The 57671-nt window shown below is 75.6% G+C and carries 46 protein-coding genes and 1 pseudogene (2 of these 47 running past the window's edge); 22 read left to right on the top strand and 25 right to left on the bottom strand.

What is annotated here, in order from left to right:
- The 4 genes in view from treY to IR170_RS18840 are tightly spaced (at most 58 nt apart) and all read left to right on the top strand, a layout consistent with a single transcriptional unit that may run on beyond the window.
- Nucleotides 1–1557, top strand: partial view of a malto-oligosyltrehalose synthase gene (treY, locus tag IR170_RS18855; protein WP_193666429.1) — the 3' portion only. The gene continues 897 nt to the left of window position 1, outside the view; the window shows 1557 of its 2454 coding nt (coding positions 898–2454); its start codon lies off the left edge, out of view; its stop codon occupies nt 1555–1557.
- A 1-nt stretch (nt 1558) separates the two neighbouring features.
- Entirely contained in the window at nt 1559–3370 is a 1812-nt protein-coding gene (treZ, locus tag IR170_RS18850) for a malto-oligosyltrehalose trehalohydrolase (RefSeq protein ID WP_193666428.1), read from the top strand.
- 58 nt (nt 3371–3428) lie between these two features.
- Nucleotides 3429–5165: an ABC transporter transmembrane domain-containing protein gene (locus tag IR170_RS18845; RefSeq protein WP_193666427.1), complete on the top strand. Its 1737-nt coding sequence runs from the start codon at nt 3429–3431 to the stop codon at nt 5163–5165.
- On the top strand, nt 5162–6934 hold the full coding sequence (locus tag IR170_RS18840) for an ABC transporter ATP-binding protein (protein ID WP_193666426.1): 1773 nt from the start codon (nt 5162–5164) through the stop codon (nt 6932–6934). The genes IR170_RS18845 and IR170_RS18840 overlap by 4 nt, the downstream gene beginning before the upstream one ends.
- Before the next feature lie 105 nt (nt 6935–7039).
- Here the strand turns inward: IR170_RS18840 and IR170_RS18835 are convergent, their stop codons facing one another.
- Together IR170_RS18835 and IR170_RS18830 are read right to left on the bottom strand one after the other, a co-directional pair.
- Complete coding sequence (locus IR170_RS18835) at nt 7040–7738, bottom strand: NAD-dependent deacylase (protein ID WP_251534848.1); 699 nt, start codon at nt 7736–7738, stop codon at nt 7040–7042.
- A 117-nt stretch (nt 7739–7855) separates the two neighbouring features.
- Nucleotides 7856–8419: a DUF4333 domain-containing protein gene (locus IR170_RS18830; RefSeq protein WP_193666424.1), complete on the bottom strand. Its 564-nt coding sequence runs from the start codon at nt 8417–8419 to the stop codon at nt 7856–7858.
- Between the two features lie 276 nt (nt 8420–8695).
- Here IR170_RS18830 and IR170_RS20545 point away from each other — a divergent pair.
- Both IR170_RS20545 and IR170_RS18825 read left to right on the top strand, forming a co-directional pair.
- Nucleotides 8696–8866 (top strand): annotated as a pseudogene (locus IR170_RS20545) (double zinc ribbon domain-containing protein); the annotation flags it as partial.
- Between the two features lie 96 nt (nt 8867–8962).
- Nucleotides 8963–12250 carry an AAA family ATPase gene (locus IR170_RS18825; protein WP_319805172.1) on the top strand — a complete coding sequence of 1096 codons (3288 nt, stop codon included), beginning with the start codon at nt 8963–8965 and terminating at the stop codon, nt 12248–12250.
- Between the two features lie 32 nt (nt 12251–12282).
- Here the strand turns inward: IR170_RS18825 and IR170_RS18820 are convergent, their stop codons facing one another.
- The gene (locus IR170_RS18820; RefSeq protein ID WP_193666422.1) at nt 12283–12705 is read right to left on the bottom strand and encodes a cyclic nucleotide-binding domain-containing protein; all 423 of its coding nucleotides are present in this window, start codon (nt 12703–12705) and stop codon (nt 12283–12285) included.
- Between the two features lie 156 nt (nt 12706–12861).
- Nucleotides 12862–13779, bottom strand: coding sequence for a 1,4-dihydroxy-2-naphthoyl-CoA synthase (locus IR170_RS18815; RefSeq protein WP_056863109.1), 918 nt, complete (start codon nt 13777–13779; stop codon nt 12862–12864).
- A 78-nt stretch (nt 13780–13857) separates the two neighbouring features.
- On the opposite strand from IR170_RS18815, the gene IR170_RS18810 reads away from it, so the two are divergent.
- Complete coding sequence (locus IR170_RS18810) at nt 13858–14304, top strand: nitroreductase family deazaflavin-dependent oxidoreductase (protein ID WP_056863108.1); 447 nt, start codon at nt 13858–13860, stop codon at nt 14302–14304.
- A 50-nt stretch (nt 14305–14354) separates the two neighbouring features.
- On the opposite strand, the gene IR170_RS18805 is transcribed toward IR170_RS18810, so the two are convergent.
- From IR170_RS18805 to IR170_RS18780, 6 genes are all read right to left on the bottom strand, one after another.
- A complete protein-coding gene (locus tag IR170_RS18805; RefSeq protein ID WP_056863107.1) occupies nt 14355–14963 on the bottom strand; it encodes an ACT domain-containing protein in 609 nt (202 codons plus the stop codon).
- Nucleotides 14964–15013: 50 nt separating this feature from the next.
- Complete coding sequence (gene recD / locus IR170_RS18800; RefSeq protein WP_319805171.1) at nt 15014–16948, bottom strand: exodeoxyribonuclease V subunit alpha; 1935 nt, start codon at nt 16946–16948, stop codon at nt 15014–15016.
- Nucleotides 16945–20457 carry a UvrD-helicase domain-containing protein gene (locus IR170_RS18795; protein WP_319805170.1) on the bottom strand — a complete coding sequence of 1171 codons (3513 nt, stop codon included), beginning with the start codon at nt 20455–20457 and terminating at the stop codon, nt 16945–16947. Before IR170_RS18795 ends, recD begins: the two co-directional genes overlap by 4 nt.
- Nucleotides 20451–23873: an exodeoxyribonuclease V subunit gamma gene (gene recC, locus IR170_RS18790; RefSeq protein WP_193666421.1), complete on the bottom strand. Its 3423-nt coding sequence runs from the start codon at nt 23871–23873 to the stop codon at nt 20451–20453. Before recC ends, IR170_RS18795 begins: the two co-directional genes overlap by 7 nt.
- Nucleotides 23874–23970: 97 nt before the next feature.
- A complete protein-coding gene (locus IR170_RS18785) occupies nt 23971–24462 on the bottom strand; it encodes a PGPGW domain-containing protein (RefSeq protein ID WP_056863105.1) in 492 nt (163 codons plus the stop codon).
- 120 nt (nt 24463–24582) lie between these two features.
- Nucleotides 24583–25122 carry a PGPGW domain-containing protein gene (locus tag IR170_RS18780; protein ID WP_193666420.1) on the bottom strand — a complete coding sequence of 180 codons (540 nt, stop codon included), beginning with the start codon at nt 25120–25122 and terminating at the stop codon, nt 24583–24585.
- 185 nt (nt 25123–25307) lie between these two features.
- Here IR170_RS18780 and IR170_RS18775 point away from each other — a divergent pair, with 185 nt between their 5' ends.
- From IR170_RS18775 to IR170_RS18765, 3 genes are all read left to right on the top strand, one after another.
- Nucleotides 25308–26210: a sulfite exporter TauE/SafE family protein gene (locus IR170_RS18775; RefSeq protein ID WP_193666419.1), complete on the top strand. Its 903-nt coding sequence runs from the start codon at nt 25308–25310 to the stop codon at nt 26208–26210.
- A gap of 238 nt (nt 26211–26448) precedes the next feature.
- A complete protein-coding gene (locus tag IR170_RS18770) occupies nt 26449–27342 on the top strand; it encodes a hypothetical protein (RefSeq protein WP_193666418.1) in 894 nt (297 codons plus the stop codon).
- 218 nt (nt 27343–27560) lie between these two features.
- On the top strand, nt 27561–28517 hold the full coding sequence (locus IR170_RS18765) for a hypothetical protein (RefSeq protein ID WP_193666417.1): 957 nt from the start codon (nt 27561–27563) through the stop codon (nt 28515–28517).
- 140 nt (nt 28518–28657) lie between these two features.
- Here the strand turns inward: IR170_RS18765 and IR170_RS18760 are convergent, their stop codons facing one another.
- Nucleotides 28658–30499 carry a flavin-containing monooxygenase gene (locus IR170_RS18760; protein ID WP_193666416.1) on the bottom strand — a complete coding sequence of 614 codons (1842 nt, stop codon included), beginning with the start codon at nt 30497–30499 and terminating at the stop codon, nt 28658–28660.
- A gap of 253 nt (nt 30500–30752) precedes the next feature.
- On the opposite strand from IR170_RS18760, the gene IR170_RS18755 reads away from it, so the two are divergent.
- The 3 genes from IR170_RS18755 (at nt 30753) to IR170_RS18745 (ending at nt 33129) form a co-directional block, all read left to right on the top strand.
- A complete protein-coding gene (locus IR170_RS18755) occupies nt 30753–31940 on the top strand; it encodes a helix-turn-helix domain-containing protein (RefSeq protein WP_193666415.1) in 1188 nt (395 codons plus the stop codon).
- Between the two features lie 199 nt (nt 31941–32139).
- On the top strand, nt 32140–32352 hold the full coding sequence (locus IR170_RS18750) for a TOBE domain-containing protein (protein ID WP_056863099.1): 213 nt from the start codon (nt 32140–32142) through the stop codon (nt 32350–32352).
- A gap of 162 nt (nt 32353–32514) precedes the next feature.
- The gene (locus IR170_RS18745) at nt 32515–33129 is read left to right on the top strand and encodes a BAR domain-containing protein (RefSeq protein WP_193666414.1); all 615 of its coding nucleotides are present in this window, start codon (nt 32515–32517) and stop codon (nt 33127–33129) included.
- Between the two features lie 148 nt (nt 33130–33277).
- Here IR170_RS18745 and IR170_RS18740 read toward each other — a convergent pair whose 3' ends face one another.
- Both IR170_RS18740 and IR170_RS18735 read right to left on the bottom strand, forming a co-directional pair.
- Nucleotides 33278–34369 carry a TerC family protein gene (locus tag IR170_RS18740; protein ID WP_228941247.1) on the bottom strand — a complete coding sequence of 364 codons (1092 nt, stop codon included), beginning with the start codon at nt 34367–34369 and terminating at the stop codon, nt 33278–33280.
- 129 nt (nt 34370–34498) lie between these two features.
- Complete coding sequence (locus IR170_RS18735) at nt 34499–35101, bottom strand: TetR/AcrR family transcriptional regulator (protein WP_082500067.1); 603 nt, start codon at nt 35099–35101, stop codon at nt 34499–34501.
- A gap of 133 nt (nt 35102–35234) precedes the next feature.
- Here IR170_RS18735 and IR170_RS18730 point away from each other — a divergent pair, with 133 nt between their 5' ends.
- Complete coding sequence (locus tag IR170_RS18730) at nt 35235–36404, top strand: acyl-CoA dehydrogenase family protein (RefSeq protein WP_193666413.1); 1170 nt, start codon at nt 35235–35237, stop codon at nt 36402–36404.
- 473 nt (nt 36405–36877) lie between these two features.
- Here IR170_RS18730 and IR170_RS18725 read toward each other — a convergent pair whose 3' ends face one another.
- Nucleotides 36878–38833, bottom strand: coding sequence for an acetoacetate--CoA ligase (locus tag IR170_RS18725; RefSeq protein WP_193666412.1), 1956 nt, complete (start codon nt 38831–38833; stop codon nt 36878–36880).
- 46 nt (nt 38834–38879) lie between these two features.
- Here IR170_RS18725 and ilvA point away from each other — a divergent pair, with 46 nt between their 5' ends.
- Both ilvA and IR170_RS18715 read left to right on the top strand, forming a co-directional pair.
- On the top strand, nt 38880–40244 hold the full coding sequence (gene ilvA / locus IR170_RS18720) for a threonine ammonia-lyase IlvA (RefSeq protein ID WP_193666411.1): 1365 nt from the start codon (nt 38880–38882) through the stop codon (nt 40242–40244).
- 416 nt (nt 40245–40660) lie between these two features.
- Nucleotides 40661–41860, top strand: a complete 1200-nt coding sequence (locus tag IR170_RS18715; RefSeq protein WP_319805169.1) for a 4-hydroxybenzoate 3-monooxygenase — start codon at nt 40661–40663, stop codon at nt 41858–41860.
- A gap of 52 nt (nt 41861–41912) precedes the next feature.
- Here IR170_RS18715 and IR170_RS18710 read toward each other — a convergent pair whose 3' ends face one another.
- Nucleotides 41913–42140 carry a hypothetical protein gene (locus IR170_RS18710; protein ID WP_193666475.1) on the bottom strand — a complete coding sequence of 76 codons (228 nt, stop codon included), beginning with the start codon at nt 42138–42140 and terminating at the stop codon, nt 41913–41915.
- A gap of 109 nt (nt 42141–42249) precedes the next feature.
- On the opposite strand from IR170_RS18710, the gene IR170_RS18705 reads away from it, so the two are divergent.
- Entirely contained in the window at nt 42250–42597 is a 348-nt protein-coding gene (locus IR170_RS18705) for a hypothetical protein (RefSeq protein WP_193666410.1), read from the top strand.
- 54 nt (nt 42598–42651) lie between these two features.
- On the opposite strand, the gene IR170_RS18700 is transcribed toward IR170_RS18705, so the two are convergent.
- The 6 genes from IR170_RS18700 to IR170_RS18675 all read right to left on the bottom strand — a co-directional run bounded on the left by IR170_RS18700 (nt 42652) and on the right by IR170_RS18675 (nt 50409).
- Complete coding sequence (locus tag IR170_RS18700) at nt 42652–46563, bottom strand: SpoIIE family protein phosphatase (RefSeq protein WP_193666409.1); 3912 nt, start codon at nt 46561–46563, stop codon at nt 42652–42654.
- Nucleotides 46564–46631: 68 nt separating this feature from the next.
- Nucleotides 46632–47090: an STAS domain-containing protein gene (locus IR170_RS18695; protein WP_193666408.1), complete on the bottom strand. Its 459-nt coding sequence runs from the start codon at nt 47088–47090 to the stop codon at nt 46632–46634.
- A 94-nt stretch (nt 47091–47184) separates the two neighbouring features.
- A complete protein-coding gene (locus tag IR170_RS18690) occupies nt 47185–47862 on the bottom strand; it encodes a 3-oxoacid CoA-transferase subunit B (protein WP_193666407.1) in 678 nt (225 codons plus the stop codon).
- Entirely contained in the window at nt 47859–48569 is a 711-nt protein-coding gene (locus IR170_RS18685; protein ID WP_193666406.1) for a 3-oxoacid CoA-transferase subunit A, read from the bottom strand. The genes IR170_RS18690 and IR170_RS18685 overlap by 4 nt, the downstream gene beginning before the upstream one ends.
- Nucleotides 48566–49816, bottom strand: a complete 1251-nt coding sequence (locus tag IR170_RS18680; protein WP_193666405.1) for a thiolase family protein — start codon at nt 49814–49816, stop codon at nt 48566–48568. Before IR170_RS18680 ends, IR170_RS18685 begins: the two co-directional genes overlap by 4 nt.
- A 71-nt stretch (nt 49817–49887) precedes the next feature.
- A complete protein-coding gene (locus IR170_RS18675) occupies nt 49888–50409 on the bottom strand; it encodes a MarR family winged helix-turn-helix transcriptional regulator (RefSeq protein WP_193666404.1) in 522 nt (173 codons plus the stop codon).
- A 91-nt stretch (nt 50410–50500) separates the two neighbouring features.
- Between IR170_RS18675 and IR170_RS18670 the strand changes: the two genes are divergently transcribed.
- A complete protein-coding gene (locus IR170_RS18670) occupies nt 50501–51292 on the top strand; it encodes a pirin family protein (protein WP_193666403.1) in 792 nt (263 codons plus the stop codon).
- Between the two features lie 93 nt (nt 51293–51385).
- A complete protein-coding gene (locus IR170_RS18665; RefSeq protein WP_056903146.1) occupies nt 51386–51889 on the top strand; it encodes a VOC family protein in 504 nt (167 codons plus the stop codon).
- Between the two features lie 66 nt (nt 51890–51955).
- On the opposite strand, the gene IR170_RS18660 is transcribed toward IR170_RS18665, so the two are convergent.
- Nucleotides 51956–52765, bottom strand: coding sequence for an IclR family transcriptional regulator domain-containing protein (locus IR170_RS18660; RefSeq protein WP_193666402.1), 810 nt, complete (start codon nt 52763–52765; stop codon nt 51956–51958).
- Nucleotides 52766–53028: 263 nt separating this feature from the next.
- Here IR170_RS18660 and IR170_RS18655 point away from each other — a divergent pair, with 263 nt between their 5' ends.
- The 3 genes from IR170_RS18655 (at nt 53029) to IR170_RS18645 (ending at nt 54498) form a co-directional block, all read left to right on the top strand.
- Nucleotides 53029–53589 carry a redoxin family protein gene (locus IR170_RS18655; RefSeq protein ID WP_193666401.1) on the top strand — a complete coding sequence of 187 codons (561 nt, stop codon included), beginning with the start codon at nt 53029–53031 and terminating at the stop codon, nt 53587–53589.
- Between the two features lie 186 nt (nt 53590–53775).
- Nucleotides 53776–54180 (top strand): TlpA family protein disulfide reductase, encoded by a 405-nt coding sequence (locus IR170_RS18650; protein ID WP_193666400.1) that lies wholly within the window; start codon nt 53776–53778, stop codon nt 54178–54180.
- A gap of 57 nt (nt 54181–54237) precedes the next feature.
- Complete coding sequence (locus tag IR170_RS18645) at nt 54238–54498, top strand: hypothetical protein (protein ID WP_193666399.1); 261 nt, start codon at nt 54238–54240, stop codon at nt 54496–54498.
- A gap of 164 nt (nt 54499–54662) precedes the next feature.
- On the opposite strand, the gene IR170_RS18640 is transcribed toward IR170_RS18645, so the two are convergent.
- The 3 genes from IR170_RS18640 to IR170_RS18630 all read right to left on the bottom strand — a co-directional run.
- Entirely contained in the window at nt 54663–55322 is a 660-nt protein-coding gene (locus tag IR170_RS18640) for an SCO family protein (protein ID WP_162242264.1), read from the bottom strand.
- Nucleotides 55323–55512: 190 nt separating this feature from the next.
- Complete coding sequence (gene pcaDC / locus IR170_RS18635; protein ID WP_319805168.1) at nt 55513–56880, bottom strand: bifunctional 3-oxoadipate enol-lactonase/4-carboxymuconolactone decarboxylase PcaDC; 1368 nt, start codon at nt 56878–56880, stop codon at nt 55513–55515.
- On the bottom strand, nt 56877–57671 hold the 3' portion of the coding sequence (locus IR170_RS18630; protein ID WP_193666398.1) for a lyase family protein. 414 nt of this gene lie beyond the right edge of the window; 795 of the gene's 1209 nt are visible here — the last part of the coding sequence; its start codon lies beyond the right edge, outside the window; its stop codon occupies nt 56877–56879. Before IR170_RS18630 ends, pcaDC begins: the two co-directional genes overlap by 4 nt.

Genomic DNA, 57671 nt, shown 5'->3' with positions numbered 1-57671 from the left:
CGGCTCAGCGACTCCTGGGCCACCGACGGCACCACCGGCTACGACGCCCTGGGCCACCTCGACCGCGTGCTCACCGACCCCGCCGGCCAGGCGCCGCTCGACGCGCTCGAGACCCGCCTGCGCGGCCACGAGGTCGACTGGGCCGCGATGATCCACGACACCAAGCGCGAGGTCGCCGACGGCATCCTCGGCAGCGAGGTCCGCCGGATCACCCGCGAGGTCCGCCGGGTCACCACCGAGGCCCCCGAGGCCGCGGTCGTCGACGCCGTGGCCGAGCTGCTGGCCTGCTTCCCCGTCTACCGCTCCTACCTGCCCGACGGCGTCGAGCACCTCGACGAGGCCTTCGCGCTGGCCCGCGAGCACCGCCCCGACCTGGCCGGCACCCTCGACGTGCTGCGCCCCGTGCTCGGCGACATCTGGCACCCGCCGGCCCGCCGCTTCCAGCAGACCAGCGGCATGGTCATGGCCAAGGGCGTCGAGGACTGCGCCTTCTACCGCTGGTCGCGCCTGACCTCCCTCAACGAGGTCGGCGGCGACCCCAGCGTCTTCGCCCTGCCCGTCACCGCCTTCCACGAGGCGATGACCGAGCGGCAGCGGGAGTGGCCCCACGCCATGACCACGCTCTCGACCCACGACACCAAGCGCGGCGAGGACGTGCGCGCCCGCATCACCGTGCTCGCCGAACGTCCCGAGGCCTGGGCCGCCGCCCTGGAGCGGCTGCTGGCCCTCGCGCCGCTCCCCGACCCCGGCTTCGGCTCGCTGCTGTGGCAGGCCGTGCTGGGCGCCTGGCCGGCGAGCACCGACGGCTCCGGGGTCACCGGCGAGGTGCCCGCCGACCTGCGCGAGCGCCTCCACGGCTACGCGATGAAGGCGATGCGCGAGGCCGGCGACCGCACCACCTGGACCGAGCCCGACGAGGCCTACGAGGCGGCGGTCCACGCCGCCGTCGACGCCGCGATCGACTCCGCCGAGGTCCGTGCCGTGCTCGACGGCCTGCTCGCGCAGGTCACCGGGCCGGGCTGGAGCAACGCCCTGGCCGCCAAGCTGGTGGCGATCACGATGCCCGGCGTGCCCGACGTCTACCAGGGCTCCGAGCTGTGGGAGCAGTCGCTGGTCGACCCCGACAACCGGCGCCCCGTCGACTTCGACGACCGCGTCGCGCTGCTCGCCGAGGTCGCCGCCGACGGCGCCGGGGCTCCGTCGCTGACCGCCTCGGTCGACGACCACGGCGCGGCCAAGCTCCGCGTCACGGCCCGCGCCCTCGGCCTGCGCCGTGGGCGGCCCGAGCTCTTCTCGTCGTACGACGGGGTGCGCGCGAGCGGCCCCGCGGCCGACCACGTGCTCGCCTTCGACCGCGGCGGCGCGGTCACCGTGGCCACGCGGCTGCCCGCCGGGCTCGCCGGACGCGGCGGCTGGCAGGACACCCGGCTCGAGCTGCCGGCCGGCGCGTGGCGCGACGTGGTCTCCGACCGCGTCGTGACCGCCGACGAGCAGGGGCTCGCGCTCGACGACGTGCTCGCGACCTACCCCGTCGCGCTGCTGGTGAGGGAGGACTGACATGACCGGGACCACCGGTTCGACGACCGGCACGACCCGCGCACCCGTGCGCAGGCCCTTCGACGTCTGGGCGCCCGTGCCCGACCGGGTGCGGCTGCACGTCGCCGGCGCCGAGCCGGTGCCGATGACCCGCGGCGACGGCGGCTGGTGGACCCCGGCGGGCGAGGTGCCCGGCGCCGGCTCCGGCCCCGTCGACTACGGCTACCTGCTCGACGACGACGACACCCCGCGGCCCGACCCGCGCTCGCGGCGCCAGCCCGACGGCGTCCACGGCCTCTCGCGCAGCTTCGACCCCTCGGCGTACGCCTGGGGCGACGGCGCCTGGACCGGGCGCCAGCTCGCCGGCTCGGTCGTCTACGAGCTCCACGTCGGCACCTTCACCCCCGAGGGCACCCTCGACGCCGCGCTGGGGCGCCTCGACCACCTGGTCGACCTCGGCGTCGACCTCGTCGAGGTGATGCCGGTCAACGCCTTCAACGGCACCCACAACTGGGGCTACGACGGCGTCGACTGGTTCGCCGTGGACGAGTCCTACGGCGGGCCCGAGGCCTACCAGCGCTTCGTCGACGGCTGCCACGCCGCCGGGCTCGGCGTGGTGCAGGACGTCGTCTACAACCACCTCGGCCCCTCCGGCAACTACCTGCCGCTCTACGGGCCCTACCTCACCGAGGGCCGCAACACCTGGGGCGACCTGGTCAACCTCGACCAGGAGGGCTCCGCGGAGGTGCGCCGCTACATCCTCGACAACGTCGCGATGTGGCTCGAGGACTACCACGTCGACGCGCTGCGCCTCGACGCCGTGCACGCGCTGCAGGACACCTCCGCGGTGCACCTGCTGGAGGAGATGGGCCTCGAGGTCGCGGCACTGTCGGCGCACCTGCGTCGCCCGCTCACGCTGATCGCGGAGTCCGACCTCAACGACGCCCGCATGGTCACCCCCCGCGAGGGCGGCGGGCGCGGTCTCGACGCGCAGTGGAGCGACGACTTCCACCACGCCGTGCACGTCGCGCTCACCGGCGAGACCACCGGCTACTACGCCGACTTCGAGCCGCTCGAGGCGCTGGCCAAGGTGATGACCCGCGGCTTCCTCCACGACGGCACCTACAGCTCCTTCCGCGAGGCCGACCACGGCCGGCCCGTCGACACCGCGACCATGCCGACCTGGCGCCTGGTGGTCTGCAACCAGAACCACGACCAGATCGGCAACCGCGCCGTCGGCGACCGGCTCACCGAGCACCTCGACGAGGGCGGCCTCGGTCTGGCCGCGCTGCTCACGCTCACCGGCCCCTTCACCCCGATGCTCTTCCAGGGCGAGGAGTGGGCGGCCTCCACGCCGTTCCAGTTCTTCACCAGCCACCCCGAGCCCGAGCTGGGCACGGCGACCGCCGAGGGGCGGATCGCGGAGTTCGCGAAGATGGGCTGGGACCCCGACGCCGTGCCCGACCCGCAGGACCCCGCGACCTTCGAGCGCTCGAAGCTGGACTGGTCGCAGGTCGAGGACCCCGCGGCCGGCGACGGCGTGCACGCCCGCGTGCTCGACCTCTACCGCCGCCTCGTCGCCCTGCGCCGGGCCCGCTCCGAGCTCACCGACCCCGCGTTCGGCGCCACCACCTGCGAGGTCGACGCGTCGGCCCGGCTGGTCACCCTGGGCCGCGGCGCGCTGCGCGTGGTCGCCAACCTGGGCGACCGGCCCGTCGTGGTCACCACCGGCCCGGGCGAGGTGCTCCTGGCCACCGCCGACGGGGTCGTCCTGGACGCCTCCGGCACGCTCACCCTGCCCGCCCACGCGGGCGCGGTGGTCGAGCCGGCCTGACGCGTCCGCGGCACGCCCCACCCGCTCGGCGGCGGGCAAGTAAGGCTAGCCTTACCCGGTGCCGACGACCTCCGCTCCCGCGCCGGCCACCGGCGGGGCGCTGCTGCGGCGGGCGCTGCGGCGCAACGCCCCACGGCTCGGCGGCGCGTCGGCGCTGATCGCGGTGTGGCAGGTGTGCGAGGCCATGGTGCCGGTGATGATCGGGGTGGTCGTCGACCGCGCGGTCGCCACCGGGTCGTGGTCGGCGCTGGCGCTGTGGGGCGGGGTGCTCTGCGCGCTCTTCGCGACCCTGGCCTTCAGCTACCGCGGCGGGGCGATCGTCGGCGAGGGCGCGCTGCAGCGCGAGGGCCACCGGCTGCGCACGGAGGTGTCGGGCCACCTGCTCGACCCCCGGGGCGCCCGCGCCGACCAGGTGCCCGGCGACCTGCTCGCGGTGGCCACCGGCGACGCCGACCAGGCCGCGGCGGTGCTGCGCCAGGCGTGGTTCGCGGTGGCGGCGGTGGCCGGCTTCGCGGTCACCGCGGTGGTGCTGGCCCGCATCGACCTGGTGCTGACGCTGGTGGTGCTGGTCGGCGTACCGGTCGCGCTGCTCGTCAACCACCTGCTGGCCGGCCCCCTCACCCGCCGCAGCGCGGTGCGCCAGGAGGCGCTCGGACGCGCCACCGGCATCGCCACCGACCTCGTCACCGGCCTGCGCCCGCTCAAGGGCATCGGCGCCGAGGACGTCGCGCTGGCGCGCTACCGCCGCGAGAGCCACCGCGCCGCCGAGGCCAGCGTCGCCGCCGCCCGCTGGGAGGGCCTGCTGTACGGCGCGACCCAGGGGCTCAGCGGCGTCGTGCTGGTGGTGGTCGCCCTGGTCGCGGGCTCGCGCGCCCTCGACGGGGCGCTGAGCATCGGGGAGCTCATCGCGGTCGTCGGCCTCGCGCAGTTCGTGGCCGAGCCGCTGCAGACCCTGGCCTACTTCGTGGCCCAGCTCGCCCAGTCGCGGGCCTCGGCCGACCGCCTCGTCACGGTGCTCGCCACGCCCCGGCTGCTGCTCGCGGGGGAGGCCGAGGCCACCGGCCCGGCCGACCTCGCCCTCCACGACGTCCACAGCGGCACGCTGCGGGGCGTGGACCTGCGCGCCGCCCCCGGCGAGCTGGTCGCCGTCGTGGCCGAGGACCCCGCCGACGCCGCCGCCCTGGTGCGGCTGCTGCGCGGTGAGCTGCGCCCCGACCGCGGCGAGGTGCGCCTCGGCGGCACACCGCTCACCGACCTGACGCTGGCCGAGACCCGCCGGCTGCTGCTGGTCGCCGACCACCAGGTCGACCTCTTCGAGGGCACCCTGCGCAGCAACGTCGACCCCGGCGGCCGCCTCGACGACGAGCGCCTCGCGGCCGTGCTCGTCGCCTCGGCGGCCGACGAGGTGGTCGCCCACTGCGCGGGCGGGCTGGAGGAGCCGGTCACGGTCGGCGGCACCACGCTCTCCGGCGGGCAGCGCCAGCGGGTCGGGCTGGCCCGCGCCCTCGCCGCGCCGGCCCCCGTGCTCGTGCTCCACGACCCCACCACCGCCGTCGACGCCGCCACCGAGCACCGCATCGCCGCCGCCCTCGTCGCGGAGCGCCACCCGGGCGACCAGGGGGCGGCGGCCGCCACGAGCGCCGCGCCCACGACGCTGCTGCTCACGAGCAGCCCGGTGCTGCTGGCGCGCGCCCACCGCGTCGTGCACCTCGACGCGGGACGGGTGAGGGCCACCGGCACCCACGCGCAGCTGGTGCGCGACGACAGCGCCTACCGCGAGGCGGTGCTGCGATGACCACCCTGCTCCCCCGCTCCACCCCCCGCGAGGCCGCCCGGCTGACGCTGACCCTGCTGCGCCGCCGTCGCCTCGACGTCGCGCTCACCGCCGGGCTCTACGTGCTCGTCGGGCTGGCCGGTCTCGTCGCGCCCTGGCAGCTCGGCGCCGTCGTCGACACCGTCGCCGAGGGCGGCAGCCGAGACGACGTCGTGCGCTCGGCGCTGTGGATCCTCGGCGCCGGCGTCGTGGTCATGGTCGGCACCGCGCTCGCCACGGGCCGCCTGGCGCGGGCGGGTGAGCCGGCGCTGGCCGAGCTGCGCGAGCAGGCCCTCGACCGGGCGCTGCACCTCGACGGCGCCACCGTCGAGCAGGCCGGCAGCGGCGACCTGCTCAGCCGCGTCGGCGACGACGTGCGCCTCGTCGCGCAGTCGCTCACCGAGGTCGTGCCCCTGCTGGTGGGCTCGGCGCTCGCGATCGTGCTCACCGCCGGCGGGCTCTTCGCGCTCGACTGGCGGCTGGGGCTGGCCGGGCTGCTGACGGCCCCGGCGTACGTGCGGGCGCTGCGGTGGTACCTCCCCCGCTCCGCCCCCCTCTACCAGCGCGAGCGCGAGGCCAACGGCGTGCGCGCGCAGGCCTTCCTCACCGGCGTGCACGGCAGCCGCACCCTGCGCGCCCACGGGCTCTCCGCCGCCCACCAGGAGCAGGTCGACGCCGCCTCGTGGGCCTCGGCACGGATCTCCCTCGACGTGGTCGGCTTCTTCACCCGCTTCGGGCTGCGGCTCAACCGCGCCGAGCTGGTGGGCCTGCTGCTCGTGCTCGTCGCGGGCTTCCTGCTGGTGCGCGCCGGGGAGGCCAGCGTCGGCGAGGTCACCGCCGCGGGGCTGTACTTCCACCGGCTCTTCAACCCCATCGGCGCCGTGCTCTTCCTCTTCGACGCCGCCCAGTCGGCCGGCGCCTCGCTGACCCGCCTCGCCGGCCTCGCGCTGCTGCCCGCGCGCGTGCCGCCCCACGGCACCCGCGCCGGCACCGACACGACCCTGGAGGTCCGCGACCTCACCCACGAGTACGCCGAGGGCCGCCCGGCCGTCGACGGGGTGTCGCTGCGGGTGCCCGCCGGGCAGCGCGTGGCCGTCGTCGGGGCCAGCGGCGCGGGCAAGACCACCCTCGGCTCGGTGGTCGCCGGGCGCCTCGCCCCCACCCGCGGGGAGGTGCTGGTCGGCGGCCTGCCCGCCGACCGGGTCGTCGCGCCGGGTCGCGCGGGCCGACCGACCGTGGCGCTGGTGAGCCAGGAGGTGCACGTCTTCACCGGCAGCGTGCGCGACAACCTCACCCTGGCCCACCCCGGGGCCGAGGAGGCCGAGGTGGTCGACGCCCTCGACGCCGTCGGGGCGCTCGGCTGGGTGCGGGCGCTGCCCGAGGCCCTCGACACCGCGGTGGGCGCCTCCGCCCACCCGCTCACCCCGGCCCAGGCCCAGCAGCTCGCGCTGGCCCGCGTCGTGCTGGCCGATCCGCTCGTGGTCGTGCTCGACGAGGCCACCGCCGAGGCCGGCTCCGCCGGCGCCCGCGACCTCGAGGCCGCTGCCCTCGCCGTCACCCGCGGGCGCACCTCGCTGACCATCGCCCACCGGCTCACCCAGGCCGCCAGCGCCGACCGGGTGGTCGTGATGGCGGCCGGCCGCGTCGTCGAGGACGGCCCCCACGACGACCTCGTCGCCGCCGGCGGCCCCTACGCCCGCCTCTGGGCGGCCTGGTCGGGCACCGAGCCCGCTCCGCCCGCGCAGCTGTGACGCCGGGTCGCCTCCTCTGCCGGCCCGTCGTGACGAACGGCAGATGCGCTGACGGGGCGTGATCGCTGGGCGGCGCGGCGTGACCGGTGGCGGCGCGCGGCGGGGTCAGTCGGCGGCGGGGCCGAGGAGGTCCTCGACCCAGGCGGGCACGAGGACGCCGGCGGGGCCGTGGCGGGCCTCGCGGAACCACGCGGTGCCCTCGCTGGGCTGCAGGTTGAGCTCGAGGGTGGGCACACCGTGGCGGGCGGCCTGCTGCACGAAGCCGGCGGCGGGGTAGACCGCGCCGGAGGTGCCGATGGAGACGAAGAGGTCGGCGCGGCCGAGGGAGTCGAGGATGCGGTCCATCTCGTAGGGGATCTCCCCGAACCACACCACGTCGGGCCGCAGCGCCGGGGCCCCGCATCCGGGGCAGGCGGGGTCACCGCCCATCGGGCCGTCCCAAGGGTGACGGCCCTCGCACGCCAGGCACCACGCCTTGAGCAGCTCGCCGTGCATGTGCAGCACCCGGGTGGAGCCCGCGCGCTCGTGCAGGTCGTCGATGTTCTGGGTCACCACGAGCAGGTCGTCGCCCAGCGCCTCCTCCAGCCGCGCGAGCGCGCGGTGGGCGGGGTTGGGCACGACGCCGGCGAGCGCGGCGCGACGCGCGTCGTAGAACTCGTGGACGAGCACCGGGTCGGCCACGAAGGCCTCCGGGGTGGCGACGTCCTCGACGCGGTGGCCCTCCCACAGCCCGTCGGCGTCGCGGAAGGTCGGCACCCCGCTCTCGGCGGAGATGCCCGCCCCGGTCAGCACGACGATCCTCACGGCCGCCACCCTAGGGGGTCCCCGCGCGCGGGTCGCCCCGCCGCGTCCGGGGAGCGACCGCGCGGACGGCCGCGCGGACGGCCCCGGGTCGGCGGGCGGCCCCGAGGCGTACGGCGCTCAGCCCGCGTCGGCGATGTCGAAGGTGACCTGGAGGCCGTCGTTGCCCGTCGACGTCGCCTCCACGGCGCCCTCGCCGTCGGGCGAGGCGATCTCGCAGCGCGAGGTGTCGCCCGCGGTGGCCGAGAGGTCGTCGGAGCACTCGACGGAGTCCACGGTGATGCCCTGGCCCTCGACGTAGTCGGTCACGAAGTCGGCCAGCGCCGCGGCGGTGACGTAGAGGTCGATGGAGAAGTCGACGTCGTCCTCGTTGACGGTCTCCACGGTGGCGCGGATGTTGGTCTGCTGCGGGTCGCCCTCGGCGGTGGCGACGCACTCCTGCGAGGCGCCCTCCTCGGCGTCGAGGTCGCCCTCGCAGGTGACGTCGATGGTGTCGGCGTCGGCCCCGGTGATGAAGCCCGCGACCTGGGTCTCGAGCTCCTCCTGGGCGACCGTCGCCGTCTCGGTGCCGGCGCTGACCGAGCCGCTGCAGCCCGCGGCCAGCAGGGCGGCGGCCGCGGCGAGCGCGAGGCCCGCGCGACGGGCGGGCGACGACGTGGAGGGCTGACGGGTGGGACGCGGCACGGGACACCTCGGCGGTCGACCTGGCTGCCCGCGGTCGCGGGCCCGCGCCAGTATGGAGCCGTCCGCGCCCCCGCCGGGCCCGAACGCCCGCGCCCGGTCCACCCGGTCTAGCCGTCCCCCGCGCCGGCACCGCGGGGCCTGCTCGACCTGCGTCATTACGCCGCACTGGCGGCGAGGTCGTCATAGGGTCGCGGTGCCCGCTCCACGGGCTGTTGTGAGGGTGGTTCTCGTGACGGCTGCACGCGCCGTCACCGGTGCCGTGCTCCGAGCAGCCCGATGGCCCAGGGAACGGGCAGACTCAGAGAGAGGGGGCGACGGGTGCTGCAGTGCCCCCGCTGTGACCACGTCGGGTCCGAGGGCGCGAAGTTCTGCGCGGAGTGCGGCTCGGCGCTGGCCCGCCGATGTGCGGGGTGCGGACACACAGCACCGGCGCGCAACAGGTTCTGCTCCGAGTGCGGCGCACCGATGGCGGCTGACGTTGCGCCCCAGCCACCCGCCGTTCCCGGTGGGAGCCCGTCGGTCTCGGAGCGACGCACCACGACCGTGCTATTCGCAGACCTGGCGTCGTTCACCGCTCTCTCGGAGAGCCGCGACCCGGAGGAGGTCCGCGAGCTGCTGAGCGACTACTTCGCCACGGCGCGGACCGTGGTCCACCGTTACGGCGGCACGGTGGAGAAGTTCATCGGTGACGCGGTGATGGCGGTCTGGGGAGTGCCGTCCTCCCACGAGGACGACGCCGAGCGAGCGGTGCGAGCAGGGCTCGATCTGGTCTCCGAGGTGGCAGCGATGGGTGGACGTCTCGACGCGCCCGGCCTCGCCCTCCGCGTCGGCATCACCACCGGGTCGGTCGCGGTGACCCTGGGTGCCGTGCAGCAGGGCATGGTGGCCGGGGACGCGGTCAACACCGCGGCTCGCGTCCAGGGCGCAGCCGCGCCGGGGACCGTGTGGGTCGACCAGGAGACACGGGGCCTGACCGCTGCGGCGGTCGCCTTTACCGATGTCGGCGAGCACCTGATGAAGGGCAAGTCCGATCCTGTACGGCTCTTCCGCGCGGACGCCATCGTGGCGGCTGTCGGCGGCGCCCAACGGGTCGATGGGCTCGAGGCGCCGCTGACCGGCCGTGACGCCGAACTGCGGCGTCTGAAGGAGCTGTTCCACGCGACACAGGTCGACAGCAGCAGCCGCATCGTCTTCGTCACGGGCATGGCCGGCATCGGCAAGAGTCGCCTGGGCTGGGAGTGGGAGAAGTACGTCGACGGTCTGACGGACGGCGTCTGGTGGCATCGGGGCCGCTGTCTCTCCTACGGCGACGGCGTGGCGTTCTGGGCCTTCGCCGAGATGGTCCGCTCGCGGCTGGGCGTCCTCGAGAGCGACGACGCGGCGACGGTGGGCACCAAGGTGGCGACGGGCCTGGCCCGTTGGGCCGCCGACCCCGCCGAGAGCGCGTGGCTGCAGCCGCGGGTGGAGGCGTTGCTCGGCACCGGCGACGGCTCGGGGTTCGACCGCACCGATCTTTTCGCGGCCTGGACGACCTTCCTGGATCTCGTAGGTTCCAACGGCGACCCCGTCACCTTGGTCCTCGAGGACCTGCAGCACGCCGATTCCGGCCTGCTTGACCTCGTTGAGCACCTCCTCTCCGCCTGCCAGTGCACGCTGTTCGTCGTTGCGCTCACGCGTCCCGAGCTCCTCGCAGAGCACCCGTCGCTGGCCTCAGGTCGGCGTGCGAGCGTCGTCGCGCTCGAGCCCATCGACGACCAAACAATGGCCGCGCTGGTCGACGCACTCGTCCTCGACCTCCCGGAGCGGGCGAGGGCGGCCGTCGTCGCGCGTGCCGAGGGGGTCCCCCTCTACGCGGTCGAGACCGTGCGCGCGCTGGTCGACCGTGACGCCGTGGTCGAGCGGGACGGGCGCCACGTGTTCGTGGACCATGGCGGCGGCGTCGACCTCGAGCAGTTGACCGCTCCTACGAGCCTGCAGACCCTCATCGCCGCGCGCCTGGACACCCTCACCCCGCTGGAGCGGCGGACCGCCCAGGACGCCAGTCTCCTAGGGATGTCCTTCACCCACGAGGGTCTCCTGGTGCTGGCCGACGTCAGCGGGTGGAGCGTCGACCAGTCCCTGACAGGGCTGATGCGCAAGGGGATCATCGAGGCACAGGTCGATCCGCGCTCGCCGGAGCTGGGCCAGTACCGATTTCTCCAGACTCTTGTGCGCGAGGTCGCGTACGGCACCCTGAGCCGTCGTGACCGCAAGGCTCGACACCTCGCCGCCGCCGGGCACCTCGAGACGTTGCAGGACGACGTCGCAGCCTCGCTGGCGGGGGTGACCGCGCAACACCTGCTCGACGCACTGGGCGCCAGCGCGGCCCACGACCCTGACCGCGAGCGGATCGCCGAACGGGCCAGGCTCCACCTGATCGCCTCAGCCGAGCGGGCCGAGGCGCTCGGATCGCCCAAGGAGGCGCTGCGCTCGACCGCAGCGGCTCTGGACCTGACGACCGACGTCGCCGGGACCGCCGCCTTGCAGGAACGCGCCGCCCGGGTCGCGCACTTGGCGGGGGAGACGAGACAGGCCGACGCACTCGCCGTTGCCGCCCGGGCCGCCTACGAGGTGCTGGGAGACCACACCGGTGCGGCCCGCGTCGTCGCGGTGCAGACACGCATCATGGTCGCTCTCGGCCGCCCCGAGGAGTCGGTGGCGCTGGGGCGTGCAGGCGTCGCGCTCCTCGGCCCCGAGGACGACAGCGGGCTCCGGCTCGACCTGCTGGCAGCGCAGCTCAGCACCCGGGAGCTGGACGGTCTCGAGGGAAAGCTGTTCCTCGCCGTCGAGACGCTGCGTCTGGCCGAGGAGCACGGCGAGCCGGGCCGGCTCATCCGGGCCCTCAACCGGGTGGCGGTCCTCCTGGGGGACGTCGGGGCACCGACGGCGTACCACGCAGTGACAGAGGCGTGCGTGGCATTGGCCCGCGAGCACCGGCAGCTGCCTCAGCTCGGGCGGTCACTGTCCAACCTGTCCTCCGAGACCTACCTCCGCAACCTCCCCCGCGCACTGGAGCAGGTGGACGAGGCCGTCACCACGTGCCGGCGGACCGGCGACAGCTACCTCACTGAGGTCGCCCTCCTCAACGGCTCGTTCGCGTGGTGGCTGGCCGGTGACTGGGACCGGCTGCTGACCGAGCTCGCGGAGTGGTTCGACGGCCGCGAGGTCACCAGCGCCGAGGGCGCATTGCGCCTCAAGCAGGTCGAGATCCTCCTCGCGCGTGGCGCCGACACACCGCCGATCACCTTCATCGACTCCGAGGATCCCTGGGAACAGGCGGGTGCCGCCGTGACCGCGGCCCTGCTCGCGGCCTCCCGTGGGGAGCTGCAGGTCGCCGCTGCGCGGGCGCACAGCGGGGTGGTGGCGGCCTTCGGTGACGGAAGCATGGTCGAGGACGTCGAGATGCTGTGGGCTCCGGCGGTCGAGCTCCAGATCCGGGCCGGCGCACGCGAGGGCGCACGCGAGCTCCTCGCCATCCCCCAGCGGATCGCGGCCTCGCGGTGGCGTCCGATCACCCGCGCAGAGGTCGCGCGGCTGCGTGGCATGGCCACAGCCGCAGACGGAGGAGACCCCGAGCAGCATTTCCGGGACGCCGAGCGCGCGCACGCGTCCTACGGCGCGCCGTTCCTCCTGGCCCGGACCCGCCACGAGCTGGCGCGATGGCTGGTAGGGCAGGGGCGCGCCCCCGAGGCCGCGGTGCTGGTCGACGGGGCGCGCCAGACCTACGCCCACCTGGGAGCAGCCGGGGTGCTCAGCGACTTGGACGAACTGGCTCGCGACAGCGACCTCTAGATGTACCCGGGCTCAGCGCGAGCCGGCCCGGGTCAGTTCCGAGCCTCCGCCTCCCGGAGCCGGTGGCACAGGAGGACCAGCAGCGCTCGGGCGACACCGGGCTCGCTGTCGAGCACCGCCTGGAAGGCCACGTAGGGCACGGCGAGTGTGCGGAGCGGACCGTCGGCGACCACGGTCGCCGAGCGGGGCCGGCCGTCGAGGAGGCTGATCTCCCCGAAGTAGTCACCCGGGCCCAGGGTGCGCCGCTTGTCAGTCCCTACCGACACCGTGGCGTACCCCTCGAGCACGACGTGGAGGGCGAGCGCCCCTGCGCCCTCGCGAGCGACCTCGTGCCCGTCGTGGTGCTGCACGTCGCGGGCCGCGTCGATGAGGCGCGAGCGCTGCTTCTTCGTCAGCCCGGTGAAGAGAGGGACTGCGGAGAGGTGGTTGTGGAGATCCTGGTTGGACAGGGCCATGGTGACTCCGAGTGGCTGAGGTGCGGACCGGTCGGCGCGTTTCCCGCACCTCGCGACGGATGAGTTCAATCTAGCGTGGCCGCCGCCCTGCGGCGCCCTGTTGCGACGATCGCTCCGTGCGACTGTGCCGGCCGAGGTCCCCGGACGGGCGGCGCCTCAGTAGTACCAGGGGAAGGGCGACCAGTCGGGCTCGCGCTTCTCGAGGAACTGGTCGCGGCCCTCCTGGGCCTCGTCGGTCATGTAGGCCAGGCGGGTGGTCTCCCCCGCGAAGAGCTGCTGGCCCACGAGGCCGTCGTCGATGGCGTTGAAGGAGTACTTCAGCATCCGCTGGGCGGTGGGCGACTTGCCGTTGACCAGGCGGCCCCACTCCAGGGCGGTGGCCTCGAGCTCGGCGTGGGGCACGGCGCGGTTGACGGTGCCCATGCGCACGCCGTCCTCGGCGGAGTACTCCTGGCCGAGGAAGAAGATCTCGCGGGCGACCTTCTGACCGACCTGGCGGGCGAGGTAGGCCGAGCCGAAGCCGCCGTCGAAGGAGCCGACGTCGGCGTCGGTCTGCTTGAAGCGGGCCTGCTCGAGGCTGGCCAGGGTCAGGTCGCACACGACGTGGAGGCTGTGGCCGCCGCCGGCGGTCCAGCCCGGCACGACGCAGATGACGACCTTGGGCATGAAGCGGATCAGCCGCTGCACCTCGAGGATGTGCAGGCGCCCGAGGCGGGCCTTGTCGACGGTCTCGACGGTCTCGCCCTCGGCGTACTGGTAGCCCGCGCGGCCGCGGATGCGCTGGTCGCCGCCGGTGCAGAAGGCCCACTTGCCGTGCCGCTCGGCCGGGCCGTTGCCGGTGAGCAGGACGCAGCCGACGTCGCTGGTGGTGCGGGCGTGCTCGAGCACCCGCAGCAGCTCGTCGACGGTGTGGGGGCGGAAGGCGTTGAGCACGTCGGGGCGGTCGAAGGCCACCCGCACCGTGCCGTGCGCCCGCGCGCGGTGGTAGGTCAGGTCGGTCAGGTCCTCGAAGCCGGGCACGACGTCCCAGGCCTCGGCGTCGAAGATCTCCGACACCCCGTCGATGGCGCTCATGCGGGCAGGCTATCGCCGTGGGCCGCTGCGACCCGCCGGGGTCTGGAATACCGCCGCGCCGCGTGGTCTCCTGGCCCCATGGCACTGAGTGGAGAGTACGAGCCGAGCCCCGAGAAGTGGGTCCGCGAGCAGGTCGAGCGCTACGAGGCCACCGGCGGCGCCGAGGCCAACACGCTGCCCGACCGCCCCGACTGGCCGATCGTGGTGATCACCTCGCGGGGCGCGAAGTCCGGCAAGCTGCGCAAGAACCCCGTGATGCGCGTCGAGCACGACGGCGTCTACGCCGCGGTCGCCTCCAAGGGCGGCGCCCCCGAGCACCCGACGTGGTACCACAACTTCCTGGCCCACCCCGAGGTCGAGCTCCAGGACGGCCCCGAGCCCCACACCTACCGGGCGCGCGTGGCCGAGGGCGAGGAGCGCGCCGTGTGGTGGGAGCGGGCGGTGGCGGTCTACTCGCCGTACGCCGAGTACCAGGAGAAGACCGACCGCGAGATCCCGGTCTTCCTGCTCGAGCGCACCGACTGAGGCCCGGCCCGCTCGGGCCGGGTCAGGCCCACCAGGTCAGGGTCACCGGGTCAGGGCCGGGCGATGGTCATGGCCAGGCCGGCCAGGTGGCCGATCCGGGCGACCTCGGAGTCGAGGAACTCCGGGCCGCCGCGGCGCCCGACGACGACGATCTCGTTGCCCGAGAGCCGGGCGCCGACGTGGATGGTCGTCTCCTCGCCCTCGACCTCGAGGCGCGCCGCGCGCTCGACCTCGACGAAGGGGAGCACGGCGGGGGCCGCCGCGGTGGCGTAGGTGACGCCCTGCGAGCGGTGCACCCGCGCGGCCCAGTCGGAGCGGAAGACCACCGGCAGCAGGTCGACCAGCCGGTCGGGGGCCTCGCTCGGGTTGGTGGTGAGGTCCTCGACGGCCTCGAGGTCGAGGAAGAGGTTGCCACCGGCGCCGTAGCGACTGATCCACACCACCCGGACCCCGGCGAGCGCGTTGCAGGCCGAGACGATGGTGTCGGGCATGGCGGTGGGCGGCAGCTCGAGCAGCACGTCGTCGAGGGCCGTGCCGTCGTGGCGCTTCTCGACGATCTCGATCGCCTCGATGTCGCCCCCGGCCTCACCGATGGCGCCCGCGAGGCGTCCCAGCGATCCGGGGACGTCGGGCAGCTCGACACGCAGCAGGAAGGACACGCCGCGACCCTAGTGCGTCGGTGTTGCCGGCGGATTTCCCGCTGTCCGCACTACGGGCCCCCCGCAGCGGGGGTGTGGGCGCCGGCCAGCCGCTGGCGCAGGCCCGTGGCGCGCCGTGCGCGGCGCTCGACGGCGGCCCGCACGGCCGACTCCGTGCCGACCACGCGCACGCGCCGACGGGCCCGGGTGACCGCGGTGTAGAACAGCTCGCGGCTCAGCAGCGGGGAGTCCTCCGGCGGCAGCAGCACGGTCACCTCGTCGGCCTGGCTGCCCTGGCTCTTGTGGATCGTCATCGCGTGCATGGTGTCGACGTCACCCAGGCGCGAGGGGCTGAGCTCGAGGTGGTCGCCCACCCCGGCGACGACCGCGCGCAGGGCGGGCCCGCCCCGGCCGCGACGGTCGGCCCGCCCCGCGGTCCGGGGCTGCGACGTGGGCCCGTCGGGGTCCTCGGGCCCGGCGACCACCACACCGGTGTCGCCGTTGAAGAGGTGCAGGCCGTAGTCGTTGGCGGTCACCAGCAGGGGGCGTCCGACGTACCACTCCTGGCCCCAGCCGGGGCCGACCGGCGTCTCGGTGGCCTCCGCGACCCAGCGCTCGACCTGACGGTTCCAGTGCTGCACGCCGTAGGGGCCCTGGCGGTGGGCGCAGAGGAGCCGGTGGCGCTCGAGCACGGCCAGCGCGGTCTCGACGTCGCCCGCCGCTGCGGCCTCGCGCAGGTCGAGGGCGTGGCGCAGCAGCACCTCACGCAGCAGCGCCGTCCCCGGCCCCGGTGGCTGCGCCGCCGCGGCTCCGGGCGGCGCGCCGGCGGCGGTGGGCCCGGGGTCGATCCACTCGACCTCCTCGCCGCCCTCGGCGAGCAGCGCCAGGACGCGGTCGGCGTCGCCGACGCGCACGGCCTCGGCGAGGCGCCCGATGCCGGCGCCGAAGCGGTGGGAGGTGCGCAGCGCGACCACGGCGCCGGGGTCGCGCTCGGCGAGCCCACCCACGAGGTCGGCGAGCACGGCCCCGGCCTCGACCGACGCCAGCTGGTCGGGGTCGCCCACCAGCACGAGCCGGGCCTCGGGCCGCACGGCCTCGACCAGGCGGGCCATGAGGGTCAGCGACACCATCGAGGTCTCGTCGACGACGATGACGTCGTGCGGCAGCCGGTTGCCGCGGTGGTGGCGGAAGCGCGTGCGCGAGCCCGGGCGCCAGCCCAGCAGGCGGTGCAGGGTCGAGGCGGTGAGCGCGAGCGGCGCGAGGCGCGCCCGGTCCTCCTCGTCGAGGGTGAGCGAGGCCTCGGCCACCGCCTGCTGGAGCCGGGCGGCGGCCTTGCCGGTGGGCGCGGTGAGCGCCACCCGCGGGAGGGAGCCGGTGGCCTCGGCCTGCTCGGCGAGCATGGCGAGCAGGCCCGCGACCGCGGTGGTCTTGCCGGTGCCGGGTCCGCCGGTGAGCACGGTGGTCCAGCGGCCGGCGGCGGTGCGCGCGGCGGCGCGCTGCTCGTCGAAGCCGTCGTGGGGGAAGACCCGCACCTCCGCGGCGCGCAGGGTGCGCTCGTCGACCGTCGGCGCCGCGCGCCCGGCGCGGGCCAGCAGGTCGTCGCGCACCTGCCCCTCCTCGCGCCAGTAGCGGTCGAGGTAGAGCAGGCTGCCCTCGACGCGCACCACCCCGGCGGCGGCCAGCGGCCCGGCCGCGACCCGCTGGGCCCACCCGGTCGCCTCGGGCCACGGCAGGTCGGCGACCTCCGGCGCGGCGGCGAGATCGGCGGGGTCGAGCAGGTCGGCGAGGTCGACGCAGACCGATCCGTGGCGCACGGCGCGCACGGCCAGGGCCAGCGCGAGGCGCACCTCCTCGTCGGCCTCCCCGGCCAGTGCGCAGGCGCGCTCGGCGACGTGGACGTCGGCGGCGGTCAGCACCCCCGCGAGGTTGAAGTCGCGCAGCAGCCCCGTGGCGCCCCGCGCCAGGCGCGGGTCGTGGGGGTCCTCGACGTCGAAGAGCTCGATCACGGCGCACCCGCCAGCAGGTCGGAGGCGGCCACCACGAGGGAGGCGGGCGGTCGCCAGCTGAAGACGCCGGCGGGGTGGCCGTCGACGACGGGGGTCTCGGGTCCGCACATGCCGCGGACGTAGAGGTAGGCCACGCCGCCCAGGTGCACCGCCGGGTCGTAGCCGGGCACGCGCCAGCGCAGGAACCGGTGGGTGACCACGGAGTAGAGCAGCGCCTGGAGCGGGTAGTGCGAGTGCAGCATCGCCTCGCGCAGCCGGTCGGGGGCGTAGTCGGCCGCGGTGAGCGGGCGCCCGGGCTCGCCGAGCAGGTTGGTCTTGTAGTCGACCACGACGAAGCGTGTCGCCCCGTCGACCTCCGCGCGCAGCACCACGTCGATGGATCCCGAGAGGTAGCCCCGCAGCACCTGCCCGCCCAGCAGCGGCTGCTCCAGCCGCGCGGCGTACGGCGCGAGCGCGTCGTCGGCCGGGAGGTGCTGGCGCAGCAGCCGCCCGAGGCCGCGCAGGTGCACCTCGGCGGGCCGCCCGCGCACGTCGCCACCGTCGAGCGGGATCTCGAAGTCGAGCTCGCGCAGCCGGTCTCCCAGACCGATGTCGCCCAGGGTCAGCCCCGGGAGCAGCGGGCCGAGCGGCGTGCGGTGCAGCGGCACGAGGGCCTGGGCGAGGTCGTCGGCGGGCACGTCGACGGGCCACCAGCGCAGCTGCTCGACGGTGTGCCCGCGCAGCTCGGCCAGCAGGTCGGGCGCGTCGGGATCGGCGTGCTCGAGCACCGCGTGGACCAGGCTGCCGAAGCCGGCTCCGGCGGGCAGGTCGGCCATCGGCGAGACCGCGGCCGGCTCGGCGTCGGCGACCGGGGCGACCGGGTCGACCGGACCGGGGGCCTCGGCGGACGTCGCGGCGGCGGCGAGGGCGTCGCCGGCGAGCGTCGCCTCGTCCTGCAGACCGGGCTCCTCGGGCTCGCTGACCACGCCCGGCGTGGCCGGGCCGGCCGGGCCCGCCTGCTCCTCCTCGACGCGGATGAGACCGGAGTAGGAGGTGCGGCGCCACTCGGCGTCGACGGCGCGCCCGAAGCGCCGCAGGATGAGCGGCTCGTCGTCGGTGGCCCGGGCCGTGACGGCGGCCTCGGCGACCACCGACTCCTCGCGGGTGGGTCCGCCGAGCTCCTCGAGCAGGCCGAGGACGCGGGTGACGTAGTCGTCGTCGCGCACGGGCTGCTGGTCGGGCACCACCGCCACCCCCGGCTGGCGGCCGAGCAGGAGACGGTGCAGGCCGCCGTCGGCGGTGTTCTTGGTCGGCGCCCACCAGGCCACCACCTGGCCCTGGGCGCGGGTGAGGGCGACGTAGAGGTCGCGCAGCTCCTCCCCGGCGTCCTCGCGCTGGTGGGCGGCGGCGCTCGCGGCCCAGTGCGGCCCGGAGCCGGTGACGTCGAGGGCGCGGTCGTGACCGGCGTGGAAGCGGGCGACCTCGACGGGGCGGACGAAGGTCTGGAAGAGGAAGGGGAGGTAGCACACGGGGTACTGCAGCCCCTTGCTGCCGTGGACCGTGACGACCTGCACCGCCGCGAGGTCGCTGTCGAGGCGGCGCGGGCGCTCGGTGCCGGCGGTGCGGCGCCGCTCGTCGCGGAACCACTGCAGCAGCGCGGTGAGCCCGAGCTGCTCACGCACGACGACCTCGTGCATCACTTGGGCGAGGTGGCGCAGGTCGGTGAGCAGCCGCTCGCCGTCGGCCCCGGCGAGCACGCGGGCGCTCAGGCCGCGCTCCTCGGCGGCCTCCACGAGGGCCGCCACCCCTCGGCCGCGCAGCAGCAGCGCCCACCCGCGCAGGGTGTCGGAGACGGCGTCGGTGAGGGAGTCGGCCCGGGAGTCGGCCCGGGGGTCGCCGTCGGCGTCGAGGTCGGCCACGTCGTGGCCGAGGAAGCAGGTGAGCGCGGCGGCCCGCACCCGGCCCGAGCGGTGCGGCTGCTCGAGGCCCTCCAGCAGCGCCAGCCAGTCGTCGGCGGCGGGCGTGGCGAAGACGTGGCCGCCACCGGCGACCACGGAGGCCACCCCGCGCTCGGCCAGCGCGCGCTGCACGAGCAGCCCGTGGTCGCGGGTGGCCACGAGCACGGCCACGTCGGCGGCGCGCAGGGGGCGGCCCTCCCAGGAGGCGTCGGAGGCCAGCAGCGCGGCGATGTCGCCCGCGCAGTCGCGGGCGACGTGCTCGCGGGCGTCGGCGGCACGGATGTCGCCGGAGCGCAGCAGCCGGAAGCCCGGCCGCAGTACCTGGCGCAGCCGGAAGGGCGAGGGGTGGGGCGCGCCGGCGAGGCGGGGCGGGGCACCGTCGGCACCGTGGTGGGCCGCGACGTCGCGCACCACGATCTCGGGGTGGCCCAGCGCGGCGCCGCGCAGCACGGTCTGCAGCCGGCGCACGAGCCCGTCGTCGCTGCGCCAGTTGGTGGCGAGGGTCGCGCGGTGGGTGGCGGTGGAGGCGGCCGCGAGGTAGGCGACGACGTCGCCGCCCCGGAAGGCGTAGATGGCCTGCTTGGGGTCGCCGATGAGCACCATGGTGGCGGCGCCGGAGAAGGCGCGGTCGAGCACCTGCCACTGCACGGGGTCGGTGTCCTGGAACTCGTCGACGAGCACGATCCGCCAGCGCGCCCGCATCCGCTCGCGCGCCGGGGCGTCGTCGGCCTCGAGGGCGCCGGCGAGCCGGCTGAGCAGGTCGTCGTAGCCGAGCACCCCCAGGCGGCGCTTGCGCCGGTCGACCTCGGCGCGCACGGCGGCGGCGAAGGCGAGCCGGGCGCCGCCTGGCGTGCCCGGGTCGGGGGCGGGCTCGGAGCCGGGGCCGCCGTCGGGCACGAGCCGGGCCTGCGGGTCGCCGACCGCGGCCCGGGCCAGCTCGAGCGCGGTGGCCCGGTCGAAGGGCGGCGCGTCGGGGAGGTGGCCGAAGCGGGCGAGGTAGAGGTCGTCGACGACCTCCACCACGAGGTCGTCGAGCGACTCCACCAGCGTGGCGCCGGTGTCGGTGTCGCCGGCGACCCCCAGGGAGCGCAGCACGAGCTGGCAGAACTGGTGGGTGGTGGCGATGGTCGCGCCGTCGAAGCCGGCCAGGGCGTCGCGCAGCCGGTGGCGGCGCTCCGCGCGCTCCGCGTCGTCGACGGGCGCCGACGCCGTGCCGTGCACGAGCAGCGTGAGCAGGGCGTCGTCGGGGGCGACGCCCGCGGGGTCGCCGAGGGCGCGCTCGGCCGCCACCAGCTGCTCGCGCACCCGCTCGCGCAGCTCCTGGCTGGCGGCGCGACCGAAGGTGATGACCAGCATCTCGTCGAGCCGCGCCCGGCCCTCCGCGACGTAGCGGGTCACCAGCGCGCCCACGGTCCACGTCTTGCCGGTGCCGGCGCTGGCCTCGAGCAGGGTGGTGCCGGTCGGCAGCGGGCCGGTCACGTCGAAGGGGGCCATCGCGCCGCTCGTGCCCGCCCCGGGGTCGGCCCCGGCGCGGTCGGTCGCCGCGGCGCCGGCCTCGCCCGGGGTCACCACGCGCCCTGCTCGGAGTCGAGCAACGGGCTCCACAGGCGCAGGGCCAGTGCGCCGAAGCGGGTGGTCTCGCCGTCGTGCTCCTCGCCCTCGCGAGGGGCCTGGTCGAGACCCGGCACCGGAGCCCCCGGACCCCAGACCCGCACGTGGGCGGGGTCGGAGCACTCCCCGGGGAAGCGGTCGTCGTCCCAGTCCCACGACACCTTGTCGAGGGCCTGGTCCTGGGGGGCGCGGGTGCGGCGCTGGGTGGCGTAGCGGAAGGACGACTTCACCGGCAGCGGCAGCGGCTCGCGGCGCCCCTGGTCGAGCAGGGCGACGAGGTCGCGCAGGTGGGTGAGCGCGGTGTGGTCGACCGGGCCGAGCAGCGAGCGGCCGACCGCCTCGCGCGAGCGGCCGTTGGAGGGACGGCCCAGGGTGTGGGCGGTCCAGTTGCGGTCGGGGTCGCTGGCGCTGAGCGCGAGGAGCTGCACCCACGACTGGAGGCGGTGGGTGGCCCCCAGGCGGGAGTAGCTCACCGGCACCAGCCGGTCGCCGAAGACCTCCGCCACGGTGCCGCGCAGGCGGCGGCCGCGGCCGAGGTCGACGTCGACGTCGACGGCCCGGGCCTCGTGACCGCGGCGCTGGGCCAGGCCCTCCGCGGCCAGCGGGGCGGCGCGCTCAACGACCTGGCGCAGCAGCCGCCAGCCGAGCCGCCCGGGAGGCAGCACGCCGCGTCGCCACTCCCGCTCGGTGGCCCGCGCGGGGTCGAGACCGGCCAGCAGGTCGCGCACGACCCGGTCGCCGACCCCCCACTGGGCCAGCTGGTCGATCTCGACCGGCAGCCCGTCGTCGACCGTCTCCTCGTCGAGGGGCAGCGCGACGTCGAGGCGCTGGCGCACGAAGTCGCGCACCGGGTGCTTGAGGAAGGTGGCCAGCTCCTCCAGCGACACGTCGTCGTCGGCGCCACGCGGGGGCAGCACGCCGGGGACGAAGGGCACGGGCGCGCGGCGGGGGCCCGCCGCCGCGCGGGCGCCGGCGAGGGCCGCGGGGTCGAAGGTGAACCCGGCGTCGGGCACGAGAGCGCCGGGGGTGAGGTTGCGGGCGTCGAAGGGCTGCAGCGGGTGGCGCACCCGCACCACGTCGCTGACCCGGCGGGCCGGCGCCCCGGTGGTCGCAGGCACGCTGGCGGTGAGGTCGAGGGCGTCGAGCAGCTCGCCCAGGGGCACGGCGGGCGGGCGGGCCTGGCCGGAGTACTCGTCGGCGCCGGCGTAGGTGACGACCAGGGTCTCGGTGGCCGCGAGGACGGCGTCGAGCAGGAGCTGGCGGTCCTCGCTGCGGGCGTCGCGCTCCCCGGTGACCGGGTCGCGGGCGAGCACGTCGTCGCCGTCGACGGCCCCGGCGCGGGGGAAGACACCGTCGTCGAGCCCGAGCAGGCACACCACCCGGTGGGGCACCGAGCGCATCGGCACCATCGTGCAGACCGTGAGGGTGCCGGTGCGGAAGCTGGCCCGGGTGGGACGCCCGGCGAGGCGGTCCTCCAGCAGCGCCCGCACGTCGGGCAGGCGCAGCTCGGTCGCGGCCAGGCCGGCGGCGTCCTCGCGCACCCGGGCCAGCTCGCGCAGGGCCTGCCCCGACTGCCACGCCTCGTCGCCCGCCACCGCGGTGAGGTCGCCCAGACCGGAGGCGAGCACGTCGAGCCAGTGCTCGAGGGGGTGCACGCCGACGAGGTCGTCGGTCACCCGCTGCAGCCGCGCCACCAGCTCGGCCAGCCGCCCGGCCAGCTCGACCTGCCCGCTGCCGACGTCGTCGAGGGGCAGGGTGCGGTCGAGCCAGGCGCCGGCGTCCTCCGACATCGCGACCCCGGCGAGCAGCCGGTCGAGGCCGAAGCGCCACGTGCCGGAGACGTAGTCGGCGAGCCCGAACTCCTCGCGGTGCTCGGCGTCGAAGGCCCAGCGCACCCCCGACTCGCGCACCCACTCGGTGAGCTGCTGGAGGTCGTCGTCGCTGAAGCCGAAGCGGCGGCGCACGGGCTCGCTGTGGGCGAGGTCGAGCACGTCGCCCGCGCCGGCCCGGCCGCCGGCGAGGTCGAGCAGACGGGTGGCCACGCCGAGCACGGGGTTGGTGCGGGCCAGGGAGCGGTCGGCGAGGCTGACCCGCAGCCGGTGGGCCGGGTGGCCGTCGGCCCCCACGACGTCGCCGAGCCCGAAGCCGGCACCGACCAGCGGCGCGAAGGACTCGATGTCGGGGCACATCACCAGCACGTCGCGTGGCTCGAGGGTGGGGTCGTCGGCGAGCAGGCCGAGCAGCACCTCGCGCAGCACGTCGACCTGGCGGGCCTGCCCGTGGCAGGCGTGCACCTGCACGGAGCGGTCGCCCGGGGCGAGCACGCGCCCGCCCGTCGGGCCGACGGCGTTGGCGCGCAGGTCCTCCTGGAGCCACCCCAGCAGCGTCGGGCGCGACCCGGTCGGGAGCACGGTCGGGAGCACGGGCGCGGAGGGCGCGGGTGGGGTGTCGGTGAGGTCGACCGTGGCGAGCACGCGCTGCAGCTCGCGGGTGTCGCGGCCCAGGGTGGAGAGCAGGGGGTGCTCGACGCGGCGGTGGGAGGTGTCGAGCGCGCGGGGCACCGGGCCGCCCGCGGTCTCCGCGGCCAGGGCGTCCCACAGCGCGGCCGAGGGGTGCGGCAGCCACAGGTGCACGTCGCGGTGCTCCCCCAGCGCCGCGAGCAGGTCGACCTCGGTGAGCGGGAGCCGGGTGTGGCCGAAGAGGGAGAGCCGCGGCGGCAGGTCGGAGGCCGCGGGGTCCTCGCGCAGCCTGGCCACGGTCTGGGCGTGGCGCTGCGGCGGCGGTGAGCCGACCCGGGCCACCAGCCGGCGCCACAGCTCCGGCTGCCAGGCCAGGTCGGGGGCCAGCGGGCGGCCCGCGCCGTCGGTGTCGCGCCCCGCCGACCAGTCGGCGACGAGGGTGGGGCGCTGCACGGCGTAGGACGACAGGAGGCGCGCCAGCCGCCGCGCGACCGCGAAGCGGCGCCCGCGCCGCAGGTCGCCCTCCTCCCCTGGCGGGTCGCCCTGCCCGGGGGCGGTGTGACCCAGGTGCAGCGCGAGCGTCCGCGCCCACGGCTCGTCGAGCGAGGCGTCGAGGGTGGCCAGCAGCGGCCAGACCAGGGTGTCGGGGGCCCAGGGGTCGTCGTCGCGGGTGCCGGTCACCTCGGCCACCAGCGAGGTCGGCGAGCGGAAGTCGACGCCCGCGCAGACCCCGTCGTCGCGGCCCGGGGCGCGACCCAGCCGGTGGGAGACCCGCTGGCTCAGCCAGCGCTCCACGCCGCGGGCCGGGACCACCACGACCTCGGTGGCGAAGGGGTCGGCGAGGGGGGTCGCGAGGAGCTCGGCGAGGCCGTCGGCCAGCACGTCGGCGCGGGGCGCACGGTGCAGGGTCAGGGCCATGCGGCGCACCCTAGCCGCCGGTGCCGACAGGCCGGGCGGACCGGTCGACGCGCGCTCGACGCAGGCTCGATGCGGGCCCGCGCGGTCCGGGGCCGGCTCAGCCGCTCGTGAGCGGCGACGCCTTGTCGGCCTCGTCGATGTCGCCCTCGAGGGCCTCGACGGCCTCGGGCTTGCCGTGGAAGCGGCGGTAGCTCCACACGATGAGGCCGAGGGCGATGAACATCGAGGCGACCTGGGTGATGCCGGTGGCCAGCCCGCCGGGCAGCCACCAGCTGTCGGCGAGGGTCCACCAACTCGGCGGCGGCGGGTCGCTGATCCACAGCACGCCGCAGGCGCCGACGACCAGGGCCACGAGGGTCGAGGCGACGATGCGGGGCCAGGTCTCCACGCTCTCCGCGGCGCCCTTGAGCGCGCGGTACTTCAGCGGCTCGAGGCGGCGCTCGGCCCACTCGTACTGCTGGGAGAGCACCGCGACCCCGGCGAACATCAGGATCAGCCCGGGGCCGGGCAGGACGAGGGCGGCGATGCCGACGACGAGGAGGGTCCAGCCCACGACCTCGAGCGTGACGCGCCTGGCGGCGCCCTTCACGGCCTGACTCCTGCACGATGCATGGCACGAGCATCCCAGAAGAGGCCAACTCCCGCGCCCCTCTCGCCGTAGACCGTCACAGCGACCTCGCCACGAGGGTGCGACGGCGCGACGACGCCCTCACCCGACCGCCCCGCTCCGCCGGCCCGGCGACCGGCCCGGCGACCGGTCCGGCGGCGCGTCCTGCGGCGCCCCCGACGCCCCCGCATCGGTCGCGTCGGGCGCCTCGGGCGCGCCGTGGAAGCGGCGGTGGGCCTGCACGGTGAGCCCCAGGGCCACGACGCCCGACACCAGCTGTCCGACGCCCGCCCAGGCGCCGCCCGGCAGCCAGGTCCACGCCGGCAGCACCCACCAGGCGGGCTGCGGCGGCGCCCAGAGCCACAGCAGCCCGCTGAGCCCGAGGGCGGTGGTGACCGCGACGGTCGTCAGGGTGCGCGGCCAGGTCGCCACCCCGCGCGCGGCCTCCCGCAGCGCGAGGCGCCGCCAGGGCTCGAGGCGCGCCGCGGCCCAGGGGTCGTGGCGGGCCAGGAGCGCCGCGCCCGCTCCGAGCAGCAGCAGGCCGGGACCGGGCAGCGGGAAGAGCACCACGCCGAGGGCGACCAGCAGCCAGCCCGCGCCCGACACGAGGACGCGCCGCACGGGCGCGGGGGTGACGGGCATCCGGCCACGGTGGCCGACGTCGGTGAACGGCGCGGGAGCAGCAGACGGCGGGGTCGCGACGCGCCGAGGGATTTCCCCTATCGGAGCGATGCACTGCATAATGATTAGTAATTCACTACGCTTTACATCTCTCATCGACCACGTCGGGCCTGGGTGCGGGTCCGAACTCACCGATTGGCACACTCATGCGCAAGCTCCTGGTCCTCGGATTCGTGGGCCTCCTGGCCCAGCTCATCGACGGCTCGCTCGGGATGGCGTACGGCGTCACCTCCTCGACGCTCCTGCTCGCCGCGGGCGTCGCCCCGGCCGCCGCCTCCGCCGCCGTCCACTTCTCCGAGATCGGCACCTCGCTGGTCTCCGGCTTCTCCCACCACAAGCTCGGCAACGTCGACTGGCGCACCGTCTCGATCCTGGCCATCCCCGGCTTCGGCGGCGCCTTCGTCGGCGCGACCTTCCTGGCCAGCCTCGACGGCGACACGGCCAAGCCGTGGGTCGCCGGCATCCTGCTCGCCCTGGGCATCTACGTGATCTGGCGCTTCCTGGTGCTCGGCGGGCGCCGCCCCACCTTCAAGTCGCGCCCCTCGGCCAAGATGCTGGCCCCGATGGGCGTGGTCGGCGGCGCGCTCGACGCCATCGGCGGCGGCGGCTGGGGCCCGGTCGGCACCACCACGCTGCTCTCCTCGGGTCGCCTGGAGCCCCGCAAGGTCGTCGGCTCGATCGACACCTCCGAGTTCGTGGTCGCCGTCGGCGGCTCGCTCGGCTTCATCCTGGCCCTCGGCTCGCAGGGCATCATGTGGTCCTACGCCGCGGCGCTGCTGGTCGGCGGCGTCATCGCCGCCCCCATCGCCGCGTGGCTGGTCAAGAAGCTCGCCGCCCGCGTGCTCGGCGTCGCGGCCGGCGGCCTGATCGTGCTCACCAACTCCAAGACCATCGTGGAGTCCTTCGGCGCCTCCGGCACCACCGTGATCGCGGTCGCGGTCGTGGTGGGCGTGCTGTGGATCGCCGGCATCGTGTGGGCCGTGAAGCAGGAGCGCCTCTCGCGCGAGCTCGCCGCCATGACCGACGAGCAGAGCCTCACCCCCGCCTGATCCCCGCCTGACGGACGCGCCGACCCGCCCCTGCGAGGGGCCCGGCCGGCGCCCCACCAGCCCCTCGTCACGGCCCGGTCGCACCCGCGACCGGGCCGTGGTGCGTCACCGGAGTGAGCCGGGCCCGCGCGGTCCAGACCACCCGGTGTGATCTGCGCGACCTCGCCCGCGCCCCGTCACGCGGTCGTAACGTCCGACGGGTCGCCGGCCCCCCGAGCCGGACGGGAGAGGGAGAACCATGATCCGCAGCATCCTGCGCCTGGGCCTGGCCGCCTGCGCGAGCATCCTGCTCGCCGTCGGCCTGCTCAGCGCCGCCACCAGCACCGCGACGGCCGCCCCGGCCGCCGCTCCCGCCGGCCTGACCGCCGCGCGTGCCGCCGACTGCAGCACCCAGCAGGCCCAGGTCGACAAGGCCCGCGCCAAGCTGGCCGAGGCCCGGGCGAAGGACCGTCGCGCGGCCCGCGCCGTCGAGCGCGCCCAGCGCCGGGCCGACCGGGCCGACACCCGCGCCGAGAAGGCCCAGGCCCGCGAGCAGGTCAGGGCGGCCAAGGAGCGCAAGGCCACCACCACGAAGGGCAAGAAGGCCCAGCAGCAGCGTGTGGCCCAGGCCGAGCGGCGCCTCGCCGCCTGCGAGGCCGGCACCGAGCCGGAGCCCGCCAACGCCCTCCAGCCCGCCTGCGACGCCGGTCTGCCCCAGGAGATCTGCGACGCCTTCAGCACGCTGCCCACGCCCGGCGGCACCGGTGGCGAGAGCCCCATCCAGGCGCTGTGCGACCTCGGCCTGCCCCAGCCCATCTGCGACGCCGCCACCAGCCTCCCGTCCGTGCCCGGCGCGCCGGGCGGCAGCGACAGCCCGATCCAGGCCCTCTGCGACGCCGGCCTGCCCCAGCAGATCTGCGACCTCGCCGCGGGAGACATCCCCACCCTGCCGAGCCTGCCCGGCATCCCGACCGACGGCACCGACGTGCCCGCGATCCCCGGCTTCCCGGCCTTTCCCGGACTGGAGGACCTCGACGCGCTGAGCAGCCTGCTGCTCGCCCTGCTGCCGGCCGACTTCCCGGGCCTGGAGGCCGTCTGCGACCTCCCGGTCGTCGGCGCCGCCCTGCAGCCGGTGTGCGACCTGCTGCCCTGATCCACCCCGCTCGACGCACGACGACGCCGCCACACCGCCACCGGGTGGCGGCGTCGTCGTACGCCGGGGTCTGAGCGACCCGCGCTGGTCCAGACCGGTGCGGCGACTCGCCCGAAAGCAAAGAAATACCGGCCTCCGGGCCGCTAGACCGTCTTCAGACACCACGGACATTCTCGGGACACCACGGGCCGGCTCACGCCGGCGAGGAGGGAAACCCCATGATCCGCACCAGCACGAAGGCGGTGGTCACGGCGCTGCTCGGCATCGCCATGGTCGTCGGCTTCGCCACCGTCTCGACCGCCGGCTGGGCCGGGAGCCCAGGCCGCACCTCCGCCGCCGCGGCGTCGTGCACGGCCGAGCAGCAGAACGTCGCGAGCGCGCAGGAGCGCCTTGCCCAGGCCAAGCGGGCGGTGGCCCAGGCGAGCAAGCGCGTGAAGGCGGCCCAGAAGAAGGTGCGCGCCGCCGAGACGCGGCAGCAGCGCACCACCGCCAAGCGGCAGCTGGCCCAGGCCAAGCGCACCCGCAGCGCCGCGCTGGACACCAAGATGGACCGCGCGGCCGAGCTCTCGCGGCGCCAGCGCGAGCTCGAGGCCTGCCAGGCCTCGCCGACGGCGAGCCCGACCAGCAGCCCCACCTCCTCGACCAGCCCGACCTCCTCCGCCAGCCCGACCTCCTCGACCAGCCCGTCGGGCAGCACCACGCCGACCGCGACCCCGACGCCGACCCCGACCAGCACCGGCCCCGTGCAGCCGGTCTGCGACGCCGGGATCCCGCAGGCCGTCTGCGACGCCCTGGCCACCCTGCCGCTGCCCGGCGGCACCGGGGGCCCGAGCCCGATCCAGGCCCTGTGCGACCTGGGCCTGCCGCAGGCCATCTGCGACGCCGCCAGCGCGCCGAACCTGCCCGACGGCTCCGCGGCCATCCAGCCGCTGTGCGACGCCGGCCTGCCCCAGGCCATCTGCGACCTCGCCGCCGGTGACGTGCCGAGCCTGCCGGGCCTGCCGGGCGTCCCCGGCGTCCCGGGCCTGCCGATCGATCCCTTCGGTGGCTTCGAGGGCCTGCCGAGCCTGCCCCCGGGCGGGCTGGGCGGCCTCGACTCCGCGTGCACGCTGCTGGAGACCGTGCCGATCCTGGGCGACGCCCTCCTCGGACCGGTCTGCGACCTGCTCCCGTGAGCGACTGACCGACCCGCACCACCGCACCCGGCACGACCGAGCGCCGCCACCCCGAGGGGGTGGCGGCGCTCGCGGCGTACCCGGCCCTGACGCGCGGGCGGCGGCTCGGGAGCCGGCGTCCGGCTGGTCGGCCCAGCGCCTCAGCTCAGGTGGTGCACCTCCTGCAGGGCGTAGACCGGGGTGTCGAGGCCCTCGTGGCGGGCCTTGAGCTGCAGGGCGAGGTAGAGCGAGTAGTGGCGCGACTGGTGCAGGTTGCCGCCGTGGAACCACAGCCCGGGCTGCTGGGTGGGCTTCCACATGTTGCGCTGCTCGCCCTCCCAGGGGCCGGGGTCCTTGGTGGTGTCGGAGCCCAGGCCCCACACCTTGCCGACCCGGTCGGCGACCTCCTGGCTGATGAGGTCGGCGGCCCAGCCGTTCATCGACCCGTAGCCCGTGGCGTAGACGACGAGGTCGGCGGGCAGCTCGGTGCCGTCCTCGAGCACCACGGAGTCCTCGGTGAGGTGGTCGACCTGGCCGTGGGCAAGCTTGACCTCACCGTCGGCGACCAGCTCGGCGGCGCCGACGTCGATGTAGTAGCCCGAGCCGCGGCGCAGGTACTTCATGAACAGCCCCGACCCGTCGTCGCCCCAGTCGTGACGGAAGCCCGCGCGCTCGAGGCGCTCGTAGAAGTCCTTGTCGTCCTCGGCCATCGCCTGGTAGGCGGGGATCTGGAACTCGTGCATGATCCGGTAGGGCAGCGAGGCGAAGATCAGGTCGGCCTTCTCGGTCGTCACCCCCGCCTCCAGGGCGCGCTCGGAGTAGAGGTCGCCCAGCCCGTGCTCCATCAGCGAGCCGCTCTTGACGATGTGGGTCGAGCTGCGCTGCACCATCGTCACGTCGGCGCCGTGCTCCCACAGCGCGCCGCAGATGTCGAAGGCGCTGTTGTTGCTGCCGACCACCACGACCTTCTTGCCGGCGTAGGCGTCGGGGCCGGGGTGGGCCGAGGAGTGGTGCTGGTCGCCGCGGAAGACGTCCTGGCCCGGGAAGGACGGCAGGTTGGGCTTGCCCGACATGCCGGTGGCGAGCACGAGCTGCTTCGGTCGCAGCGTCAGCGGCGTGCCCTCGCGCTCGATCTCGACGGTCCACTCCTGGGTCTCCTCCGACCAGCTGGCCGAGGTGGCCACGGTCGAGGACCAGTAGGGCACCTCCATGACCTTGGTGTAGGACTCCAGCCAGTCGGCGATCTTGTCCTTGGGCGCGAAGACCGGCCAGTTGTCGGGGAACTTGAGGTACGGCAGGTGGTCGTACCAGACCGGGTCGTGCAGGCACAGCGACTTGTAGCGACTGCGCCACTGGTCGCCGGGGCGGGGGTGCTTGTCGATGACCAGGCTCGGCACCCCGAGCTGGCGCAGCCGGGCGCCGAGCGCGATGCCGCCCTGCCCGCCGCCGACCACCAGCACCGCGGGCTGCTCGGTGGAGCCGAGGCTCTCGGCCTCCTGCTGGCGTCGCTCGGCCCAGGTGGTGCGGTCCTTGCGGGCGCCGTGCTCCGCCCCCGACGGACGGCGCGGTCCGCGCGGCTCCTCGTGGCCCTTGAGCTCGTGCAGCGTGGTGAGCAGCGTCCAGGCGCGCCACTCGCCCTCCTCCTCGACCAGGCGCAGCAGGCCGCGCCCGCGGCCCACCGCGGTCTCGAACTCGATCCAGGCCGTCACCACGCCGTCGGCGAGGTCGGCGGGCTCGGCGGTGGTGAAGCCGGTGGGGTCGGTGCGCTCGAGGTTGTGCTCGAGGAGGTCGGCGACCCCCGACCGGTCCTCGACGGTGACGAGGTTCCAGGTGAAGGAGACCAGGTCGCGCCAGAAGCTGGTGGTGGCGAAGCAGTCGGTGGCCGCACGCACGTCGCGGGCGCGCAGGGCCGACTCGAAGCGCTCCAGCCACTGCGTGGCGATGCGCTGGCCCTCACCCCCGGCCGGCTCGGTCGAGGTGGGCGGCTCGATGGTCTGGGTCATGCTGCCTCCGGTGGTGCGCGGACGGATCGGGACCACGGGCCCGGACGTGTGACGCGGGGCCTGTGACCCACAGCACACCGCTTGCGACGGCGCAGCGGAAGGGTTGCAGCGCGTTGCACCTCCCCCGGCGGAGAGTGCGCGGCCCGGCGGGGAGGTCCACCGGCCCGTCCACAGGGGCCGCCCGGCCTGTGGCGCGCGTCACGCCCGCGACCTACGATCGCGGTGACGGGGCGGACCGGGTGGGAGGTGGAGCGTGGTGCACGCGCAGGCGTCGGGGGCCGACCTGGCCGAGCAGGCCCGCGCGCTGACCCGCATCCACGACGCCGTGCTGGGCGGGTCGCGCCCGCCGCAGCGACCCCGCGCCCTGGTGGCCCGCTCGTGGTCGCGGGTGATGCGCCTGGGGCTCGACCCCGACGGCGACAACGCCCGCGACCCGCTGCCGACGGCCGACCTGGAGCTGCGTCGACGTACGTCGCGCCTGGCGCTGGTGGTCGACGAGGTCCGGCGGGTGCTCACCAGCGTCGCCGACGCCTCGCAGTTCCTCGTGGTCGTCTGCGACGCCGACGGGGTCATCCTGTGGCGCGAGGGCGCCGCCCGCGTGCAGCTGCACGCCGACGGGCTCGGCTTCTCCGAGGGCGCCACCTGGACCGAGGAGGTCGTCGGCACCAACGCGATCGGCACGGCGCTGGCCGAGGCCGCGCCGGTGCAGCTGTTCTCGGCCGAGCACTTCGAGCACAAGCAGCACGCGTGGTACTGCACGGCCTCGCCCGTGCACGACCCCCGCACCGGCGAGCTGCTCGGCGTGGTCGACGTGTCCGGGCCCGCGCTGACCCTCCACCCCGCGCTCGGCTCCCTGGTCGACAGCGCGGTGCGCCTGGCCGAGGCCGAGCTGTGGCGCCACCACCAGCAGGGGCTCGAGCACCTGCGCCGCGCCGTCGAGCCGGTGGTGGGCGGTCTCACCGGGCCGCTGCTGGTGGTCGACGACCACGGCTGGGTGGCCCACCACGCCGGCATCGCCGCCCGCGACCGGATCGAGGTGCCGGTGGCCCACCGCGCCCTGGCCGTGCCGGGCCTGGGCTCGTGCGTGCCCGAGCGGCTGGCGGGCGGCTGGCTCGTGCGGCCGCGCGGCGGCACCGCCCCGGTGACGGCCCGGCTCGTCGACGACGCCGCCGGGCGGCCGGCGCTCGAGGTCGACGCCGGCAGCGGCGCCTGGCGCTCCCCGCTCACCCGGCGCCACGCCGAGATCCTGGTGCTGCTCGCCCGCCACCCCCACGGCCTCACCGCCGCCGCCCTGAGCACCGCGCTCTACGGCGACGCCGAGCACCTCGTCACCGTGCGGGCCGAGGTCTCCCGCCTGCGCCGCAGCGTCGGCGCCCTGGTCTCCACCCAGCCCTACCGGCTGGCCGACGACGTCGTCCTCCTCGTGGGTGACCCCGCCTGAGGCCCCGGATCGTCCCGGCGGACGGGTCGTCGCGCCGGTCGGGACGTCGACGCGGCGGCGCAGGGACCCGCAGCTCGGGGTCGGCGCCGCCGTCCCGCGCCGCAGACGCGGACGCCGGCCGGAGCGACTTGGGGCCGACGCCGCACCGACCTACCGTCAGCGTGACCGCTCGCACACCCACCCCCCTCGGAGGAACCCCGTGAAGCTCTCCACCCGCAACCAGCTGCCCGGCACCGTCGTCTCGGTCGTGACCGGCGAGGCCATGGCCGTCGTCAAGGTCAAGCTCGACGGCGGCGACCAGGTGATCACCTCCTCGATCACCAAGGACGCCGTGGCCGACCTCGGTCTCACCGAGGGCGCCACCGTCACCGTGCTCGTGAAGTCGACCGAGGTCGCGCTCGCCGTGGAGTGACCGTGCGGGCCGGGTCGGTCGGAGCGGCGCCCGTGGCGGTGCCGCCCGGTCCGATCCGGCCGATCGCCCACGCGGCGGCGGCGGCGGGCCTACCCTGCGAGGAACCCCAGTCCACCGCCGCAGGCGTCCGACGTCGCGCGGCGACCCCCAGGAAGCCGCGCCATGACACCAGAGCCCGCACGGACCCCCCGCCCCACCTCGGACGCACCCGTCACCCCCGTCGCCTCCGTCGCCCTGAGGCGCCGCACCGGTCGGCCGGCGGCCGTCTGGGCGCTGCTCGGTGTCCTGCTCCTCAGCGGGGCGGTCGTCGGCGGTGTCAGCGCGATCGCGGTGGCCGACACCGGGTCGAGCCCGCGCGCCGCCGCGACCGCGACCAGCACGCCGACGTCGTCGAGCACGTGCCCCGAGGAGGCCGAGGCCGTCAACCGGGCCCAGACCGAGTACGACACCGCGCAGGTCCGCTACGAGCGCGCCCAGGAGCGCGTCGTGCGCGCGAAGGCACGGCTGAAGGCGGCCGACACGGCCAAGGAGAAGAAGGCCGCGCGCGCCAACCTGGAGCAGGCGAGGAAGAACCGCGAGCAGTCGGAGGTGCAGGTCGGGCAGAAGGAGAAGGCCCTGGAGCAGCGGCAGAAGGAGCTGCGCCGCTGCGAGGAGCAGAACCCGCCCTCCCCCACCGCGTCGCCGACGACCTCGCCCACGGCCACCCCGACCGACGACCCCGGTCTCTGCCTGCCCGAGCTGGGCCTGCCGCTGCCCCCGATCTGCCTGCCGCTCTGACCCGGGCGCGATCCCGTCGCGACCCCGTCGCGACCCCCGCCGCCCGCCGGGCGCACCCGTACGACGCACGAGGCCCCGCCGACCACAGCGGTCGACGGGGCCTCGTGCTGTGCGGTGGGCCGGTCCGGGGTGCCTGACCGGCGCCGGCTCAGCGGCGGCTGAGCGTGTCGGGGTCGTCGAGGTCGCCGGCGAACTCGTCGACCGGGCCGGTCGCGGCGGCGTCGGCCGTGGCGCTCTCCCCGGCGGCCTTCTCGGCCTTGGAGGAGGCGATGAGGCTCGTGACGGTGGTGAAGACCAGGATGCCGACGATGACGCCGAGCGAGGCCAGGGTCGGGATCTCGGGCACCGAGCTCCACTCCATGTGGGCCCAGTGCAGGACCAGCTTGACGCCGATGAAGCCCAGGATCGCGGCGAGGCCGTAGGAGAGGTGCACGAGCTTGGCCAGGGCGCCCTCGAGCACGAAGTACAGCGCGCGCAGGCCGAGCAGGGCGAAGGCGTTGGTGGCGAAGACGAGGTAGGGGTCGCCGGTGATGCCGTAGACGGCCGGCACGGAGTCGATGGCGAAGACCACGTCGGTGGCGAAGACCGCCACGACGACCAGGGCGAAGGGGGTCAGGGCCCGCTTGCCGGCCTGCTTGACGGTGAGCTTGGGGCCGACGTACTCGTCGGTGACGGGCATGAGCCGCTTGGTGAGCTTGACGATCTTCATGTCGGCGACGTCGGTGGTGTGCTCGTTGCCCGACAGCGCGTCCTTGAGCAGCTTGGCGCCGGTGAGCAGCAGCACGAGACCGAAGACGAGGAAGACCCAGTCGAAGGCCGACAGCGCGGCGGCGCCGAGGGCGATGAAGATGCCGCGCAGGACCAGCGCGCCCACGATGCCGTAGAGCAGCACGCGCTGCTGGAGCGCCTTGGGCACCGCGAAGGCGGCGAGCAGCAGCATGAAGACGAAGAGGTTGTCGACGCTCAGCGCCTTCTCCACGAGGTAGCCGGTGTAGTACTCCACACCGCGCTCACTGCCGTGCTGCGACCAGACGTAGCCACCGAAGGCCAGCGGCAGGGCGACGTAGAAGATCGACCACAGGGTGGCCTCGCGCATCGTGACCTCGTGGGGCTTGCGCGTGGCGATGAAGTCGAGCACGAGCAGGCCGACGACGGCGGCGATGGTGACCGCCCAGAGCGTCGGGGTGCCGATCGTGTCGATGGCCAGCACCGAGGGTGCGGCGGGAAGGGTGATGGACACAGGTCTCCTCAAGCAGATGGCTTGAGGTCTCCCCCGCCCGGACCGCTCCGGGCGTCCAACCGGGACGTCCGCGGGGACGTCGTACTGACCGGATGGGCCTTGGGTGGGGTACTCCCCTCGGGAGGAATGTTAGCCAGGCAGCGCGCGCCGCTCCAAACCGTGCACCACCAGGTCGGCCAGGCGGCGGTACGCCGAGGCGTCGTCGAGCCCCGTGGCCTCGCCGATCGCGCCGGACTGGATCGCGGTCATCACCTGCGCGGTGGCGGCGCCGACGAAGGTGGCGTCGACCGGTCGCAGCGCCCCCGCGGCGACCCCGTCGGCGACGAGCTCCTGCACGCGGCGGGCGGCGTGGCGGGTGTTGTCGCGGTAGACCTCGCCAGCGGGCGCGTAGGCCTCGAGGTCGGCGTGGAAGCGCGCCGAGGCCGGCTCGAGCTCCTCGGCGACCGCGGCGAGGTAGACCGGGATCCGCTCCCCGGGGTCGGGCTCGGCGTCGACCCGGGTGGCGATGCGCTCGGCGGCGCGCTGGAAGTAGCGCCGCACGGCGGCCTGGATCAGCTGCTCCTTGCTGCTGGCCACGTCGTAGAGCGTGGAGCGCGAGCAGCGCAGCCGGGCGGCGAGGTCGCCGACGCCCAGGGCGAGGAAGCCCTCGGCGAGGTAGAGGTCGACCAGGCCGTCGAGCAGCTCGTCGCGGCGCACGCGGGCCCGGTCGGGCTGCACACGGGTCGGGGTCACCTGCCGAGGGTAGCGCCGGGAGGCGGCCGCTCCGGCTGGCGATCAGTACTCAGCGGCGTACTCTGGTACTCACCCGCGTCCCCGCCCGACGCAGCGGTCGTCCCACCGCCCGACCCCACCCCTGGAGGCCCCCATGCCCGCACGCCGCGTCCTCGCCACCGAGGAGTCCGTCGACCTGCTCCGCCTCGTGCGACAGATCGCCGCCGACGAGCTCGCCCCCCGCGCTGCGGAGGCCGAGGCCGACGAGGCCTTCCCCCGTGACGTCTTCCGGCTGCTCGGCCGCTCGGGGCTGCTGGGCCTGCCCTACCCCGAGGAGCAGGGCGGCGCCGGGCTGTCCTACGAGGTCTACCTGCAGGTGCTCGAGGAGATCGGCGCGGTCTGGTCGAGCGTCGGCGTGGGCGTCTCGGTGCACGCGCTGTCGTGCTTCGGCCTGGCGCAGTTCGGCACCGACGCCCAGCGCGAGCAGTGGCTGCCCGACATGCTCGGTGGCGACCTGCTCGGGGCCTACTGCCTCTCCGAGGCCCACGCCGGCTCCGACCCCGCCGCCATGCGCACCACTGCTCGGCGCGACGGCGACGAGTACGTCCTCGACGGGGCCAAGGCCTGGACCACCCACGGCGGGCAGGCCGACTTCTACAAGGTGATGGCCCGCACCAGCGACGAGGGCGCCCGCGGCATCTCCTGCTTCCTGGTGCCCGCCGACGCCGAGGGGCTCTCGGCCGACGCTCCCGAGCGGAAGATGGGCCTCACCGGCTCGGCCACCGCCACCATGCGCTTCGACGGCGTGCGCGTGCCCGTCGAGCGGCGCCTCGGCGACGAGGGCGCGGGCCTGCGCATCGCCCTCGCCGGCCTCGACTCCGGACGCCTCGGCATCGCCGCCGTCGCCGTGGGCCTGGCCCAGGGGGCGCTCGACAAGGCCGTCGCCTACGCCCAGGAGCGCGAGACCTTCGGCAAGCGGATCATCGACCACCAGGGCCTGGCCTTCGTGCTCGCCGACATGGAGGCCGCGGTGCAGTCGGCGCGCGCCACCACCCTGCACGCGGCGCGGCTGCGCGACGCCGGCCTGCCCTTCGGCCGCGAGGCCTCGATCGCCAAGATGGTCGCCACCGACCAGGCCATGAAGGTCACCACCGACGCCGTCCAGGTGCTCGGCGGCTACGGCTACACCCGCGACTTCCCCGTCGAGCGCTACATGCGCGAGGCGAAGGTCATGCAGATCTTCGAGGGCACCAACCAGATCCAGCGCATGGTCATCGGCCGCTCGCTCGACAAGGACCCCGGCGGCGAGATCACCCTGGCCTGAGCGCGCCGTCCGGGTCCGCAGCGGTACGGCGGTCGGTGTGCGGCGGGCGGCCGCCTGCGCAATTGCGCCGTTGCAGCAGCCGACCGACCCACCCACCCGTTGAGACCGCGCAAACCCCGACCCCCGGTCGACGACTGCCCGCGCAATTGCGCCGTTCCAGCAGCCCGCCGACCCACCCACCCGCTCGAACCGCGCAAACTCCGACCCAGGCGGGCGGCCGCCCGCGCAATTGCGCCGTTGCAGCAGCCGACCGGCCCACCCACCCGTCGAGAGCGCGCAAACCCCAACCCCCGGTCGATGACTGCCCGCGCAATTGCGCCGTTCCAGCAGCCGACCGACCCACCCACCCGTCGAGACCGCGCAAACCCCAACCCCCGGTCGATGACTGCCCGCGCAATTGCGCCGTTCCAGCAGCCCGCCGGCCCACCCCACCCGCTCGGACCACCCAGACCCCGGCCGGCGATCGGGGCCCGTCAGCGGCGCAGGGCGACGAACTGCTCCAGGGCGGTGGGGTCGTCGACGGACTTCGCGTTGGCGGCCTCCTCGGGAGGCCGCCCCGAGAGGATCCGCTTGACCGGCACCTCCATGCGCTTGCCGGTGAGGGTGTGGGGCAGCCGGTCGACCACCACCACGTCGTCGGGCACGTGGCGCGGGGAGAGGTCGGTGCGGATCGCGGCGCGCAGCCGGGCGACCACGTCGTCGTCGACGACCGCCCCGGGCGCGGCGACCACGAAGAGCGGCATCCAGTAGCCGCCGCCGGGCTCCTCCAGGCCGATGACCAGGGAGTCGGCGACCTCGCCGAAGGCGTCGACGATCTCGTAGATCTCCGCGGAGCCCATGCGCACGCCGTAGCGGTTCATGGTGGCGTCGGAGCGGCCGTGCACGACCAGGCTGCCGCGCTCGGTGACGGTCACGAAGTCGCCGTGGCGCCACACGCCGGGCCAGGTCGAGAAGTAGGCGTCGGCGTAGCGCGAGCCGTCGGGGTCGTCCCAGAAGAGGACCGGCATCGAGGGGATCGGCGCGGTGACCACCATCTCGCCGACGTCGCCCACGACGGGTCGGCCCTCGGTGTCCCACGACTCCAGCGCCACGCCGAGCAGGGGGGCCTGGATCTCGCCGGGCACGGCCGGCAGCGTCGCCACGCCGCCGGCGAAGGCCGAGCAGACGTCGGTGCCGCCCGTGGCCGAGGCCAGCCACACCGCGGGCAGCCGCTCGTTGACCCAGGCGGCCGTCGACTCCGGCAGCGGCGACCCGGTCGACCCCACGCCGACCAGCGACGCGAGGTCGAGACCGGCGAGGTCGAGGTCCTGCTTGTGGCTGCCGGCGAGGTAGGCCGCGCTCGTGCCGAGGTAGGTGAGCCGCTCGGCCTCGGCGAGGCGCCACGTCGCGTCGGGCGCGGGCCAGGTGGGGCTGCCGTCGTAGAGCACGATCGTGGCGCCGAGCAGCAGCCCCGCGACCTGGGCGTTCCACATCATCCAGCTGGTGGTGGTGAACCAGTGGAAGCGGCTGCCGGGGCGCAGGTCGAGGTGGAGCGCGGCCCACTTGAGGTGCTCCAGCACGATGCCGCCGTGGCCGTGGACGATGCCCTTGGGACGCCCGGTCGTGCCGGAGGAGTACAGCACCCACAGCGGGTGGTCGAAGGGCACCGGGAGTGGCGCGGGCTCCACCGGCGTCGCCACCACCTCGTCGTACGACGCACCGCGCGCACCGCCCGCGGCCGGGTCGAGGTGGCCCACCAGCAGCCGGGCGCGCAGACTCGGCAGGGCGGCCGCCAGCTGGTCGGCCTCGGCGGTGCGGTCGTGGCGGCGACCGCCGAAGTGGTAGCCGTCGGCGGTGACGAGCACGACCGGGTCGAGCTGGGCCAGGCGGTCGGCGGCGCCGGCCGGGGAGTACTCCATCGAGCAGGCCGACCAGGTCGCGCCCAGGCTGGCGGTGGCCAGGAAGCAGACGACGGCGGCGGGGAGGTTGGGCAGGTAGCCCGCGACGCGGTCGCCGGGCCCGACGCCCTGCTCGCGCAGCCAGCCCGCGACGGCGCCGACCTGGCCGCGCAGGTCCTCCCAGGTGAGCTCGGCGCGAGTGCCGTCCTCGACGACGAGCACGACCGCGACGCCGTCGCCGCGGTGGCGCAGGACGACGTCGGCGTAGTTGAGGGTGCTGCCGGGGAACCACTGCGCGCCCGGCATGGCGCGCGAGCCGAGCACGGGCGCGCCCGGGGGCCGCTCGAGGGGCACGTCGAAGTAGTCGACCAGCGAGCCCCAGAACTCCTCGGGCCGCTCGACCGACCAGCGGTGCAGGTCGGCGTAGGGCTCGGTCTCCGCGCCCGCCGGCCGCAGCCCGCGGGCCACGAGCCAGGCCTGGTAGTCGCGCAGCACGCTGGCCTCGACCAGGTCTGCGGGGGGCGTCCAGGCGGGGTGGGGCTGCGTGGTCACGGGGTCCTCCCGAGGGGTCGGCGGCACGTGCCGACATCATGGACCCATGAGCCAGCCCCCTGTGACGCCGGGCACCTCCGGTGCCTCCGGCCCCGACGCCCCCGCCCCGGGCGAGCGCGGCGCCCCCGCGGTGACCCCGGCCGACGTCGACCGCGCGGCGGTGGGCCTGGCCTCGGTGGTCGACCCGACCCCGCTGCACCGCAGCGACCGGCTCTCGGCGCTCACCGGCCTCGACGTGTGGCTCAAGCGGGAGGACCTCCAGCCCGTGCGCTCCTACAAGCTGCGCGGCGCCTACACCCTCATCAGCCAGCTCGACGACGACGCCCGTGCGCGCGGCGTGACCTGCGCGAGCGCCGGCAACCACGCCCAGGGCGTGGCCTTCGCGTGCGCCCGCGCGGGCGTGCGCGCCCGGGTGCACCTGCCCCGCACCACGCCGCGGCAGAAGCGCGACCGGGTCGCCGCCCTGGGCGGCGACATGGTCGAGGTCGTCATCGGCGGCGACACCTACGACGACGCCGCGGCCACCAGCCGCCACTTCGCCGAGACCACCGGCGCCACCCCGGTGCCGGCCTTCGACGACCCCCGCACCATCGCCGGCCAGGGCACCGTGGCCACCGAGGTGCTCGCGCAGCTGGCCGCGGCGGGGCGTCCCGCCCCGGCCGCGGTGGTCGTCGCCGTCGGCGGGGGCGGGCTGGTCGCCGGGGTGCTCACCGTGCTCGCCGAGCGGGCCCCCGGCGTGCAGGTGGTCGGCGTCGAGCCGGCCGGTGCGGCCAGCATGGCTGCCGCCGTCGCCGCCGGCGAGCCCGTGGAGCTCGCCGACCTCGACGGCTTCGTCGACGGCGCCGCGGTGCGCCAGGTCGGGCGGCACACCTTCGACGTCGTGCAGCGCCACGCCCCGCACCTGCTCGCCGTGCCCGAGGGGCTGGCCTGCGTCGAGATGCTCGACCTCTACCAGTCCGACGGGATCATCGCCGAGCCCGCCGGGGCGCTGGCCACCGCCGCGCTGCGCCTGGGCGCCGACCCGCTGCTGGCCGACCCCGTGCTGGCCGGCCTCGCCCCCGGCTCGACCGTGGTCGCCGTGGTCTCCGGCGGCAACAACGACGTCAGCCGCTACGCCGAGATCGTGGAGCGCGCCCTCGTGCACGAGGGGCTCAAGCACTACTTCCTCGTGGAGTTCCCCCAGGAGCCCGGCGCCCTGCGCCGCTTCCTCGACGAGGTGCTCGGCCCCGACGACGACATCACGCTCTTCGAGTACGTCAAGCGCAGCAACCGCGAGACCGGCCCCGCGCTCGTCGGCGTCGAGCTCCAGGACGCCGCCGACCTGCCCGCCCTGCTCGCCCGCATGGACGCCTCGCCCCTGCGGGTCGAGGTCGTCGCCCCCGACAGCCCGCTGTTCCGCTTCGTGCAGTAGGCGGGCCCGGGCGCGGGTTTCGCCAATCGGCTGGTGACACCCGCACCTGTCGGCCCACGCGTCGGCCGACAGGTGCGGGCCCGGGCCGACCGGTGTGATGGGTGGGGCGGGTGGGGCGACCGCGGGTACGGCGGCGAGGGTGCGCCGCCCGCCGCGGCCCGGGCGGTGGCGGCTGGCCGCGTGGGTGCGGGTTTCGCCGGCCGGCTGGTGACACCCGCACTGGTCGGCCCACGCGTCGGCCGACAGGTGCGGGTCCGGGCCGACCGGTGTGACGAGTGGGGCGGGCGGGGCGACGGCGGGTCGACTGCGGGGACGGCGGCAAGGGTGCGACGCCCGCCGCGGCCCGGGCGGTGGCGGCTTCCGCCCACCGGAAGCCAGCGACGGGAGCCGGGCCGGGGGCGCCGTACGGTCGCGGTGTGAACGCCGTCACCCCCGAGACCACCCGCGTCGGCATCGTCGGCGGCGGACCCGCCGGCCTGATGCTGTCGCACCTGCTGGCGCTGGCCGGCATCGACTCCGTCGTGGTGGAGGTGCGTGAGCGCGCGGTCATCGAGCGCACCCACCGCGCGGGCATCCTCGAGCGCGACAGCGTGCGGATGCTCGTCGACGCGGGGCTCGACCGGGTGCTGCGCGACGGCCACGAGCACCGGGGCATCGACCTGCGCTTCGCGGGCGCCAGCCACCGCGTCGACTTCGCCGACCTGGTCGGTGCCTCGACGTGGCTCTACCCCCAGACCGACGTCTTCCTCGACCTCGCCGACGCCCGCGAGCGCGACGGCGGCGACGTGCGCTGGGGCGTCACCGACGTGGAGGTCAGCGGCGTCACGCACGACCCCGCCGACCGGCCGGTCGTCGCCTTCACCGACGCCGAGGGGCGGCGGCGCGAGGTGCGCTGCGAGGTGGTCGTCGGCAGCGACGGCTCGCGCGGCACCTGCCGCGACCTGGTGCCGGAGGCCTCGCGGCGACGCTCGTTCCGCGAGTACCCCTTCGCGTGGTTCGGCATCCTCGCGCAGGCGCCGCGCACCCTCGACGAGCTCGTCTACGCCCGCGGACCCGAGGGCTTCGTGCTGGTGAGCTCGCGCACCGACGAGGTGCAGCGGATGTACGTGCAGTGCGACCCCGCCGACCGCGTCGAGGACTGGTCCGACGACCGCATCTGGTCGACCCTGCAGGCGGGGGTCGCCGGCGACGACGGCCTCGCGCTGGCCGAGGGGCCCATCCTCGAGCGGACGGTGCTGCCCTTCCGCAGCTTCGTGCAGGAGCCGATGCGCTGGGGCGCCCTCGTGCTCGCCGGCGACGCCGCCCACACCGTGCCACCGACCGGGGCCAAGGGGCTCAACCTGGCACTGGCCGACGTCCGCGTGCTCGCCGAGGCCCTCGAGCGGACCCTCCTGGGCCACGACGCCGACGCCCTCGACGCCTACTCCGCCCGCGCCCTCGAGCGGGTCTGGCGCACCCAGCACTTCTCCTACTGGATGACCACCCTGCTGCACCGCCTGCCCGGCGCCAGCGCCTTCGACGAGCGCCGCCAGCTCGCCGAGCTCGAGACCCTCGCCTCCTCCCGCGCCGCCTCGACCCACCTCGCCGAGTGCTACACCGGCTGGCCGACGGGCTGACCCGCGACCGACCGGACGCCGACCGGACGCCGACCGGCGGTGACGCTCGGACTCAGTCGGGGGTCGAGGTGGCGTCGTGCCGGGTCTCCTCGGGGGCCTCGGTGCGCTCGTCGGAGTCGGCGAGGATCGCCGCGGCCTGCGCCTCGGGGTCGTCGCTGCCGGCCTCCTGCTCCTCGGGGAGCAGCTCGGCGCGGGTCTCGACCCGGTAGGGGTCGTGCCCGGCTCCGGGCGCGGTCGCGTCGTCGGGGCGGTCGGCCTGCTCGTCCTCGCCGTGGCTCATGCACCGAACCTAGCGCGGGCGCCCGGGTCGGGACGCGTGCTCACCGGGCGCGGCCGACGTACGACGGGGCGGGCCCGGGCTGTCGGCGGGGCCGGGCACGATGGGCGGCATGAGCGAGCCGATCGACGTCCCGAGCTCCGTGGTCCTGGTGGTGGGCAGCGAGCAGTTCACGCCCCCCACCACCTTCGAGGGGCTCTCGTGCGCGGCCTCCGACGACTGCGTCGCGGTGGTGGTGAGCAGCCCGCTGGTGGTCGACTTCGCCGGCGCCGCGCCGGGCGACGCCACGGTCGACCTCGGCACCTTCACCCTCGCCACCGAGGGGCAGCTCTCGGTGCGCGACGTCTACAACCGCGGCTTCGAGTCGGCCGGCGTCGAGCCCGGCGCGGTCAGGATCACCGTGTGGGGCGACCGCGCCGACGAGCCCGGGCGGATCGTGGTGCAGGTCCACCCCGACTGAGCGACCGACTGAGCGACCGGCCGAGCGACCGGCCGAGCGACCGGCCGAGCGCCCCTAGGGCTCCTCCGGGCCCGCCCAGCGCACCGAGCACCACACGGCCTTGCCGACCGGGGTGATCCGGGTGCCCCAGTCGTCGGAGACGGCCTCGACGATGTTGAGCCCGCGACCGTGCTCGTCGGCGTCGTCGGGGCGCCGGCGCCGCGGGCGGAGCACGGTGTGGTCGGAGACCTCGAGCAGCAGCTCGTGCTCCGTGCGCTGCAGCCGCAGGTCGATGGGCGGTCGGGCGTGGACCAGCGCGTTGGTGACCAGCTCGCTGGTGGCCAGGACGAGGTCGTCGACCCGCTCGGCGGGCACACCCCACGCCCGCAGCCGCTCGGCGACGGCGTGACGGGCCTGGGCCGGGGCGACGTCGCGGTGGGCGAAGCGCTGCTGGAGCACGTCGACGTACGGCGAGCCGACCACCCGCGCCACCACGACCGCGATGTCGTCGTCGGCGGCGTCGCCGGCGAAGCGCGCGGCCAGGCCGTCGGCGAGCTCGGTCGGGCCGCCCGGGGCAGCCCCGGCCGGCGCCGACCCGGCCTGCGGTCCACCGGCGGCCACCCGCTCGACCACCCGCTCGACCACGTGCTCGACCACGTGCTCGGCGAGGTGGCCGATGGTCGCGTCGAGGTCGCCGTCGCGGCGCTCGACCAGGCCGTCGGTGTAGAGCACGAGGGTGCTGCCGGCGTGGGCCTGCTCGACGCGGGTCTCGGCACCGAAGAAGCCGGCCCCGAGGGGCGGGCCGCTGGCCTCGAGCAGGAGCGAGGTCCCGTCGGGGTGGGCCAGCACGACCGGGAGGTGCCCGGCGTTGGCCCACGAGAGGGTCTGGTCGGAGGCGTCGAAGACGGAGTAGACGCAGGTGACGATCTGCTCACCGGCGAGGTCCTGCACGAGGCCGTCGAGCTGCTCGAGCACGTCGGCGGGGGCCAGGCCCATCCGGGCGAAGGCCCGCACCGCCGCGCGCAGCTGGCCCATGACCGCGGCCGCGCGCACCCCGCGGCCCATCACGTCGCCGACGACCAGGGCGGTGCGGCCGGCGCCGAGGTCGACGACGTCGTACCAGTCGCCGCCGACGTGGGTGCCCTCGGTGCCGGAGCGGTAGAAGGCGGCGAGGTCGAGGGCCTCGACGGCGAAGGTGTCGTCGGGCAGCAGGCTGCGCTGGAGCTCGTCGGCGATGAGGCGCTCGCGGGCGGCGGCCCGGGTCTCGGCCTCGGCGGCCACGAGGCGTCGCTGGGTGGCGCGCTGCTCGGTGATGTCCTGGAAGGAGCCTCGCAGCACGCGCGTGCTCTCGCCGGGCTCCTCGGCGCGTCCCCGCAGCAGGAAGAGCCGCTCGCCGCCGGAGGGGAGCACGATCCTGGTCTCGTACTCGATGAGGTGACCGGGCACGGCCCCGGCCAGCTCGGCGGTGACCCGCGCGAGGTCGTCGGGGTGCACGAGGGTGCCGATCACCGCGGCCGTGCCGAGCCGGTCGAAGTCCTCCTGGGTGTGCTCCATGAGCTCGAGGAAGGTGCGCGAGGCCATGATCGTGTCGCGCTCGAGGTCGATCTCCCAGCTGCCGATCCGCGCCAGGCCCTGTGCCTGGTCGAGCAGCTCCTCGCTGCGCAGCAGCGCGTCGCGCACCCGCTCGGCGCGGTCGAGCTCGAGGTTGACCCGCACCCGCGCGAGCAGCTCGCGCGCGGAGAAGGGCTTGACCAGGTAGTCGTCGGCACCGGCCTCGAGGCCCTCCAGCGTCGCCTCCTCGCCGCCGCGCGCCGAGAGCATCACCACCGGCACCGTGGCGAGCAGCGGCTCGGCCTGCATCGCGCGCAGCAGCCCGAAGCCGTCGAGGCGGGGCATCATCACGTCGGTCAGCACGAGGTCGGGCCGCTCGCGGGTCATCTGCTCGAGGGCGTCGACACCGTCGACGGCCACGCTCACGTCGTACGCCGCGCCGCGCAGCAGGTCGCCGACGTAGCCGCGCATGTCGGCGTTGTCGTCGACCACGAGCACCCGCGCGACGCCGTCCTGAGCCTCGACGCCGCCGGCCCCGGAGTCCCGGGCGTCCCGGGCGTCCCGGGAGTCGGCGTCGGAGGGCGTTCCGTCGCCCTGACCCGGGACGGCCGCGGCCGGTTCGGCCAGCCACCGCATGGTCTCGGCGACCTTGCCGCGGGCCTGGGTGCCGGCCACGGCGTGGTCGCCACCGGAGGGCTCGTGGGCGACCTGGTCGAGCGGGAGGTGGCCCGAGCCCGTCGGCAGGGTGACGGTGAAGGTGGTGCCGACGCCGACCTCCGAGGCCACCGCCACGCTGCCGCCGTGGAGTGCGGCCAGCTCGGCGACGAGCGCGAGCCCGACCCCCGACCCCTCGTGGGAGCGCGAGCGCGCGCCGCGCACCCGGTGGAAGCGGTCGAAGAGCCGCTCGAGCTCCTGGGCGGCGATGCCCTCGCCGGTGTCGGCGACCCGCAGCTCGACCCGGCCGTCGGCCTCGACCAGGGTCACGGTCACCGCACCGTCGAAGGTGAACTTGACGGCGTTGCTGAGCAGGTTGAGCACGATCGTGGCCCAGTGCTCGCGGTCCACGTAGGTCGGCGACGACACCTCGCCGCTCACGCGCAGCGCGAGGCCCGCCCGGGCCGTGGCGGACGCGAACATCCCCACCAGCTCGGTGGTCTCGCGCACCAGGTCGACGCGCTCGAAGCGTCCGGTGGTGTGCCCGGCCTCGAGCCGGGAGAAGTCGAGGAGGGTGTTGACCAGCTGCAGCATGCGCTGGCCGTTGCGGGCCACGACCTCGAGACGGTCGCGGTGCGGGGGCCCGAGCGGTGTCTCGGTGTCGGCCAGGGCGTCCTCGGCCGGGCCGAGCAGCAGGGTCAGCGGCGTGCGCAGCTCGTGGCTGACGTTGGTGAGGAAGTCGGTCTTGGCCTGGTCGAGGCGCGCGAGGCCCTCCGCGCGCTCCTTCTCGGCCTCGATCGTCCGTGCGTCGCTGATCGCGGAGGACAGGTGGGCGGCCACGAGCTCCACGAAGCCGGCGTAGCCCTCGTCGAGGGGGCGGTAGCGGTTGAGCCCGACGACCAGCAGGCCGTAGGGGTGGCCGCTCGCGCCCTGCGCGGTCACGGGCACCACCAGGGCGCGCAGCGGCGGCTCGGCCCAGGCGCCGGTGGGCAGGTCGGCCCAGGTGGGGTCGACCGCGGGGTCGAGGTCGACCACCGAGGTCTCCCCGCGCCAGGCCGCGGCGGCGGGCCAGGGGGAGGCGTCGTCGTCGACCAGCAGCGCCGGCGGCGCGGCGGCGTGGTCGGTGGAGATGCCGGCGGCGCCGGCGCGCACCGCGGTGCGGCCGTCGCCGTCGAAGAGGTAGACCGCCACGAAGGGCAGCGACGCGGCGCCCCTCTCGAGGTGGGCGCAGGCCTCGGCCACGGCGGCCGCCACGGTGCGGGCGGCGCCCGAGCGGACGCCCAGGTCGCGCAGGGTGGTCATCCGGCGCTCCGCGACCACCTGCTCGGTGACCTCGGCGACCACGCAGAGCATGCCGGCGATGACTCCGTCGTCGTCGGCCAGCGGGCTGTAGGAGAACGTGTGGTAGCTCTCCTCGACGTAGCCGCTGCGCTGCAGGAAGAGTTGAAGGGCCTCGTCCCAGGTGGCCTCGCCCTCGGTCATCACGTGGTCGATGCGTGGCTCGATGTCGGCCCAGATCTCCGACCACACCTGCGCGGCGGGGCGCCCCAGCGCCCAGGGGTACTTCTCCCCGAGGGTGTCGCGGCGGTAGGCGTCGTTGCAGAAGAAGGTGAGGTCGGCGCCCCAGGCCATCCACATCGAGAAGCGCGAGGTGAGCAGGATCCTCACCGCGTTGCGCAGGCTGAGCGGCCAGGCGTCGGGCTCTCCCACCGACGTGGTCGCCCAGTCGACGTCGAGCAGGTCGCGGCCGACCTGTCCCCCGGCAGCGAGCACGTCACGCATCGACCAAGCCGGCGGCAGGGCCGCCGCAGCCACTCGGGCGGGCGGCGTCGCCCCGGACCCCTCTGGGGTCACCCCCGCGGCTCCGGCTCCGCGACCCTCTCGGGCGCGACCGGCTCGCGTGCGTCCTCGCGGGCGGAGGCCAGGGCCTCCTCGAGGGTCGCATGCACGGTGAAGACCCGGTCGAGCGCGGTCAGCCGCAGCACCCGCAGGATCGCGTCGTTGACCACGACGAGCACGAGCGTGCCCCGGAAGACCCGGGCCCGCTTCTGGGCGCTGACCAGCGCACCGAGGCCCGAGGAGTCCATGAAGGTGACGCCGCTGAGGTCCACCACGAGGCGCGGGCTGCCCTCGACGAGGAGGTCGGTGAGTCGGGTGCGCAGGGAGCCGACGGTGCGGACGTCGACCTCGCCGACCACGGCGAGCACGGTGGCCGGCGGGTGGCTGGACTCGCTGAGACCGAGGGTGCCGTCGACGGGCGTGGAGGCGGTCGCAGACGCGCGCTGGGGCACGTCCCCGGAGATGGGCATTGGCCGATGGTCCCAGACCGCGCCGCCGATCGGACCCCCTCCCGGCGAAGTCCACCCTTTCGGGTGCCCGACGCGAGGGCCTGGTCCGGGCCGGTCAGGCCCGGACCAGCGGTACGTCGAGCCGCGCGGCCAGCTCGTCGTACGTCGTGCCCCAGGTCTCGAGCACCTCGACCCCGCGCCCGTCGGGGCCGGTGCCGACGCGGAAGGTCGCGAGGTCGGTGTAGACCCGGTCGACGCAGCCGGCACCGGTGAGGGGGTAGGTGCAGGCCTCGACCAGCTTGGGCGAGCCGTCCTTCGCGAAGAGGCTCATCATCACCAGCACCTGCTTGGCGCCGATCGCGAGGTCCATGGCCCCGCCGACCGCGGGGATGGCGTCGGGCGCCCCGGTGTGCCAGTTGGCCAGGTCGCCGCCGGCGGCCACCTGGAAGGCGCCGAGGACGCACACGTCGAGGTGGCCGCCGCGCATCATGGCGAAGGAGTCGGCGTGGTGGAAGTAGGAGGCGCCGGGCAGCTCGGTGACGGGGACCTTGCCGGCGTTGGTGAGATCGGGGTCGATCGGGTCGTCGGGTCCGCCGGTGGCGGCCGGGCCCATGTGGAGCATGCCGTTCTCGGTGTGGAGCACCACGCCGGAGCCCTCCGGCAGGTGGTCGGCGACCAGGGTGGGCTGGCCGATGCCGAGGTTGACGTAGGAGCCGGACGGGATGTCGCGGGCCACGACGGCCGCCATCTCCGCCCTGCCCAGCGGGCCGCGGTCGGTGCGCTCGAGGGTCATGCCTGCTCCTGCTGCTGGAGGTCGCCGGCCGCGGGGCCCGACCCGGGGGCGGCGACGACGCGGTCGACGTAGATGCCGGGGGTGACGACGTGCTCGGGGTCGAGCCCGCCGACGGGCACCACGCGGGAGACCTGGGCGATGGTGGTGCGGGCCGCGGCGGCCATGACCGGGCCGAAGTTGCGCGCGGTCTTGCGGTAGACCAGGTTGCCCATCGCGTCGGCCACGTGGGCGCCGATCAGCGCGTAGTCGCCCCTGATCGGGTGCTCGAGCACGTAGGTGCGGCCCTCGATCTCGCGGGTCTCCTTGCCCTCGGCCAGGGGCGTGCCGACGGCGGTGGGGCAGAAGAAGGCCCCGATGCCGGCGCCGGCGGCCCGCATCCGCTCGGCCAAGGTGCCCTGGGGCACGACCTCGAGCTCGATGCGCCCGGAGCGGTAGAGCCCGTCGAAGACCCACGAGTCGGACTGGCGGGGGAAGGAGCAGACCATCCTGCGCACCCGTCCGGCGGCCAGCAGCGCGGCCAGGCCGGTGTCGCCGTTGCCCGCGTTGTTGGACACCACGACCAGGTCGGAGGCGCCCTGCCGGATGAGGGCGTCGACGAGGTCGACGGGCATGCCGGCCATGCCGAAGCCGCCGATGAGCACCGTCGACCCGTCCTCGACCCCGGCGACGGCCTCGTCGTGGGTCTCGTGGAAGGTCGTCGCGCTCACGCCCGGCCCGTCCCGGCGTGCTCGTTCTCCAGCACCACGGCCAGGCCCTGCCCGACGCCGATGCAGATCGCCGCGACGCCCCAGCGCTCGCCGCTGGCGCGCAGGCGGTGCGCGAGCGTGCCGAGGATGCGCGCACCGCTGGCGCCGAGGGGATGGCCGATCGCGATCGCGCCGCCCCAGGCGTTGACCACCTCGGCGTCGCGCAGGCCGCGCGCGAGCCAGGCGTCGACGCAGGCGATCGACTGCACGGCGAAGGCCTCGTTGAGCTCCACGGCCCCGACGTCGGCCCAGGCGACGCCCGCGCGGTCGAGGGCCTTCTGCGCGGCCTCGACCGGGGCGTAGCCGAAGCGCTGCGGCTCGAGCGCGTGGACCCCGCGGCCCGCGACCCGCGCGAGGGGCTCGGCGCCGAGCAGCTCGGCGGCCGACGCCGAGCCGAGCACGAGGGCCGAGGCGCCGTCGTTGAGCGGCGAGGCGTTGCCGGCGGTGATCGTGCCGCCCGCCTCGGCGCTGCGGAAGGACGGTGTGAGGCCCGCCAGCGACTCCGCGGTCGAGCCCGGTCGGATGCCCTCGTCGCGGGCCAGGTCGACGCCGGGCACCGCCACGACGAGGTCGTCGTAGCGCCCCGCGGCCCACGCCTCGTCGGCCAGCACGTGCGAGCGGGCGGCCCAGGCGTCCTGACGGGCCCGGTCGATGCCGAGCTCCTCGGCGAGCATCTCGTTGCTCTCCCCGAGCGAGACGGTCCACTCGGCGGGCATTCGCTCGTTGACCAGGCGCCAGCCCAGGGTGGTCGAGACGGCGGTGACGTTGCCGGCGGGGAAGGCGCGCGAGGGCTTGGGCAGCACCCAGGGCGCCCGGGTCATCGACTCCACGCCGCCGACGACCACGACGTCGGCGTCGCCGGTCTCCACGGTGCGCGAGCCCTGCATCGCGGCGTCGAGGCTGGAGCCGCAGAGGCGGTTGACGGTGGTGGCCGGCACGGAGACGGGCAGGCCCGCGAGCAGGACGGCCATCCGCCCGACGTTGCGGTTGTCCTCACCGGCGCCGTTGGCGTTGCCCCACAGCACGTCGTCGATGTGCGCGGGGTCGAGGTCGGGCAGCCGGTCGAGCACGCCGCGCAGCGCGGTCGCGGCCAGGTCGTCGGGGCGCACCTGGGCCAGCGCGCCACCGAAGCGACCGAACGGCGTGCGGGCCGCGGCGTAGAGGTGGGAGGTGGCGACCCCGGAGGCCGGGGCGGGCGAGGACGGCATGGCGGACTCCTGTTCCGAGCGCGACGTCCGGTTTGTTCGCATGCCGAACATTCATTCGCTCTGCGAACAGACTACCCCTCCACGGCGTCCAAGCGCGAGAGGATCCGGGTCATGACCGCGCCGAAGGCAGCGACCTCGTCCTCGCTCAGGGCGTCGAAGACGAGCGAGCGCACCGTGCGCACGTGGTCGGGAGCGGCGCGCTCGATGGCGGCGCGACCGGCCTCGGTGACCGCGATGAACGCGCCGCGCGCATCGTCGACGCAGTCCTCGCGCTCGACCAGCCCGCGGCGCCCCATCCGGCCGACGTGGTGCGAGAGCCTGCTGCGCTCCCACTGCAGCGAGGTGGCCAGCGCCGAGACGCGCATGCGACCCTCGTCGCTCTCGGTCAGCCGCACCAGCACGTCGAAGTCGGGCAGGGAGAGGTCGCTGCTCCGCTGGAGGTCGCGGTGCAGCGCGGCGGGCAGGCGGCCCGACACCTGGATCCACTGGCGCCAGACCGCCTGCTCGCGGTCGTCGAGCCACGGAGCGTCGGCATCGGCGGCGTCGGCGGCATCAACGGCGGCGGCGTCGGCGCCGGCGGCAGAGGGGGTCATGGGGACACCCTACGGAATAGTTGACATATCACCTAGGTTCTCCTCTGGTAGTTGACGTATCATCTACCCATCGTCCCCGGAAGGACCCCTCATGAGCGACCGCAGCACCCCCCGCAGCAGCGCCGTCCGGCTCGACGCGGGCCTCGACGTCCGGCGCTCCTCCGACCGCTTCGCGAGCAGCTTCGGCTGGCTCGACTCCAAGCACTCGTTCTCCTTCGGCCACCACCACGACCCGGCCAACACCCACCACGGGCTGCTGCTGGTCAACAACGACGACGTGGTCGACGCGGGCACGGGCTTCGACACCCACCCGCACCGCGACATGGAGATCGTCACCTGGGTGATGCAGGGCTCGCTGGTCCACCAGGACTCGACCGGTCACTCCGGCATCATCTACCCCGGCCTGGCCCAGCGCATGAGCGCCGGGCGGGGCATCCTGCACTCGGAGAAGAACGACTCCTGGCGTCTCGAGGGGCAGGCCCACACCGACCCGGTGCACTTCGTGCAGATGTGGGTCGTGCCGGACGAGTCGGGCGTCGTGCCCGGCTACGAGCAGCTCGAGATCGACGCCGAGCTGATGAGCGGCAGCCTGGTGCCGGTCGCCTCCGGGATGAAGCAGCACGACGGCGCCTCGGCCATCCGCATCCGCAACCGCTACGCCGCCCTGCACGCCGCCCGGCTCCAGCCCGGCCAGAGCGTCGAGCTGCCCGACGCGCCCTTCCTGCACCTCTTCGTGCCGCGCGGCGAGGTGGTGCTCGAGGGCGCCGGCCCGCTCGCGACCGGCGACGCCGTGCGCTTCACCGCCACGGGCGGCCAGAGGGTGACCGCCACCGAGGCGGCCGAGATCCTGGTGTGGGAGATGCACGCCACGATCGCGGCCTGACCCCGTCCGGGCCGTTCCCGCCCTCCCCGCACCTCCCCCGCACCACCACCAGCACCGCACCGCACCGCACCGCACCGAGAGAAGGAGCCCCCCGTGAGCGAGCAGGACCGCGACCTCGTCGCCATCGAGGCCGAGCGCACCCGGATCCGCGACACCCACCTGCGTCCGGCCGCCGAGCGACCCGCCTCCACCGCACGGGGTCTGCACCACACGGCCCTGATCAGCAGCGACGTCGAGCGCACCGTCCGCTTCTACCAGGACGTCCTCGGCTTCCCGCTGACCGAGCTGATCGAGAACCGCGACTACGCCGGCTCCTCGCACTTCTTCTTCGACATCGGCAACTCCAACCTGCTGGCGTTCTTCGACTTCCCCGGTCTCGACGTCGGCCCCTACGCCGAGGTGCTCGGCGGCCTGCACCACCTGGCCATCTCGGTGGAGCCCGAGCGGTGGGAGGCGCTCCGGGCCCGGCTCACCGAGGCCGGCGTGGAGCACGAGGTCCACTCCGGGGTCTCGATCTACTTCCGCGACCCCGACGGCGCGCGCATCGAGCTCATCGCCGACCCGCTCGGCGAGATGTACGGCGAGCACGTCCTCTGACCCACCGGCGCCCGGCCGGCCACGAGCCCGCCCCGACCCCGCTGCGCGTGCGCCTCAGCCGGCCGCTCAGCCCGCCGTGAGGGCGAGGTCGGCCGCCGCGGCCGCGGCGGTCTCCCGCAGGGCCTCGAGGTGGGTCAGCGGGTCGGGGCCGGTGGCCGAGGTGGAGATGTTGAGGGCCGCCACCACAGCACCGTGCGCGTCGCGCAGTGGCACGGCGAGGGAGCGCAGGCCGAGCTCGAGCTCCTGGTCCACCAGCGCCCAGCCCTGCCGGCGGGCCTCCTCGACCCGGTCCCGCAGGACGCTCGCCTCGGTCACGGTGTGCGGCGTGAGCGGGGTGAGGGCCGCAGCGCCGAGGTGGGCCGCGACCGCCTCGTCGGGCAGGGCCGCCAGCAGCACCCGCCCCATCGACGTCGCGTGGGCCGGGAAGCGGGTGCCGACGGTGATCCCCACCGTCATCAGCCGCCGGGTCGCGACCCGCGCGACGTAGACGATCTCCGCGCCGTCGAGCACGGCCGCCGACGTCGACTCCCCCACCCGCGCCGAGAGCCGCTCGAGGTGCGGCTGGGCGACCTGGGGCAGCCCCATGCCCGACAGGTACGCCGTGCCGAGACGCAGCACCTGCGGGGTGAGGGCGAAGCTGGTGCCGGTGAGGCGCACGTAGCCGAGCTCGACCAGGGTCAGCAGCAGCCGTCGCACGGTGGCCCGGCTCAGCCCGGTGCGGGCCGCCACCTGGCTGAGCGTCATCGAGCCGTGGTCGGCGTCGAAGGCCGTGATCACGTCCAGCCCCCGCGCCAGGGACTGCACGAAGTCCTCGCCCGGACCGCGCCGCCGACCCGCCGGCGCGGCGACAGCGGGGTCGGGGACGGGCTCGCTCATGGCGGCGAGCATAGGGCGGGACGGCGGCGTCGCGGGCCGCACCGCACCCGGCCCGGGGCGACCTGCTCGCGTGCTAGGGGGAGGGGCACGGTCGTGCCCCGCCCCCCCAGCACGCCGGCGCCTGCACTTCCCCGGCCCCGGAACGGCCCTCGCGACGTCAGGCTGCCCACCCCGCTCGTCGTACGCCGCTCGACGGGGCCCGCACCCACCTGAGCCGGGCGCGCGGGCGGGGCCGGGCGCGCGCGGCCCGGTACCGTGGAGGCGTGCCGCGCCGCCTGCTCCGCCCCCTCGCCGCCCTCACCGCCGCCGCGGTCTGGACCCTCGCCGGCTGCTCGACCACCTACGTCGACTCCACCCCCGACGGCGCCGACGAGGACGCCCCGGTCGCGGCCGGCTGGACCCGCGTCGACCCGATCGCGGCCGAGCTGCCCACCGACGAGCCCCTCGGCGGCACCGACGCCACCAGCGCCGACCTCACCGAGCCCACCCTGGTCAACGTCTGGGCCAGCTGGTGCGAGCCCTGCCAGGCCGAGATGCCGCTGCTCGACGAGGTGTCGCGCTCCGGCGACCTCCAGGTGCTCGGCCTCTCCCGCGACGTCACCGCCGCCCAGGGCCAGACCATGATCGACGACCTCGACGTCACCTTCGACAGCTGGCTCGACGCCGACGCGGAGTTCGCCGTGGCCCTCGACGGCCGGATGCCGCTCAACAGCGTGCCCGCCTCCGCCATGGTGGTCGACGGCGAGGTCGTGGCCGTGCACCTCGGCGAGTTCCGCGACCGCGCCGAGGTGCTCGACGGCCTCGACTACGTGCCCGCGCGCTGATGCCGCGGCCCCGCCGGTGCCGTCAGGACCGGTCGTCGGCCCCGGCCCGCCGCCCTCGCCGCGCTCGTCACGGTCGGCGCCGCGCTCCTGCTCGCCGGCTGCTCCACCACGTACGTCGACACCTCCCCCGACACCCGCCCCGCCGACCTCCCGCAGTCGGGCTGGATCGCCGTCGACCCGATCGCGGTGACGCTGCCGACCGACGCGCCCCTGGGCGCGGCACCGGCGACGGCGTCCGACCTCGACGAGCCCACCCTGGTCAACGTCTGGGCCAGCAGCTGCGGCCCCTGCCGCGAGGAGATGCCGCTGCTCGACCGGATCGACGCCGCCGGCGACCTGCAGGTCGTGGGGCTCTCGCGCGACGTCTCCACCGACGACGGCGAGGACCTGATCGCCGACCTCGGTGTCGCCTTCGACAGCTGGCAGGACGCCGACCTGTCCTTCCTGCGCTCCCTCGACGGCCGGGCGTCGCTGGTCTGGCTGCCCGCCTCGGCGATGGTCGCGGACGGCGAGGTGGTGGCCGTCCACGTCGGGCCGTTCCACTCGCGCGCCGAGGTGCTCGAGGGACTCGACCACGTGCCCGGGCGCTGAGGCGCTGAGGCACTGAGGCGCGGCCATCCTGCGTGGAGCGCCGCTAGCCTGGCCGCCATGGCCACGCCCCGCACCCGCCCCCGAGCGGCGAGCACACGGACCTCGCCGGTCGTGCTCGCCCTGGCCGGAGTCGTGGCCGGAGCCACCCTCGCCAGCGTGGCCTGGATCGCCGTGCTGCTCGCCGCTGCCTACGGTCCGCTCGGCAGTGCGGGCATCCTGTCGGCCGTCGTGGGCCTCACCGTCGTCACCGGGCTGCTGCTGCGGCGTCACTCCCCGCGGCGGCGCCGACCGGCCGCGAGCCCGTCCTCGCCGGGCTGAGGCTCGTCCAGGCGGCGCCGGACGTCGAGGCCGGGCGGGCCGCCTCGGACGGTCGGACCGCCTCGGTCGGGCGCGGGCGGTCGTGCGCGGGCGGGCGCGGGCGGGCGCGGGCGGGCGGGCGCGGGCGGGCGGCCGGCGCGGTGCGGTGCGGCGTACGGGCCGGGTCAGCCCTGGCGGACCTCGCCGGTGAGCAGGAAGCCGATGTCGTCGGCGAACTGGCTGGGCGAGGTCTCGCGGCCCCAGATCGCCGGAGCCTCGCCGTCCTGGTCGACGGCGATGACGTAGGTGCCGTGGGCGTTGGGGTCGTAGCCGCCGCCGGGCAGCGCCTCGCCGTCGTCGACGTAGACGCCGACCGACTCCCCGAGCTGGTTGACGGCGTCGAGGTCTCCGGTGAGGCCGGTGAAGGAGGGGTCGAAGTTGCCGAGGTAGTCGTCGATGACCGCCGGGGTGTCCTTCTTCGGGTCGGTGCTGACGAAGACCACGTCGACCTCGCTGCGCTGCTCCTCGTCGAGCTTGAGCAGCCCCGAGGCCAGGGAGTTGAGCACCTGCGGGCAGATGTCGGGGCAGGAGGTGTAGCCGAAGAAGAGCAGCGTCAGCGGCTTGTCGGCGTCGGTGGCCAGCGTGAACGGCTGACCGTCGGTCGTCTCGAGGGTGGTGTCGGCGACCTCGAAGGGCGGGTCGACCACGCGGCCGGTGAAGTCGACCTGCTGCTCCTGCGAGCAGCCCGAGGCGACCAGCGCGGTCACGGTGAGGGCGGCCAGCGCCCCCGCCGTACGCCGCCGTCGCGGGCTCGGACTGGTCGGTCGGGCGGATCGGATGCGCACGGGATCGATGGTACGAGGGCCTCCCGCAGGCCCCGCCGGGCCGGTGGTGGCCGGTCGCGACCGGTGTCGGCTGGGCCACAGCCGCCACGTCAGCCACACCTGTCGGCCCGGACCCGCACCTGTCGGCCCACGCACCGGCCGACAGGTGCGGGTTTCGCCAGCCGGCTGGTGAAACCCGCCGAGCCGCCGCTCAGGCCTCCCCGAGGTCGGCCAGCACCTGCTGGGCGACGCGGAAGGCGGCGTTGGCGTCGGGGACCCCGCAGTAGATGGCGGTCTGGAGCAGGACCTCGCGGATCTCCCCGACGGTGACGCCGTTGGTGCGGGCGGCGCGCACGTGCATCGCGAGCTCCTCGTGGTGGCCGCGGGCGACGAGGGCGGTGAGGGTGACCAGGGAGCGGCTGCGGCGGTCGAGGCCGGGGCGGTTCCAGACGCCGTCCCAGGCGTAGGCGGTGATGAAGTCCTGGAAGTCGCGGGTGAAGTCGGTCGTGGCGGCCCGGGCGCGGTCGACGTGGGCATCGCCGAGCACCTCGCGGCGGGTGACGAGACCGGCGGCGACGCGCGGGTCGTCACCGTCGTACGCCGCGGGCGCCGCGCCACCCGCGCCACCACCCGCGCCGCCGACGGCTCCGGGGTCGGCGAGCGCCTCGTCGAGCGACCCGCCGAGCAGGTGCGCCCGCACCAGCCGGGCCACGACCTCGGGGGCCTCGGCAGGGGCGAGGTGGGCGACGTCGGGCAGCTCGACGTAGGCGCCGTGGACGACGCCGTCGGCGATCGCACGCAGCGACTCCGGCGGGGTGGCGACGTCGTGGCTGCCGGCGACGGCGAGGACGGGGGCGGTGATCTCGCCGAGGCGGTCGCGCACGTCGAAGGCCGCCAGGGCGCCGCAGACGGCGACATAGCCCTCGTCGCGAGCCGCCGAGAGCGCGTGCAGCAGCGCGGAGCCGGCCTCGGGCTCGCGGTCGAGGAACCCGGGCCCGAACCACCGCTGCGCCGACCCGCTCACCAGCGCGGGCGTGCCCGAGTCGGTGACCGTGGCCATCCGCTCGGTCCAGGAGGCGGCGGTGCCGATGCGCGCGCCGGTGCACAGCAGCACGGCGGCGTCGACGCGGTCGGGGGCGTCGAGGAGCAGCTGGAGGCCGACGGCGCCGCCGACGGAGTCGCCGGCGTAGGCGAAGGACGAGCCGGGCGGGTCACCGCGCTGGGTCATCACCTCGTCGACCAGCACGAGCACGCCGGCGGCCAGCCCGGCCAGGTCGAAGGCACGCGCGGGCACGGCGGTGTTGTGGCCGTGGCCGGGCAGGTCCCAGGCCAGGACGTCGAAGACCTCGGTGAGGCCGGCGGCCGCGCAACGGGTCCACAGCGTGGCCGCCGAGGTCCCGAGCGAGGGTCCGAGCACGAGCAGGGGGAGCTCGGCGCGGTGGGCGGCCCCGCTGAGGCGCACCCCGGTGACCGCGGGCACGACCGGCGGGTCGCCGGGCGAGACGCCCGCCGCGGCCGGGGCAGGACGCGGGTCGGGAGTCGGGGCGGGGGTCGGGGCGGGGGTCGGGTCGGGGGTCACGGGGTCACCTCACGGGCTCGGTGGAGGACGGCGTCGACGAGGGCGTCGGTGGCGCCGAGGTAGGTCGGTCGGGGGTCGCGCCCGGTGAGGGCGGCCATGCTCCGCTGCTCCGCGCGTACGTCGGAGCCCGCGGCCTCCAGCGTGGCCGCCATCCGCGCGGGGTGCACCCGGAGGCCGGCGAGCAGGTCGGCGGTCTGGGAGGCGGCGGTGCAGGTGCGGCGCAGCAGGTCGCGCAGGGTGGCCCACTCGGCGTGCCAGGCGCCGTCGGCGCGCTGGTCCACCTGGTCGGCGGCGGCGAGGTGGAGGGTGGCCGCGAGCTGGGGGGTGGTGAGCGCGGCGCGCCGCACGAGCACGGCCAGCACGGGGTTGGCCTTGTGGGGCATGGTCGAGGACCCGCCCCCGGCGCCCTCGGAGAGCTCGCCGATCTCGGGGCGGGCCAGGGTGAGCACGTCGTGCGCGACGTGGCCCCAGGCGTCGGTGCAGCGCACGGCGGCGTCGCCGACGCGGGTCAGCGGGCTGCGCACGCCGTGCCACGGCACGGCCGGCGCGAGGCCGAGGGCCGTGGCGACCTCGGTGGTGAGCGCGAGGGGGTCGTGGTCGGGCGCGAGCAGCTCGCCGAGGGCGGCGAGGGTGCCGGCGGCGCCGCCGAGCTGCGCGGGCAGCGTCCGCCCGCCGAGGGCGGCGACCTCGTCGTGGGCGTCGAGCACGCCGCCGAGCCAGCCAGCGGCGACGAGGCCGAAGGTCGTGGGCACGGCGTGCTGGGTCAGCGTGCGGGCGGTCATCGCGGTAGT

It is taken from the genome of Nocardioides kribbensis (genome assembly GCF_015070375.1).
GTDB lineage: Bacteria > Actinomycetota > Actinomycetes > Propionibacteriales > Nocardioidaceae > Nocardioides > Nocardioides kribbensis.
Note: the sequence above shows the minus strand (reverse complement) of the source record. Positions and strands in the feature narration are given on the sequence as shown.

Coding starts and splice junctions, on each gene's coding strand:
- treZ (WP_193666428.1), top strand. CDS start 1,559: ATGACCGGGACCACCGGTTCGACGACCGGCACGACCCGCGCACCCGTG.
- IR170_RS18840 (WP_193666426.1), top strand. CDS start 5,162: ATGACCACCCTGCTCCCCCGCTCCACCCCCCGCGAGGCCGCCCGGCTG.
- IR170_RS18820 (WP_193666422.1), bottom strand. CDS start 12,705: ATGGCCCTGTCCAACCAGGATCTCCACAACCACCTCTCCGCAGTCCCT.
- IR170_RS18815 (WP_056863109.1), bottom strand. CDS start 13,779: ATGAGCGCCATCGACGGGGTGTCGGAGATCTTCGACGCCGAGGCCTGG.
- IR170_RS18810 (WP_056863108.1), top strand. CDS start 13,858: ATGGCACTGAGTGGAGAGTACGAGCCGAGCCCCGAGAAGTGGGTCCGC.
- recC (WP_193666421.1), bottom strand. CDS start 23,873: ATGGCCCTGACCCTGCACCGTGCGCCCCGCGCCGACGTGCTGGCCGAC.
- IR170_RS18780 (WP_193666420.1), bottom strand. CDS start 25,122: ATGCCCGTCACCCCCGCGCCCGTGCGGCGCGTCCTCGTGTCGGGCGCG.
- IR170_RS18775 (WP_193666419.1), top strand. CDS start 25,308: ATGCGCAAGCTCCTGGTCCTCGGATTCGTGGGCCTCCTGGCCCAGCTC.
- IR170_RS18770 (WP_193666418.1), top strand. CDS start 26,449: ATGATCCGCAGCATCCTGCGCCTGGGCCTGGCCGCCTGCGCGAGCATC.
- IR170_RS18765 (WP_193666417.1), top strand. CDS start 27,561: ATGATCCGCACCAGCACGAAGGCGGTGGTCACGGCGCTGCTCGGCATC.
- IR170_RS18760 (WP_193666416.1), bottom strand. CDS start 30,499: ATGACCCAGACCATCGAGCCGCCCACCTCGACCGAGCCGGCCGGGGGT.
- IR170_RS18745 (WP_193666414.1), top strand. CDS start 32,515: ATGACACCAGAGCCCGCACGGACCCCCCGCCCCACCTCGGACGCACCC.
- IR170_RS18730 (WP_193666413.1), top strand. CDS start 35,235: ATGCCCGCACGCCGCGTCCTCGCCACCGAGGAGTCCGTCGACCTGCTC.
- ilvA (WP_193666411.1), top strand. CDS start 38,880: ATGAGCCAGCCCCCTGTGACGCCGGGCACCTCCGGTGCCTCCGGCCCC.
- IR170_RS18710 (WP_193666475.1), bottom strand. CDS start 42,140: ATGAGCCACGGCGAGGACGAGCAGGCCGACCGCCCCGACGACGCGACC.
- IR170_RS18705 (WP_193666410.1), top strand. CDS start 42,250: ATGAGCGAGCCGATCGACGTCCCGAGCTCCGTGGTCCTGGTGGTGGGC.
- IR170_RS18700 (WP_193666409.1), bottom strand. CDS start 46,563: ATGCGTGACGTGCTCGCTGCCGGGGGACAGGTCGGCCGCGACCTGCTC.
- IR170_RS18695 (WP_193666408.1), bottom strand. CDS start 47,090: ATGCCCATCTCCGGGGACGTGCCCCAGCGCGCGTCTGCGACCGCCTCC.
- IR170_RS18690 (WP_193666407.1), bottom strand. CDS start 47,862: ATGACCCTCGAGCGCACCGACCGCGGCCCGCTGGGCAGGGCGGAGATG.
- IR170_RS18680 (WP_193666405.1), bottom strand. CDS start 49,816: ATGCCGTCCTCGCCCGCCCCGGCCTCCGGGGTCGCCACCTCCCACCTC.
- IR170_RS18675 (WP_193666404.1), bottom strand. CDS start 50,409: ATGACCCCCTCTGCCGCCGGCGCCGACGCCGCCGCCGTTGATGCCGCC.
- IR170_RS18670 (WP_193666403.1), top strand. CDS start 50,501: ATGAGCGACCGCAGCACCCCCCGCAGCAGCGCCGTCCGGCTCGACGCG.
- IR170_RS18660 (WP_193666402.1), bottom strand. CDS start 52,765: ATGAGCGAGCCCGTCCCCGACCCCGCTGTCGCCGCGCCGGCGGGTCGG.
- IR170_RS18645 (WP_193666399.1), top strand. CDS start 54,238: ATGGCCACGCCCCGCACCCGCCCCCGAGCGGCGAGCACACGGACCTCG.